Raw genomic sequence first — 54,132 nt, 5'->3', positions numbered from 1 at the left:
GGTGGGGCTGATCGGGCACACCAAGGGCGACGCGTTGGAGACCATCAACCACCTGTTGGAAGACGCGGACGGACTGACGCCGGCGGGCATCCGGGATGAGGGCGCCGTCGTCGAGCTGCTCGATAGCCGGGGAATCGAGTACACCGGCTGGGACGGGTGGCTCGCTCTCGACGCGCATGAGCGGCAACTCGGTGAGGCGGCGAGTGTGGATGGTCCCCTGGCACGGGAACGGGTCAAGGTGGTTCCGCGTGCGGACATGGTCAGCATCTCCCGCGATGCAGTCGACCAGACCGTACCAGTTTCGTCCCTGGGATAGGTTCGTCCTGTCGGATCGCCACCCCGCGTTGGGATAAGCCCGCTCAGCTTCGCTTCCCGCCCACTCGGAGCTACTTCCGGGTGGGCAGGAACCGATCTGTCCCACTTTTCATGCCTGGAGTGTGGGCCCACGCCACTTCGGCCCACAATCCAGAGGGGTGAATGGTGGGCCGAAGTGTGCGCGGCTGACGTGTGCTGGTTCGTTCGCGGTCAGGTGCTCTTGGCCGCCCGGAATCCGGCGTCGAGGTCGGCGAGGATGTCCTCGATGTTCTCCAGGCCGACCGACAGCCGCACCAAACCCGGTGTGACCCCCGCGCGGTGCTGTTCCTCTGCTGTGAGTTGGCCGTGCGTGGTGGATGCCGGGTGGATCACCAAGGACCGGACATCGCCAATATTGGCCACATTGGAGTGCAGTTCCAAGCCGTCGACAAACCGACGCCCGGACTCCAAACCGCCCTTGATGTTGAAAGCGATGACGGCGCCGGTGCCCTTCGGACCGTATTTGCGGCCCCGTTCGTACCAACGGCTGGATGGCAGGCCGGCGTAGGCAACGGAATCCACTTCATCCCGGTCTTCCAGCCAGCGGGCGACTGTATTGGCGTTCTCCACATGCCGTTCCACCCGCAGGCTCAGTGTTTCCAGGCCCTGGGCGATCAAGAAGGCGTTGAAAGGTGCGACGGCGGCGCCCAGGTCCCGCAGCAACTGCACCCGTGCCTTGAGGATGTAGGACAGGTTCGCACCCAGCGCTCCGCCCTCGCCCAGGTCCCGGCCGAACACTAAACCGTTATAGGTCGGGTCGGGAGTGTTAAAGCCAGGGAACCTTTCCGGGTCCTTCGTGTAGTCGAACTTGCCGCCGTCGATAATTACGCCGGCAATCGCGTTCCCGTGCCCGCCCAGGTACTTGGTGGCGGAATGGACGACGACGTCGGCGCCCCACTCCAGCGGTCGGATGAGATAGGGCGTCGCCAGCGTGTTGTCGACAATCAGGGGCACGCCGGCGTCATGGGCGACCTTGCTGACACCCTCGAGGTCCAGCACATCCTGCCGCGGGTTGGACACCACTTCACCGAAGAACAGCTTCGTATTCGGCCGGACGGCATCGCGCCACTGTTCCAAGTCATCGGGGTCGGCCACGAACGTAACCTCCACACCGAGCTTCTTCAGGGTGTGAGCGAAGAGGTTGTAGGTTCCGCCGTACAGGCTCGGGCTCGCAACGACATGATCACCGGATTCAGCCAGATTCAGCACCGCGTAGGTTCCGGCTGCCTGGCCTGAAGCGAGCAGCAGTGCGCCGACTCCACCTTCCAAGTCGGCGACCCGGGCTTCAACTGCTTCGGAGGTGGGGTTGCCGATCCGGGTATAAATCGGAGCGAGCTCGGCCAAGGCGAAGCGGTTGGCCGCACTTTCGGCGCTGGGAAACACAAACGAACTGGTCTGGTAGATCGGCAACGCACGCGCGCCGGTCGCAGCATCGGGCTCTTGCCCGGAGTGGATTTGGCGGGTTTCAAACGACCAAGCGGTAGTCATATCAGGCTCCTGTTCTGTCGGGGATTTCAGTGTCTTGGAACGCCGGCAGTAAGGGCGAGAGCGTGACTCCGCATGACCGTCACGAAGCCTTTGTGTCGATTCGTGACACCAAATGTTCCGCGACTAATCGAACAGGCGGTTGATGCGCTTGTTGACCTCGTCCAAGGTGGATACGTCGCGCGTGCCGATGTAGATCTCGTCCATCACCGGTTGCATGATCGAGTTGATCGTGGCCCCGTGATCGGTGACCGGGAACAGCATTGTGTTCTGGTTTTCCACCAGTTCCGTGAACGGAGTTGGGTCGATTCCCTTTGACTTGAAGGTCTCGATTGCCGCCTGTGTTCCCGCCGGCCGCGCCGGGAGCACGACGCCTTCCTTGCCGATGATGACCTGGCATTGGTCGGATCCCAGGAAGTCCACCAGTTCCGCGGCTTCTTCGGGATGCTCCGTCTGCGCGCTGATCGAATCGCCCAACCCATTGAACATCGAGACGGGATGTCCGACGGGGCCGGAAGGAATCTTGGCGATGCCCATGTCGACGTTCTGCAGCCCTGCGTAGATCCGGATCATCCAGGAACCGTCGGCCGCTATTGCCGCGTTGCCTGATCCGAGCTGCTGGGAGGCATTGGGTGTTGCACCTACCTTTTCGAATGGAGGCAGGTATCCCTTTTCGACCAGTCCGAAGTACCACTCGATGGTTTTCTGGAAGCGTGGGTCGTCGTAGTTGTATTCGTCGCCCCAAACCTTCTGGTTATTGAAGTTCCATCCGGTGGAACCTGCCAACCAGGACCAATGCGTCTGGCCGTGATAGCCGCCGGACCCCGCCGAGGCCAGCCCGTAGACTTTGACATTATTTGGGTCGAAACCAGGCTCGTCACCGCGGACGCCGTTCTTGTCGATGGTCAGGTGGGCGAGTACGTCCTCGAAGGTTCCGCCGTCCTCTGGATTCCACGTGAGATTCCGGAGGTCCTCTGGAGTCATTCCCGCCTTCTCAAGCACCTGTTTGTCGTAGAACAGCGCGACCGTATCAAAGTCTTTTGGCATGCCGTACTGTTTTCCGTCCGGGCCCTGCCACAGCTCAGCCAGACCGTCCTGGAATTCATCCGCGTCGAAGTCGCTGGTCGCGTCCAGTGTTTTCAATGGAAGCAGAACGCCGCGGCTGACAAACTCGGGATACTTGCTTGCATGGTTGGTGAAGACGTCGGGTCCGGCCTCGGCGACGAAGCTGGCGGTCAATTTTGCCCAATAGTCGTCAAAGCCGTACTGGGTGATGCGGACATCGATGTTGGGATTATCCTCTTCAAAGGCGTCGACGCATTTTTGGTAGCCCGGTAGTTGGGCCGAGTCCCACAACCAATAGTCAAGGGTCGTGGTTCCCGTACTGACTGGAGTGCCACAGGCGGCGAGTCCCGCAGCCAGGCTCACAGCCGCCGTCGTTCCGGCCAGTCCCCGCCGCAACCGGCGACGCACTGCAGCTCTGCGGAAAGAGTGTGTTGTTTTCATGGAGTACCTCACTTGATTCCGCTGAAGCCGATGGAATTGACGATTTTCTTTGCGAAGCAGGCGAACAGAATGATCATCGGCAGCGCCGCCACCAGCGTCGCCGCCATCAGTCCCGCCCAGTCCGGCCCTGTTTGTGGTGTCTGTGCGCTGAAGGATCCCAACGCCACCGTGAGCACCCGGGACCGGTCGGAATACGACACCATCAAGGGCCAGAAGTAGTCATTCCAGGCCGTGATGTAGGTCAGGATCGAGATCGTTGCGATCGGAGCCGCCGACATCGGGATAATCAGCCGGAAAAAGACGCGGATCTTGCTCGCACCATCAATCAGTGCGGCTTCTTCCACTTCCAGGGGAACGTTCAAGAAGAACTGACGAAGGAAGAAGATCGCGAATGGTGCCATGAACAAACCGGGGAGCATGATCCCGAGCAAAGTATCGACCAGGCCGAGCTGTTTGATCAGCAGGAAGTTGGGCAGCAGGGTGAAGATCAGCGGGACCATGAGGGAGAGCAGGAACAGGCTGAAGACGAAACTGCGGCCCCTCCAGCGCAGCCGGGAGAAGGCGTAGGCCGCCATCGCGGAAAAGAAGACCTGGCAGACGGTGATGCCGGTCGCCACGAACACGGAGTTGCCCAGGTAGCGCCAGAAATTCATGTCGGCCCCGGATCCTCCCTGCGCGATTGCTTCCTCCGTGGACTGCATTCCGAAGACCCTTTCGAAGCCACCCCAGCTGAAATCGACCGGCAGCAGCGAGGTGGCGTTCGCGTACAGTGCGTCGTTACTCGAGAGTGCCGTGCGCAGCATCCAGTAGAACGGGAAGATCGTGGCCACCAGCAGGGCGATCATGGCGATCCAGGCGAAGATACGGCCGATGGTTGGCCGCCGTCGTTTCCGCTCGGTGTGCCGGCTGTTCGGATTTGCGGGGTCAGTTTCGGCGACATCTGTGGCGCCTGGCTGCGCCTCGGCAGTGGTTTGCGACATGGGAGACTCCTTAGTTCAAATCTGACTGGCCGGCGCGGGTTACCCGGTATTGGAAGAAAGTGACGATCATCAGGATCGCCAGCATCGCGACGCTGAGCGCGGCCGCGTAGCCGAAGTTGAACTGGGCAAACGCGCTGTCGTAGATGTAGACCTGCAGAACGCGGCTGGCGTTGACCGGGCCTCCACCGGTGGTGACCGAGATGGTGTCGAAGACCTGGAATGAACCGATGACCGTGATGATCAGCACCAGGCCAAGGATGGGGCGCAACAGTGGCAAGGTGATACCGAAGAACATCCGCGGCTCGGAGGCTCCGTCGACCCGGGCCGCTTCATAGAGGCCGCCGGGGATGGACTGCAGACCGGCGAAGATCAGCAGCGCCGTGTAACCCATATGCCGCCACACGTTGACCAATGCGATAGTCGGTATGGCCCAGGCCTCACTCGTGAAGAAGCCAATGCGGTCCAGCCCGATCCATTCAATTATCTGGTTGCCAATGCCCAGCTGGAAGTCCAGGATCCACAGGAACACCAGACCGGCGACGACGTTTGATACCAGGTATGGCGCCAGGATCAGGGAGCGCACCAACGTTGATTGCGTCAGCCGCTGCATCAGTACCGCAATCAGAAGGGCTGCTGCGGTCTGGATGGTGATGTTGATGAAGACGTAGTACAAGGTCACCCGTACGGCGTTCCAAAAGATCGGGTCCGAAAACATCCGCTCGTAGTTGGCCAGGCCAACGAATTGTGCTGCCGAGAGCAGGTCCCACGAGGTGAAGCTCAGCCAGATACCGCGCAGCAGCGGCCAAAAATAGAAGGCAACCAGGCCAATGGTCGCCGGAAAAATGAACAGCATCGCCAGCTTGGTGTCGTCGCGCCGTTTGCGGCGTTTCGGGCGGGCAGGCGGCCTGGCGACAGCCGATTCGCTTGTGGTCGTAACCATCATGACTCCTTCACTCGGTTCCCAAGATGGATCGTTGCTCCACGTGGAAACGTGTGATCCAGATGACACTTGCCGAGCAATCTACACGTGTATAAATTCGTTGGCAAGCCTTTCATCTGCGTGAAGAGCAATCAGAATCTATGCTTGCGCCGCATGGGTATACACGAGTAGATTTCTTGCAACGCAAGCAGCGGGTGCATTCGAAATGCGCATCAGGAGAAGAACCAACAAGGAGGAACATCATGACCATGTCGCTGGGACTTGTAGGAGCAGGACAATTTGCCGGGCAGTTCGCGAAGCTGTTCAGGCTCCATCCGGGAGTCGGCTCCATCGTGGTGACCGACGTCGAACCCGGGCGTGCGGACGAGCTCACCGGGCGCGAAGGCCTCGATGGCACCGTTGAGGACTTTGACGCGCTGCTGGCCAGCGACGTCGATGCGGTTGCCATTTTTACCCAGCGGTGGACGCATGGCCCCTTGGTGGTCCAGGCTCTGCGCGCCGGCAAGCATGTCTACTCGGCGGTGCCGATGGCGATTTCCGAGGAGGAGATTGCGGACATCATCGCCGCGGTTAAGGAAACCGGACTTACTTACATGATGGGGGAGACCAGCTACTACAACCCGGCAACTGTCTACGCCCGGAAGAAACTCAGTACAGGCGAGTTTGGACGCGTGTTTTATGCCGAGGGCGACTACGTCCACGATATGGATCTTGGCTTCTATGCCGCATACCAGTACAGCGGCGGCGCAGACTGGAAAAAGACCGCCAGCTACCCGCCGATGCTGTATCCGACCCACGCCATTGGAGGTGTCCTGGGAGCGCTGCCGTCGCATGCCGTCAGCGTCAGCTGCATCGGGGTTAAGGACGAGCGCGGCGACGGGGTCTTCGACAAGGACGTCAGCATGTTCGACAACGACTTCTCCAACGCCACCGCCATGTTCGAGCTATCCGACGGCGGCGTAATGCGGACGAACGAGATGCGCAGGGTCGGCTATCCCTCGCACATGCGTGAATCCAGGTTCCGCTATTTCGGCACGGATGCCAGCTTCGAGCAGTTGGCGCACATTTCGGTTTGGCAGGACAAGGAAAAGGTGCACGATGTCTCCGCCGAGTTGGACACCGCCGCCACCATGTCCGCCGACGATCCCGCGCTGGCCCACGTTGCGCCCGAACTCCGCGACGCGTTCACCTCCGGCCATGCCCCGGTGCACGACATCAAGCGGTTGCCGAAGGAGTTTCATGGCGCCCCCAACGGGCATGAAGGGAGTCATCACTTCCTGGTGGATGACTTCGTCACCGCCGTCACCGAGGGGTCCCTGCCGCCGGTAAATGCCTGGGTTGCGGCGCGGTTTACCTTGCCCGGAATTATCGCCCATCAGTCCGCCAACCGCGGGGGAGAGCGGCTGGACGTTCCCGATTTTGGGGATGCTCCGGGCCCTCAGTAGCTAAACTAAGGCTCGTGGATGCATCCCTGCTGCGTCCACCGAGCCAGCAGCGGAGCCGGATGGCACCGCAATGTCTACAGCAAAAGAGAGCGGTCAAGGAATGACGACGACGGCCCAGCCGGCCAGGAGTCCGGTGACCCGGAAGGATGTCGCGCGGTATGCGGGGGTGAGCACCGCCGTCGTCAGCTATGTCATTAATGCGGGGCCGAAAAAAGTTGCGCCGGCCACGGAGGCGCGGGTGCTGGAAGCAATCCGGGTGCTGGGCTACCGGCCGAATGCTGCGGCGAGGGCGTTGAAACTCGGCTCCACCGAAATGCTGGGGCTGGTCATTCCCGACACCATCAACCCATTTTTCGCCGAGTTGTCGCATGCCTTGGAAGACGCGGCCAACGACCGCGGTTACGCGCTGCTATTGACGAATTCGGATGGTTCCACGGCCAAGGAACGAAAGCATGTGCGGAACCTGCTGTCCCGCCAGGTGGACGGAGTGCTGCTGACCACCGTCGAGGATGAGCCATACCTGGATGACGTCATCGCCTCCGGGATTCCCGCCGTGCTGCTCAACCATTACCGCCCTTCCAAACACCTGCCGACCGTGGGTGTGGATCTGACAGTCGGTGCGTTGGCCGCCGTGGAACACCTGATCTGGCACGGCCATCGGAACATTGCCTTGGTGAAAGGAATGAATGCTGTCAACGCCCCCGACGAGCGGGAGGCGGGCTGGCTGCAGGCGTTGACTGCTGCAGGTTTGCAGGAGGGGCCGGTCTTCACCGCGCCTTTCAGCATGGACGGTGGATATACGGCCGGACGAAGGCTGGCTTCCCTCAAGGACGGGCCGACGGCGGTATTCGTCAGTTCTGATGTTCAAGCGGTGGGGGTGCTCCGCGCACTGCATGAGGCCGATCTGAATGTTCCTGCCGACGTTGCCGTCGTTTCCTTCGACGCTTCCTTCCAGTCCGAGTACACCTGGCCGGCGCTGACCGCCATGCACCAGCCCACGCGGGAGATGGCGGCTGCCGCCGTCGAAGCGCTGCTGAACAAGGAGGAGTCAACCCCGGTCAGGAACATGGTGTTCCCCACCGACTTGATCATCCGGCGTTCCTGCGGCTGCCTGCCTGAATAGGAGACGGGACGAGCCGGACGATCCATGTCGAGCGCCGTGCTGATTGCAGCCAGCGATTTTTGAGCGTACAGTTTTCTGTACGTAAGGAGAAGTAACCTCATGAAAACCATGTCCTACTCAGAGTCAAGGGCGCGATACGCCGAGACTCTCGACGCTGTCACCGACGATCGCGAGGAAGTTATTATCACGCGTGCCGGTCACGAGCCAGTTGTGATGGTGGCACTCGATGACTACGAGTCGTTGAAGGAGACCGCCTATTTGCTCAGGAGCCCCGAGAACGCCCGCAGACTGTTGGCCTCCATCAACCGGCTCGAAAACGGCGAGGGGATCCGGCGGGACCTGGCTGAATGAAACTGGTCTGGGATGAGGCCGCCTGGGAAGACTATGTCTGGTGGCAGGCCCAAGACCGCAAAGTTCTAAAGCGGATCAACATATTAGTCAAGGATGTCCAGCACAACGGAAACGAAGGATTCGGCAAGCCAGAACCACTCAAGCATGGCTTCCACGGCTACTGGTCTCGTCGGATCACCGACGAGCACCGTTTGGTCTACAAGGTCAGCGACGATGAGATCCGCATCGCCTCATGCCGATACCACTACGGGCGCTGAGGCCGTCCGGAAGATAACCTTCACCGGACATGGTGAAGGGCAGTCGGGAGTCACCGTCGCCCGCGTGGCGGGAGGTTTCCAGCGACGGGTTGGAGACGCTTGGACGCCTTCTCGTTCTGCAGGAAGTCTGCCCACGTCCGCTTCCCGGCCGAGGAACGCTCATGTGACAGATTCCGACCGGCCCGGTAGGCTCGTCCCGCCTTGCCCGGCATCCGGAGCGGAACCATCAAGCGCCGCTTACCGTGCAGCCGCAGGTATCCACGGATCAGTTCGTCCATTCCATACACTTCCGGCCCGGCAAGATCGGTAACCAGTCCGGAGGGCTCGCCGAGGGTCAGTTCGGCGAGTCGGGCCGCTACTTCGTCCGCATCGACCGGCTCGAACCGCACCCCGCCGGGAACCGGGATCATCGGCAGTTTCGCCATCGCCTGCACCATGGTCAGCACCAGATCGTGGACCTGGGCGGCACGCAGGATCGTGAACGGCAGTCCGGAGTCGATCACAGCTTGCTCCGCCGCCAGCTTGGACTTGAAGTAGCCGAGCGGTACGCGGTCCGCGCCGATGACGGAGATGTGCACCAGGTGCTGGATCCCAGCCCGTGATGCCGCTCTGGCAAGATTGCGCGTCGCCTCGTCGTCGCCTTTCGCGTTGGCGGCCCCGGCGAGGTGCAGGATGGTTCCTGCACCGTCCACCGCCCGCTCGACCCCCTCGCCGGTGAGCAGGTCGCCGGTGAGGTACTCGACGCCGCCGGCCGCATCCTGAGAGTGCCGGCTGAGCACCCGCACATCGCGTCCAGCAGCGAGCAGCCGCGGGATAACGAGCCGCCCGAGCCGGCCGGTTCCGCCGGTGACCAGAATCGGTGCTGCCACGGCGCCGTCGTCGTGATTCGGTTGCTTGTTCATTGTTGTTCTCCTCCAGGGGATTGGCCCTTTTGCCGGTTTACACTCTTATGACACGCGGCGTTGGGAGAATGTGACGGATGGACGAACTTGACCTGCTGGCCGAGCGGTTCGAAGCACACCGGCCGCATCTGCGCGCGGTGGGGTACCGGATGCTCGGCTCGCTCAGTGAGGCCGACGACGCCGTCCAGGAGACTTGGTTGCGCGCCAGCCGTGCCGACGTGAGCGGCGTGGAGAATCTGGCCGGATGGCTGACCACGGTGGCCGGAAGGGTGTGCCTGAACATGCTGCGGACACGCAATTCGCGCCGCGAGGAACCGCTGGGCGTGCACATGCCCGATCCCGTGGTGAGCCGCGTGGACGACGTCGATCCGGCTGACCAGGCGCTGTTGTCCGAGTCCGTCGGGATTGCGCTGCTGGTAGTGCTCGACACGTTGGATCCCGCAGAGCGCCTGGCGTTCGTGCTGCACGACATGTTTTCCGTGCCCTTCGAGGAGATTGCGCCCGTTGTAGAGCGGTCGACGACGGCGGCACGGCAGTTGGCCAGCCGGGCCAGGCGGCGGGTGCAACAACAGGTTCCAACGCCCGACGTCGATCCCGCCCGGCAGCGCGAAGTGGTCGATGCGTTCTTCGCCGCGTCCCGTGACGGCGACTTCTCCGCGCTGGTCGCGGTGCTCGATCCGGACGCCGTGCTCCGGTCCGACGGCGGATTCGCGCGGCCTGCGGCCTCAGTGCTCCTTCGCGGCGGGGCGACTATCGCCAAGCAGGCTCTCACGTATGGGCAGCTTGCCCCACACATACGCCCGGTGCACGTCAACGGAACCGCGGGAGTCGTCGTCGTTCCTCATGGCCGGCCGGTCTCCGTTATGGCGTTCACCGTTCGGGACGGAAGGATCACCGCCATCGACGTGCTCGCCGATCCGGACCGTCTGGAGGAATTAGACGTAGCGGTCGGCGAAAACTAACTCGCTGCCGAAGCGGCTGCCGGATTCACCGATAATTTGTCCATTGTTGATGAACAATACGCGGTCGGCCCAGGCGGTGTGCCTGGTTTCCCGCGTGGTCAACAGGACCGCGAAGCCCTCGTCGGCCAAGCGGCGAAGGGTGTCGAGCAGTTCGTCGCCGTCGGCCGGGTCCACGCCGGCCACCGGTTCATCGCCCAGGATCAGCCGCCGTTCGCCCACGATCGCCCGGGCCAGGGCGACACGTTGTTGCTCTGCATTGGACAACTCACGCGCGAAGCGGCCGGAAAGTGACCCAACTCCGATCTTATCGAGAGCGGCCTCGGCTTCTTGCTGTGCTACCTCGGTGGATGCACCGTCGAGTTCACGCGGCAAGGCGACATTCTCCAGGGCCGTGAGCATTGGGACGAGGTCGGGTTTCTGGTGGAGATAGCCGACAAAGCGGCGCCGCAGGCTCGCGCATTCGTTCAGTCCGAGCCCGCTGAGCGAAGTCCTGTTGACGAACACCTCGCCGTTTGTGGGCTGATCCAAGCCACCGCCAACGGCCAGTAGAGAAGACTTGCCGGAACCGGGGGAGCCGATCAAAGCGGTGAATTCGCCGGTATTCACGGTGACGTTGATGCCCCGCAGCGCCAGCACCGACGATCCGCCCTCACCGAAGACCTTGTCCACCTCGGCGAATTGCAATGCCGGTTCGTTCATCGCCGTCCCCCAGGGCCGTCGTTCTCTGTGCGCGTTTTGGTCCGCTCCGGTCCCGGAAAGCGGAGGCTCCCTGGCCCGCTTTCCGAGACCGGAGCGGCGTTATTATCTGGTCGTCCGCGGCCTGCAGTGCGATCGCATGACGCCCCCGTCATCGCATAGGCGCTGAAGCGGGCGACCAAATAGAAACCGGGTGTCCGGTATGTTTATAGCGTACGTATGTCGTACGTCACGGTCAAGCCGGATTGCGATTATTCAGCTCAGGGGCGAAGGCGTAGTGGAAGACTCTTCAGGCCGGAGGGCGGGCAGCAGGAATGTCCACATATCGTTGATCCGCTCGAGCACGTCCTGGTGGCCGGTGAGCAGGTTGGAAACCATCTGCACACCGGTGAAGGCGGGGACTATATAGTGCGCCAAGGCGGCGGGGTCGATCGTACTGCGAATCTCACCGTCGTCGATCCCCCGCTGAATGAGGACCTCGAACTGTTTCATCCAGTCGGTGTAGGGGCTGATCACCGGTTTCTCGAACATCGATGCTTCCAGCGTCAGCCGTATGCCGGCGCGAACTATTGGCTCGGTCTGCAGCTGTTCGCCGAATCGCCGGCACACCCTCATCATGGTTTCGATCGCCGAATCGCTCTGCAGGGCCGGGTCCTTCCCGGAGCTGAACGACAATTGGTGCTGCGCTTCGACGACGGCGTGGGCCAGGGCTTCCTTGGAGGCGAAATGAAAGTAGAGCGAACCCTTCGTGACACCGGAGCGCTGGATGATGTCACTCAGGGTCGCGCTGCCATACCCATAACTTTCGAACACTTCAGCCGCGCCGCGGATAATCGCTTCCCGCGTCGTCTGCGCGCGTTCCTGCTGAACCAAATCGTTCCCCTCCCCGGCAGCAATTTAACATCACTCTAACGCTGTGTGGGCGGTGAGTCCTTACAGAGCGTCCATACGTTCGTGTCCCCATGCCGTTCGAACGTCACAGTGCTGACCAGTGCCCGGATCAGGGCCAATCCGCGTCCGGTTTCCGCCTCAACGTCTTGATCAGAGGACGAAGCGCCATCCAGATCCGGCCGGGAAGGCGCGGCACCGATTTCGCTGACTGTCGCCTGCATCCGGTGCGGCCAGATCGTGATGTCGACGCCGAGCTGCAGCTGTGCATCGGACGACGGCGTCGCGTGCTGGACCACATTGCTGGCGGCTTCAATGACGGCCGTGGTGAAGGCCATCTGATCCATTTCGGGGACGAACGATGCCTTTTCCCACAGCTGGTCCAAGTCTGTATGCAGTTCGTTAATGGTTTCCGGGACGGCCGGGCCTTGGCGGGAACTGTGACCGATGATCTCAGGCATCCGCGAACGCTGCTTCCACGTTGTCGTACGGGGTCAGGACACGATTCATATTGGTCAGCTCAAGGACCATCTTCACCTGAGATTGCACATTGGCGATCCGCAGGTCGCCGCCCGCCTGCCGCGCAACCTTCAGGCAGCCGATGAGGGCGCCGAGACCGGAGGAGTCCATAAAATCCATTTCGGCCATATTGATGACCACATGATTGGAACCGCCGGCGACGACGTCGGCAACCACCTCCCGCAGTTTTGCTGCGGAGACCATATTCAACCGTCCCGCTCCTTTGACCTCCGCGTAGGATTCAGCCGCGGTATCAACGGTGAAATTCATCTTGCTTCCTTTCCTGAGGGTCGAACCCCTTGTAGCTGGCTGCCTTGACCAGGACCCACAGAATGATCAGGTCAAAGACGACCCAAGCAACGTTTACCAAAGTCCCAATAGGTTCGTTCATATCATTGGCCAGCCGGACTGCGCCCACAATCAGCCCCAGGACCAACAGCGCCATCACGATCAGCTGCGGCCGGATCAAGCTCCAGGAGGGTCCTTCGGTCTGGCGGGCCTTGGGAGTGACGGCAAAACCCAGGGGCCGCCCGAACCATACGTTACGGGCCGCCGTCGTGCACGCCTTGATCCAGGTGGGGAACAAGGCGAGGCTGTACTGCTGGCCGCGCCAGGTGCTGACGCCCTTGCCCACGACTCCGAACAGCAGCTGGTTGATGATCATGAACGGGACGAAACGAATAAAGAAGTCGGTGCTGAGGCTGTTGACCGGCAGAACGCCGAGCACGAGATAGATGATCGGCGCGGCGAAATAGACGACGGCGGCGAAGCCACTGAGATAGCTCCACATCGTGGCCAAGTACATCAGCCGCTGGCCGAATTTCATCCCGTATTGGACCAGCGGATTCTCCCGGAGCATCACCTGGATGGTGCCCTGCGCCCATCGCAGCCGCTGGGTCAGCATGGTCTTCAGGTCCTCGGGGGCCAGACCGTAGGCGAGGACTTCATGGTGGTAGACGCTGTCCCAGCCCATCGCGTGGATGCGCATGGCGGTGGCCATGTCCTCGGTGACCGAAATGGTGGCCAGCGGCATCACCGGCTGCGCCTCGTCCGGCCGCTCCACGGAAACCGCGTCCAGGACCGACTGGATGGATCCGAGCGCGCCCAGCGGTGACCAATCCCGCCGCGACATCCGGTCCACCGCGCCTTCCAGTTCAAATGGGGAGTCGATGCCGCCGCCGGCGCCGAGTTCCATCACGGCGATCTCCGCCAGGTCCGCTTCCAGGGTCGAGAAATTTTCCGAGACCAGGCTCTGCACCGCGGTATCGACCTTCCTCCGGACCCGGTAAGTGATCTCGCTCAGGGATACGCCGTCGTCCAATTCCTTCCGCGCCTGGTCAGTGGCGGCATCGACCTCATCGAGGAGCCGGGACACCACTGGGTCGGCCGACTCCGGGGACTTGCGCGCCTTGCGGATGGCGGTCCGGGCTCCGGCCAGCGCGCGGCGCACTCCACGATCGACCTCCCGGACATAACCGGCCAATCCGACCTGCATCAGGGCCTCGCGGCGAAGCAGGGCGTTTGAGCCGCAGAAGAACGCGGCGTTCCAGCCGTCCTTACCCTGCTGGATCGGGCCATAGAACAAGGGTGCCTGGCTCCCCAGCGGATCATCGGCGGGGACATTGCTGAAGTACTGCGGCGTCTGGACCAGGGCTACGCGGCGGTTGTTGAAGTAGCCGAGTGTCTTTTCAAGGATGTCCGGTTCCGGAATCTGGTCGGCATCGAGGATCAGCAGGAATTCGCCATGCGTGGTCATCAGCGCGTTGTTCAGGTTGCCGGCTTTGGCATGCCGCGGCCGGTCCGTCCAGTCCTCGCTGCGGGTCAGATACCCGATGCCGTGTTCGTCGGCCTTGCTGCGCAACCCGGGGCGGGCGCCGTCGTCGAGGATCCAGGTGCTGTGCGGGTGGCGGATTCTCTGGGCCGCTAAGGCCGTGGTCATCACCAGGTCGAGCGGCTCGTTGTAGGTGGTGATGAAGACATCGACGGTGGCATCGGCCGGTGGCGGCGGAGGTGCTGGACGGTATTTGACCCGCCAGACCGTGAGGCCGAAAAGCCCGACGTCGATCAGGCTATAGGTTTCGGCCATGATCAAGGGGACGGCGATCCACCAGGCAGACCAGTTGAGTGATTCCAGCCACCGCCAGGCAATGTAATTTACGCCCAGTAGAAGAGTTAGGACGACGAGCAGGCGGACGAGGAACAGGTTCATCTGTACGGCCCCGGCGCTGAGCCTCCCATGGCAGGGCTGCGGCGGACCACCACTGCCGTGACGTCGTCGGTAATGCCTTCACCTTGGGCAAGTTCCAGGATGGCATCGGAGGCGTCCTGCGCCTTTTCGCCGGCGTCGACGACGGCGGCAACGGCTGCCATCGCCGCCTCCACCGAGTCGAAGGCATCCAGCAGGCCGTCGCTGACGACCACCATGGCATCCCCGGGCGCCAGTACGATGCTCCCGGAAGTCCACACCGACCCCGGCACGGCGCCCACCGGGGGTCCGCCGGACGACAGGCGGCTCAGTCCGCCGTCGTGGAGGTGCATCGCGAGCCCGTGGCCGGCGTCGACGTAGCCCAAGGTTCCGCAGTCCGCGTTCAGCCTCGCGTGGAAGACGGTTGCGAAGGATCCGGCCTGCTCCAGGTCCTTTTCCAGGATGCCGCCGGCTGCGTTGAAGGCAGTGTCCAAATCTGTGTGTTTGATCGAGGTCCGAAGCACCGCACGCACTGTGGCAGCTATCAGCGCGGCTCCCATTCCCTTGCCCATGGCGTCGGCAACGGTCAGTTGCAGCCCCTCCTCGGTGGCGCTCCAGTCGAAAAAGTCTCCGCCGACGTTACGGGCAGGGCGGCAGCCGCCACCGATCTCATAACCGTCGAGGAGAACGGCGGCACCGGGGAGCAGGCTGCGCTGGACTTCGGCGGCATGTTCGCGTTCCTGCGCACCTGAAGCTGCCTCGGGTTCGGGGGAGCGGGGGCGGCGGAACAGGGCCGAGATTCTTGCCTGCAGTTCGCGGGGGCTGAAGGGTTTGCTGATGTAGTCGTCGGCGCCGGTTTCCAGGCCATCCAGCCGGTCGATCTCATCCACGCGGGCAGTGATCATCAGAACGTACGCATCGGAGACCTCGCGGACCTTTCGGCAGACATCGATTCCGTCCATGTCCGGCAGATTCAGGTCGAGCGTAATGAGGTCCATGGCCCCGGCCTGCACCAGTTCGAGGCCTTCGGCACCGGTTTCAGCCTCAAAGGCAGTAAATCCCTGAGCCGTGACAATCTGGACCAACAGGTTGCGGATGTCTTTATTGTCCTCAACAATGAGCGCGCGGCGCCTGCTTTGAGCATTAACCATGTTCTTATTAAGACTGTGATCTGCCCATTTGTCACATCAGTCACAATGGAATAGCCAACAAACCAGAGCTATGGAGTCCGCTGTCGTGGATAAAGTTCTCGATTTCCTAACCTTGAACAGGATCAAGTTCCACAACCTTTCCCTCCGGGGCCGGGTGGTGATGAGCCAGCTGCCGCTCTCTGCGACGATGCTGGTCCTGTTCATCGGCACGGTCATTTTCCATGTCCCGCTGCTGGCGGACCCCTTGTTCCAACTCAGCCTCGTGACCGGCGTCGTCCTTCTGCTGGCTTGCTTTGCGGTGCCGTGGGAAAAGCTGCCTTATCCGTCCTTCCTGATCATCCCGTTGCTCGATTTCATCCCGATCGGGTTGATGCGCGAAGGTGCCGGTGATGTCCTGACTGGGCTGGGAATGCTGGCCGTCTTCCCCGTCATCTGGATGGCTGCCTCCGGACTGTTGCCCCGGCTCAGCGTCCTGGCTGGTGCGGTGGCCACGCTGCTGATGGTGTGGACGCCGATATTCGTCAGGGGTAATGCCATCAACCTGGCGGCACTCACCGAACCGATACTCATTCCCTTCATGATGCTGGCCATCGGCATCACCGTGCAGGTGATGACGGCAAGCATGCTGGAACAACAGCGCGTGGTGGAAAGCAAGGACGCCGAACTGCGCGGGCTCCTGGAAGCCAGTGGCCGTCGGGAGCGCCTCCTGAAAACCATCGTGGACACGGTCGACGTCGGCGTGCTGGCTATCGATGAGAACGGCAACGACGTCCTGATGAACCGGAGGCAGCAGGAGGTTCACCGCATCGGCTTGCCGGACGACCTGACGGACGCAGCCGAAGCCGACCTGTTGCTCTTTGCGGATGGAGGGTCGTCGCCGCTGCCTGTCGAAGACCGGCCGGCGATCCGGGCCATCCGGGGCGAGACCTTCTCGGACTACCTGATCTGGATCGGTGAGCTCCCGCAGCAGCGTGTCCTATCGACGTCGGCGCAATCCATGAGCGACAGCGACGGCCGGCGCGAAGGGTCCGTCCTGGCCTTCAACGATGTTACCGATCTGGTCTCCGCGCTGAACGCCAAGGACGACTTCCTCTCCAACGTCTCCCACGAACTGCGCACTCCCTTGACCTCGATCCATGGCTTCACGGAGTTGCTCGCCATGACCGAGGATCTGCCGCCAAACGTCATCGCCGGTCTGGATGTCATCCGGCGGAATTCGGATCAGTTGCTCAAGATCGTCAACGACCTGCTGAACACGGCAACGGGGTATGCGGAGCTTCAACCGACAACGGCCGACCTGGCCGAGCTGATTCACCAGGCAGTCGCAGCGGCCGAGCCCCGGGCCGCCGTCGCCAATATCCAGATCCTCACGAACACTCCGGTCCAGCTGGAAGTCGAATGCGACCCTGGACGGATCCGTCAGGTCCTGGATAATCTGCTCTCCAACGCGATCAAATATTCGCACTCCGGAGCCACTGTCCAAGTCCATGGCAGCGCACAAAACGGGACCGTCCAGTGCCAAGTCGCCGACAACGGTATGGGCATGAACGCCGAGGACAGCCAAGACGTTTTCGCCCGCTTCTTCCGCAGCAGCGCAGCGCGCAGGAGCGCTATTCCGGGCATAGGGTTGGGGCTTGCCCTCTCGAAGGACATTATCGAGCGGCACGGTGGGACCCTGACCTGCACCAGTACGCTCGGCGAAGGCAGCGCCTTCACCTTCACGCTGCCGAACAACAGCTGACGGCCCGCGCCAGCACATGCCAGCACATGCAGGAGGCGGCCCCCGAAAGGGCCGCCTCAAGCTGGATGATTGTGGGAACTACCGGGGTGGAGGCGGGGTTTCGCCGCCGCGCCGGCCCTCATCACCTCTCGGACCCGGGCCTTCGCCGGCTCTGGGATCCGGGTTTTCGACGCCGGCAGGTCCACCGCCGAAACGCTTCTCCTGCTGGCCATCGACGAACTTATTGACCTTCCCGCCGTGCTTGCCCAGCTTGCTGCCATGCTGTTTCTGGGCCTTGTCGATAGTTTCGTTGATCTTGCCGTGATTCTCTTTGTTGCTCAGATAATCCTTGGCCTTCTTGGCGATGCTTCCAAATCCCATGGTGTCCTCACTTTCTTGCTGACACCTGGCACACCGGGAGGCGAACCAGCGGCACACTTCATGCCTGCAATTTTCACCTTGGCACAGCGATTACAAGGTGTCTAGAGGCAAAAACGCCTCAGTAGTACTGGGGCCCGTGGTCGTCCCGGCGTCCGAGGCGCTTGAGGTGGACCTTTCGCCTCATCCGGATGATCGGGCGCAACAGGAAGTCGACACTGCCAAGCACGAACAGCGTTACCGCCCAGAATTCGAGTGGCTTGAAGTAGAACAAGATGCTGCCGACAAAGAAGAAGATGCCGATCAGGACGTCGTTGGCGATTGACAACGTTTCGTACTTGTTGTTGATGACAAGTTCTTCATTGCCGATATCGATGCGGACGGGCGGGTCGGGATCCTGTTGTTTGGCCTGTTCGTGGCTTTCCTCTCCCATACTCCGGGTTTACCACGGATCTGAGGAATGTTAAAAGTTCCGCAGGGAGAATGCACGACGCCGGCATACACCACTGCGCCCATTCCGCTTTTGCGCGTGGCCTCGTATGGTGGTGCTGAGGAGGTGTTTGCTATGGAGGCACAACCAGGCGACCGCATCATCATCCGCGGCACCACCGTCGATTCGGCGGACAAGCACGGGGAAATTACGGAGGTCCGAGGGGACAAAGGACATCCCCCCTATGCGGTCCGGTACGACGACGGCCACGAAACCATCATCTATCCCGGCGGCGACTTCGTCCTCGAGAAGAATTCGTCGGTCCACTAGGAAAGTCCGCCAGCGGCTGGCTTATGCCGCCGTCGTACTGGCGTCGACGGCGGATGTTGCGTTGCGTGCTGCCACGCGGTTTGCGTGCGTGGGAGCTTCCGGATGGTCGGCCGGTGCCCGTGAAGCGAGTTCCTTGCGCAGCTCCGGCAGGACGTATTCGCCGAACAGGTCCAACTGTTCCAGTACGGTCTTCAGCGGCAGGCCGGCGTGGTCGATGAGGAAGAGCTGGCGCTGGTAGTTGCCGAAGTACTCCTGGAAGGTCAAGGTCTTCTCCAGCACCTCCTGCGGTGAACCGACCGTCAGCGGGGTCTGCGCGGTGAAGTCCTCCATGGACGGGCCGTGGCCGTAGACCGGTGCATTGTCGAAGTACGGGCGGAACTCGTTGACGGCTTCCTGCGAGCTCTTCCGCATGAAGAACTGGCCGCCCAAGCCGACGATCGCCTGATCTGCCCGGCCGTGGCCGTAGTGCTCGTAGCGCTCGCGGTAGAGGCCGATCAGCTGCTGGTAGTGCTCCTTCGGCCAGAAAATGTTGTTCGCGAAGAACCCGTCGCCGTAGTAGGCGGCCAGCTCGGCGATCTGCGGGGTGCGGATGGAGCCGTGCCACACGAAGGGTGCGACGCCGTCGAGCGGGCGCGGGGTGGAGGTGAACCGTTGCAGCGGGGTGCGGAACTTGCCCTCCCAGTTGACGACGTCTTCATCCCAGAGCCGGCGGAGCAGGTTGTAGTTCTCGACCGTCAGTTCGAGGGAATCCTGGCCGTTCTTGCCGAACCACGGGTAGACCGGGGCGGTATTGCCGCGTCCCAGGACCAGGTCCACGCGGCCGTCGGAGAGGTTCTGCAGCATGGCGAAGTCTTCGGCGATCTTGACCGGATCATTGGTGGTGATCAGCGTCGTCGCGGTGGAAAGGATAATCCGCTCCGTCTGCGCCGCGATGTACGCGAGCGTCGTGGTGGGTGAGGACGAGAAGAACGGCGGGTTATGGTGCTCGCCAATGGCGAAGACATCCATCCCGATCTCCTCGACCTTCTTCGCGATGGCGACCGAGGCCTGAATCCGCTCGTACTCGGACGGCGTCCTGCCGGTCGTGGGATCTGCGGTTATGTCGCTGACACTGAATACGCCGAACTGCATGGTGTTCCTCCTGGTATGCGCTTCCTTTATATGCATTTGCATGTAATAGCGCATGAGGGATCCAGGACATTCCCTGTTGAGCGGTGAGGTGCGCCACGTCAGGAACGACGACGACGGCGGGGCAGGCTGCGGCGCGTCAGCCCCTGGGACGGATCCGGACGTTCGGCAGGACCGGGGCCGGCAGTGCTGCCGGTTCCCCTTCGGGGAAAGTGCCGAACTGCGGATGCCCAAGTGCGTCGACTCGTTCTTCCGCAGTGCCGTCGACGCCGATCTCCGTCTGCCACTGGGCGCGATACTCGACGACTTCTTCATGGCTGCGCCCGACGAAGTTCCACCACATCACGATGTGCTCGCCCATAGGCTCTCCGCCGATGAGCATCGCCCGTACCGGCTCGTCACCAGCAGCCAAGGTAATGGAAGAACGCCCGACGGGCAGGTAAGCGAGGTGATCCTTCGGGACGGCATGGTGGTCCACCTCCGGCGCACCCGTGTCCACCAGCACGCCGTGCTCGAACGCCGGATCCGTCTCAACCGTCATTGTCGCGCCGGCCTCAAGCAGGATTTCCGCTCCGAGCAGGGGTATATGGGTGATGATCGGTGAAGTGGACCCGGCCAGCGATCCCATGAAAACGCGCATGGTCCAGCCGTCCCCGGTTACCGGTTCGGGGCGGTAATGTTCGAAGGTCGGTTCCATGTGCCGGACTTTGTCAGGCAGGGCGAGCCACAGCTGCGCACCGTGAAGGACATCCGTCTCCGGGGTGGAGAACTCCGAGTGGCTGATGCCGCGCCCGGCGGTCATCAGATTCACCTCTCCCGGCACCACCATGGCGTGGTAGCCGGCCGAGTCCCGGTGCTCGACCTCCCCGGTGAACAGCCAGCTGACCGTCTGCAGTCCGGTATGCGGATGCCTGGGCACACGCATACCGCCGGTATCGCCAACCCGGTCCGGACCGTAATGGTCCAGGAAGCACCAGGCGCCAATCAGGCTGCGCTGGCGTTGGGGGAGCGTGCGGCGCACATCCATGGCCCGCGGGCCACCGAGTGGAACATCCCTCGGAACCAGAACTTCCAAGCCATCCGGATTGTCCTCCGCCTCGCACAGTATTTCCCGAGGGGCTACTTCAATGTTGCTCATGCAGGTGCCTTGCCGTCCGTCGGGTCACTTCCGTGAGTTGGGGTCTTCGTCCCCGATGTGTCCCGGTGCCGTGGCCGCAAGGACGCGCTGAACGAATGCGCAATACTCGTCCATGAAGTGGCTCAGGAAGGCTTTCGTGTCCTCGTTCTTGACCTCGCCGTTGTCGCCGAAGACATCCGGTTTGAACTGGATGTAAGCTTCCGGAGCGTTGAGCTGAGGGGCGTCGAGGAAGCTCAGGACGCTGCGCATGGAGGACTGCATGACGGCGGTCCCGATCCCACCGGGAGAGGCGCCAATGATGCCGGTCGGTTTGCGGGCGAACGAGTTGGCACCCCACGGGCGTGATCCCCAGTCGATAGCATTCTTCAGGGCGCCGGGAATGGACCTGTTGTATTCCGGGGAGACGAACAATATCCCGTCGGATGCCTCGACCGCCTTCTTCAAGCTGCGGCCTTCAGCCGGGTAGTCGGCGTCGTAGTCCGAGCTGTAGAGCGGAAGGTCCTTGATGGGGATCTCGTTGAATTCGAGCCCTTCGGGAGCGACCTTGATCAGCGCTTCGGAGAGGGTGCGGTTGATGGAGCCAGAGGCCAGGCTCCCGACGAAATAACCGATCTTATAAGTGGCCATCACAGTGTTCCTTCCGAACCATGCAGGACGATTGGTCAACGCACTTCCGGTTTAGCACAGAGCGCATAGACCCGCCAGAGCCGTGCACGGAGAAACACACTGTTGCAGACGGCATCTGCAACAGAGGTGTGTGGGTCAGCTTCCCAGGTGCCAGGAATAGCTGGCGTCGTCCCAGTTGGTCGTAGCCGAGAAGCGGTAGCCCGATGCGGTGCCATCATCGAGTTTCTCATTGACGGCGATGCAGTCGTAGCTACCAGTCAGCGCCGTCAGGTCATCCGTCGAGCCGCCGGCCATGGGCGTACAGGACGCTTCCAGGATCGGCCCCGTGAGAGTTCCTGCAGTGACGCGTTCCTTCGCGTCCTCAAGGATTGACTCCTCGAGGCTGGTCACGACGAGGGCGCGGTAGGTGCGTTCGGCTTCGTCTTCCGCCTCCTGGGCTTCCTTCGCCGCAGCAGCTTCCGCCTCGGCTTCCGAAGCGGCCTCCTCCTCACGCTGTTCCGCCGCGGCCGCTTCGGCGGCACGCTTTTCGGCTGCGGCTTCCTGGGCCGCAACCTCATTATTGTGCTGCACCACGAGGCCTGCGCCGGTTCCGATGCCACCCAGAACGAGTAAAGCTATCAACGCCAGGACGAGTCGTTTGCGCTTCTTCGACCTCACCGGCTTGCTGTAAGGGGCGGCGCAATGAGGGCAGAAGTTCCCCTCTGTCCGGCTCTGCACACTGCAGCGCCGGCAAACTTTCGTCGGCACCTCACCGGAATCCGAGGTGCCCGGGCCAGCCGGTTCCACCACTGGAAGTTCCGTGGTGGGCGGCTCCTCGTCATACTGCCCGGTCGTGGACGCGTAGGACGGCGGCTGAAGTTCATTGTGCGGCATTGTGGAAGATCCCCATTTAAAGTACGAGTGTCGGTTGGAACGGCGCCGATACCGGTTGTTTCCCCCAACCGTTGACGATCTGCTGTCAGTCATCGATGCATCTGTGCCTAGGTAATAGTTATAGCAGTCGGCACCGTCATTCAGTCGTTTACTGCCCCGTGCCCGGCTATTCATCATGAGTTCGGCAGATGCTACGGCTGCTTCCAATCCCGCTTACCTCCCGGTCGATCGCCGTACACCTGTGCCTGCGACGGTGTCATTGGCGCGTCAAAAGGGCCGCCACTTCTCTCATCCGGAGGTATAGCTTGAACCCCTCAGCCAGACCGTCCAGAGCACGATCTGCCCGACCCATTTACCTGACCGCCGGTACGCTGGCGCTCACCTTCGCAGCTACGCTGCTTGCCCCTGCCGCTACAGCGCAACCGGAAACTGCCCCCGCCGACGGCGATTGGCCGGCCACTGCCTACCGCGGCGGGGTCGACGTCGTCGAGGGGCCGGACGACGACCAGCAGACTCTCGACGGTACAGTCTTCGACGACAAGGATCGGGACTCTGTTCAGGATCCCAACGAGCGTGGCATTGGTGGCGTAACCGTATCCAACGGCCGCGGGACGGTGACCACTGACAGTCAGGGCCGCTACGAGTTGCCAGCCTTCGAGAACATGACCGTCTTCGTCACCCAGCCGCGCGGTTATCAGGTGCCGGTCGACGGCGATAACGTCGCCCAGTTCTTTTACCACCACCTGCCGGAGGGCTCTCCGGATCTGAGTTACGGCGGCATCGCCCCGACCGGTCCGCTGCCCGATGCCGTGAACTTTCCGCTGGCCAAGAGCTCGCTGACCCAGTCTCCTGAGCAGCACTGCCTGATCGGCGGCGACATCCAGACCTACACCCAGGAGCAGGTCGGATTCGCCGCCCGCGGCGCCTTCACCGATCTGGCGGCCCGCACCGACTACGCAGGGTGCGGCGCCCTGTTTATTGGCGACGTCGTCGGCGATAATCTTTCGCTGTATCCGCAGACCCGCGAACTGACCAGCATGCTCAACGGCCCCGCGCGGTTCCTGCCGGGCAACCACGACATGGACCTCGACGCCGCCAGCAGCGAGCACGCGTTCGACACCTTCCGTGCCAAGCTCGGCCCCGAGTACTACTCCTACAACGCGGGCAAGGCACACGTCGTCGCACTCAACACCGTCGATTACCCGATGCCGGGCGGCGGCTACAACGGTGCCGTGGGTGAGAAGCAGCTGGAATGGCTGCGCAACGACATCGCCCAGGTGCCGGAGAACCGGCTGATCGTCCTGGCCACGCATATCCCGCTGCTGGACTTCGCGGACCAGGGCATGGCACAGCACCAGGTGGATCAGGTCAAGGAGATTTACGAAATCCTTGAAGGCCGCGAGGTCGTGGCCCTTGGCGGCCATACCCACAGCATCGAAAACCTGCGGGAAGGCGACTCGCTGGCAGGCTGGTCCGAACTGTTCGGCGTCGAAGGTCTGCCGTTCACCCACATCACGGCGGGTGCCATCTCCGGCGACTGGTACTCGGGCCGGATGCTGCCCGAAGGCTACCCCAAGGCAGTCCAGCGCGACGGCGCCCTTCCCGGCGTCCTGACGCTGGACATTATGAACACTGAATTCCAGGAGCGCTTCACCGTCCGCGGCCAGGACGAATCGCTGCAAATGGCACTGGGTTTGAACACTCCGCGCTACCGCGCCTGGTACGCAGAGAACATCGATAACCAAGGCTCCGCTCCGGAGTTCACCGATCCGCTGACGGTCAGCCAGGAAGCTCTGGCCAACGACACCTGGCTGACCACCAACTTCTGGATGGGAAGCACCGGATCAACGGTCCAAGTAGAGATCGACGACGCCGGAATCACCGAGGCGGTCCGGACCCAGAAGATGCAGGGCGAGGGTCAGCTGATCGGCGCCGAGTGGTCCGATCCGGTGGCCATCCAGGAGCAGCTCGTCCATGGCGGCGGCCCGGCCGACCGGATGATGCACCTGTGGCGGCTGGAGTTGCCCAACGACCTGGCTGTCGGCGAGCACACCGCCGAGGTCACGGCGACCGATGTCTACGGACGGGAGTACACCGACACTGTCACCTTCGAGGTTACTGAGTAACCCGGCGTCGTACTCATGATACAACCGGTGCCGGTGTTCGGTTAGCCTGCGGGCACACCGAACACCGGCACCATGTTTGTCGTGGGCTGGTTAGAACTGCTTATCGAAGCGCCAGAGGAAGGTGACCATGGCGTCGCGGTTGATCGGTTCGAGCGGGCGGTATGTGCCATCGGGCCAGCCTGTGGTGATGTCCATTTCCTCGAGCCAGGTTATTTCCTTATAGAATTTTTCATTGGTGGGGTAGTCCTCGAATGGTGAGGTGGCAGGCGGGTTGTATGCCGGTTCTCCTGCCATCCGGTAGAGGAAGGCTGCCATAGCGTCACGGTTGATAGGTTCATGCGGGCGGAAGGTGCCGTCGTCGTACCCGTTGGTGATGCCGGTTTCCTCGAGCCAGGTTATTTCCTTATAGAATTTTCCGTTGGTGGGGTAGTCCTCGAATGGTGAGGTGGCAGGCGGGTTGTATGCCGGTTCTCCTGCCATCCGGTAGAGGAAGGCTGCCATAGCATCACGGTTGATGGGCTCATACGGACGGAAAGTGCCGTCGTCGTACCCGTTGGTGATGTTGTTGTCGTAGGCCCAGAGGATTTGCTGCTGGTACTTCGTATCCGAGTCGACGTCCGTGAACGGGTCCTCGGGTTCCTGCGCGCCAGGTGCTGTAATCGTGACCTTGGCCGAGCCGGTGCCAATGTCGCTGATTTTCACCTCCGTTCCGGCATGAGTTTCAAATGTCGAACCCTCCTGCCAGGCATGCTCGGAGCTGTAGTAACTTTCAAACGGTTCTGTATTAGGTTCCAGGATGATGGAGTCAGGCAGCTGATCTGGTCCTGACCAAGGGGCTTGGGTGATCTTCACACCCCGGTTGAGTCTCTCCGTATAGTCAGAAAGGTATTGATCCTGGTCGACCGGCTGACGTAATTCCAAGTAGTAGCTTTCCTCGCTGACCGGATCGGTGAATTTGATGGCGCGGTAGTCCTTTTCCCCGCCCCATGGAAGCAGCGTATAGGTCTTCGAACCCGAGGCGACGCCGACATTGCGGATGTCCTGGCCGGATCCGAATCCGGCGATGTCCCAAAAGCTGGCGCTGATGGTGGGCCGATACAGTTGCGAGGTTCCCATCAAATCTGTGGTGTCTCCGTACTCCCGGATCCAGCATCCGGCATAGTCGGAGGTGTCCGACGCACCATCGTTACAGGTCAGAGCGTTCGCATGGCCCAGACCAAAAAGGTGGCCGAATTCGTGTGCCAGGACGCTGTCGCTCAGGCTGTAGCTGCTGGGACGTGGCATCAGGATGCGTCCCGATACGCCGTCCGTCGTCCAGCCAGCACCGTATGCTCCGCTGGAGAGCAGGTTTTGGGGGAGGAAGACCACCAGAGCCTCGCCTTCTTCGTAGGTCCAGCCCAGCTCTTTGGTGATCTGGTCCATGATGTCCCAGTAGTTCCAGCTTGCCTTGGCTGCGGTTCTAAACCGGGGCAGGGTTTCCCCCACGGCAATGGAAATCCGGCCGTTGGACATATCGGACCAATAATCGTCCGCGACATCGATCGCCTGCAGAGCCTGGGCCATGGACACTGATGTGTAGTCTCCGGCGTCGTCATAAAGCTGTGCCCGCACCAACGTGACGTTGATGTCACCGGCCGGATGGATTGTGCGGGCTTCCATAACTCCGTCGCGGCCGCTGTGCCGCCCGACTCCCGGAATTTTCCCCGGTTCATAGTGGTGGTGCGTTTTAGGGGCACCGTCGACCGGCCGCGGCTCGGGCGGCCCGGTGGGTGCGGCGTACGCGGCGGGTGCCATCAGGAGTGACGCAACGATGATGCTCAGTGCTGTGAAAGCGGACAGTACGGCTTTGACGTGACCGGTAAGGCCGACGATGGACTGGGTGCGAGGTTTAGTCATGAGGTAGAGAGCTCCCCTGCGGGCGCCTGCCGGCCTTCGGCAGGGGCATGGCGGCTGTCCCGCTGAGCCCCCCGTGACCTCGTGGTCTCATATCAGTGCATTTGGGTACAGCTTTACCGCGACTAACGTAGCACCAGAGTGACGAAAGTTTCTACTGATACTGATGGTACCCAGGCAGCGGCACCCAAGCTCCCTATGGGAAGGTCAGCACGATCCTGCCGCGGACGCCGCCTGCTTCGAGGCGGCGGTGTGCCTCCGGGGCTTGGTCGGCAGGCAGCGTTGCCGCCACCCGCGGGGTCAGCACTCCGTCCTCTGCCAAGGTGCGGATCCGGTCCAGCTTTTCACCGGAGCGGTACTCGTCGAACACGGAGGCCTGGTGCAGGGTGATACCCCGGCCGGGACGTCCGTCCCATCCGCGCACAATGGCCATCGCGCCGTCGTCGTTGATTGCGGGAGCCGCCTCGTCCCGCTGAAGCGCGGCATCGGCAAGACCATCGACTCCGTCGGGGAAAATCTTCCGGATGTGGCTGGCAACGTCTTCTCCGCGCGGGACAATATGGTCCGGGCCCAAAGACTCGACGAGCTCGCGGTCCTTATCGGCGGCGTCGGCGATCACCACCAGTCCGGCATGCTTTGCCAGCTGTACGAGGTAATTGCCCAGCATTCCGGCAGCACCGGTGACCGCGAGGGTCTGCCCGGGCTGCAGGTCGAGCTTCTCCAGGATCTGCGTGGCCGTCAAAGCGTTCATCGGCAGCGTCGACGCAGTCACGGCGTCCATGCCGACGGGGACGCGTGCCATTGAGGCGTCGTCGCCAATCAGGTACTCGACGTAAGCGCCCCGATGCTCGCCGAATGGCAGGGCGATGGCCATCACTTCGTCGCCGACCTGCCATTTGCTGCCTTCGCCGACTTCGTCGATGACTCCGGCCGCGTCCATCCCAGGAATGTACGGCGGCTGGCGGTCTCCGGTACCACGGATGCCCGAGCGGACCACTGTGTCGGTTGGGTTCACCGCAGCGGCCGCGACCTTGATCCGCGCTTCGCCCGGGCCGGGATGCGGATCCGGAAGCTCGACGGCGGTGAGGGCGTCCGGCCCTCCGAACTCTGTGACACCAATAACCTTCATACCCGCGGCAACCAGTAGCGTCCACCGGCTATTCCTGCAGGGGGCTGCCGACGGACGTTCACTGTTCCCGCAGAGATCCCGATGCCGCGTGGGAGGTCAATCGCGCAATCGGTGGAGGACGTAGATGCCACCGTGGACGGGCTGGTCCTGCCGGTCCTGGTCGGTCGCAACGTACTCGTCCAATACGGCGACGATCCGCCGGTCCAACTCCTCTGCGTCTTCGGCCGAAAGATGCAGCGCGAACCGGGAGAAGGTCTGGATCGACTCCGGGCCGGCTTCGCGCAGCTCATCACTAAACGCCTCGATGGGTGACAGTGAAGCGTCCGGGTCAGCGTCGTCGAGGGAAGTGCTCAGCCACCACGATCTGTTGGTGGACCGGTAGGGCTTCTCCAGCGCTCCGCTCTCGCCGGTGCGTACGGAAACCTGTTGCAGGAAGCCAGCCTTGACCAGTTGGCGGACGTGGTAGAGCACCGTGCCGGGGTCCTGCTCCAGCCGGTCGGCGAGCTGCTTATTCGTCAGGTCGTGCAGCGCGCACAGCCGCAGAACCCGCAGCCGCAGGGGATGCGCCAGCGCCTTGGCTTCCTCGACCGTGGCCGGACGGCGCATCGGGGTGGCGTCAGCCTGTGCGTCAGCCGATGCGCCGGGTGAATCTGCGGTATCCGGAGAATGTGCCGTCATGGGAACCATCTTAGTTCGGAATGGAATATTGCCAATCCATTGAGTAATCTCAATCGATGTGAGATTCTAAACTCATGACCGGAGAATCCACTGACGAATCAACCCAAGCGGTACAAGCTGCAGGGCGGTTGGGCGCTCCCTACTGGCGGCTCTGGGGTGCCTCCGGTCTCTCCAATCTGGCGGATGGAATACTCAAGGTCGCCTTGCCGCTGGTCGCAATTCAATTCACGCAGTCGCCATCGTTGATTGCGGGCCTTGCATTTGCCCTCACGCTTCCGTGGCTGGTGTTCGCCTTGCCCGCCGGCGCGCTCGCCGACCGGTTCGACCGCCGGCGGATCATGCTCGGCGCGAATGCGTTGCGCGCGGTGATGCTCGGGCTGCTGGTGGCCGCCGTCGTCGTCGATCTTGGCTCTATTTGGGTGCTGTATGCGGTAGCGCTGGGCATGGGAATTGCCGAGACTCTGTATGACACCTCTGCTCAATCGATCCTGCCCCAACTTGTCGACCGCAACCAGCTCTCGCGCGCCAACGGCCGGCTCTATGCCGCCGAACTGACCGCGAACCAGTTTGTCGGCCCGCCGCTGGGAGGACTCCTGGCTGCGGTTGGCGCGGCGGCAGCGTTCGCGACGCCGGCAGGGTTGTGGGTCTGTGCGCTTGGGGTCCTGTTGTTGGTGCGGGGAAACTTCCGGATTGCCCGGGATGAACCGACGACGATGCGCGCCGACATCGTGGAAGGCGTGCGCTTCCTGGCGGGGCACCGGATTCTGCGGACGATGGCTGTGATGACCGGCGGATTCAACTTCGCATCAACCGCAGCCTTCGCAGTGCTGGTGCTCTTCGCCGTCGGACCCACCTCCGCAATGGGGTTGTCCGAAGCAGCCTTCGGCATCCTGCTGACTACGACGGCGGCGGGGAGCCTGGTGGGGTCCTTCGTCGCGGAACGTGTCGAGCAGCGCCTGGGCCGTTCCCGTTCACTGGCCCTGACCATTCTGGCCGGCGCCCCGCTGATCGGAGCGCCGGCGCTGACCAGTAATCCGTAAATTATCGGCGTCACCTTCTTCATCGGTGGCATCTAGATCGTTCTCGCCAACGTCATCATGGTTTCCCTGCGCCAGCGGATCACGCCCGACCGGCTGCTGGGACGCGTCAACAGCGGCTACCGGCTCGTCGCCTGGGGGACTATGCCGCTCGGCGCCGCAGTCGGGGGTCTGCTGGCGGAGCTGTTCGGCCTGCAGATCATGTTCGGCATCATGGGGCTGCTGATATTGGGCCTCCTGGGTTTGATGCCGATCCTGAATGACAAGGCCTTGGATGAGGCTGAACTGGACGGCTAGCTGCTGCAGCGCTGGCGTCTATCCATGGTGGTAAGCTCTGCCCACCATGACTGAATCCTGGCCCGCAACGCCGCCGTTGCCCAAGCCCACCATCATGGATCAAAGCTGGATGGACGCGGTCTTTCTCCACTGGCGGATCCCGATCGGCACCTCCGCAGCGCTGCTTCCCGCCGAAGTGGAACCGGACGTCTACGACGGCGGCGAGTGGGTCGGGTTGATCGGCTTCCGTATGCGCCGCGCCGGTTTAGGACGTCTGGGGCCAGTACCTTATTTCGGCAACTTCAACGAGATCAATGTCCGCTTGTATTCGCGCGAGCCGGACGGAACGCGGGGAGTGGTGTTCAAGACCCTCGATGCCTCCAGGCTGGCGGTCGTTCTTGCTGCCCGCGCCGCCGGCATCCCGTACGTGTGGTCCCGGTGCAGCTATGTCCGGGAGAGAGCCGCCGAACACGGATTCACCGTTCAACGACGCCGTGGCGCAGCAGCGACGAGGTTCGCAGCGGCCGCGGATATGGGACGCGTCGCCAACGACGCCCTGTCGGTCTTCCTCACCGCCCGGTTTGGGCTGCACAGCCGGTTCCAAGGCCAGACGTATTTCATCCCCAATACCCATACGCCGTGGCCGCTTCACCCGGCACGATTGACCGAGCTTAACGACAGCTTGCTCGAAGCTGCCGGCATCGACGTCGTGGGTCCTCCCGAATCTGTGCTCTATTCTCCGGGCGTACGCACCCTATTCGGCCGGCCACGAAGGCTATAACCGGGACGTTGTGCTCTTGATTGTGTTCCTCTGGCGTTGAATGCCTATTGCGCGGACAGTCGCATTGAAAGTACAGATTCGTCTGTATAGCTTGGGAGAACTTGTGCGTGAAGTACTTCACAATGAAGCGCAGGTTTGTATACACCACTCACCGGAGGTCTCCGCTTGAAATCCAAGGAACAACACCGCGTCCACAGAACGAAATCGCTGGCACTGGGCGCAGCATCCCTATTGGCGCTGCCGTTACTGGCAACGGCACCTGCACAGGCAGATGCAAACTTCCCCTCACCCGAGGGAAACACCAACACTGCAAGCATCCAGACCTATGACGGCATGATCGATGCTTTGAACAAGCTGGAAGACAAGGGTCGCTACGACGTCGACGTCTTCACGCTTGAAGAGGCTGGCACCGAGGTCAACAAGAGCGAACAGGGCCGCGATCTGTATGTGGCCACCGTCGGCACCGGCGAGGAGGACGTCTGGATCCAGGGCCGCATCCACGGCAATGAGCCCTACGGGACAGAGTCGATCCTCACGCTGCTGAACAAGCTGGGCAACAACGGTTCCAAGACGTACCAGCAGATCCGGGATGCGTACACGATCCACTTTATCCCGATGTATAACCCGGACGGCAGCGAGAAGAACATCCGCCACACCATCACTGAAGATGGCACGAGGGTGGACCTGAACCGCGGCTGGGTTGAGGGCGGCTTCAAGGCCAGCGAATCACTCGCATTCTACGAGTACTGGACCATGGTCGATCCCGACTTCGGCATCGATATCCATCATCAGGGCCTGAAGCAGGAGTACGGAACCGGCGACGACGTCACGCTGTCACTGGGGATCTCCCTGGCACCCGGCGGACCAACGCTGCCCAAGCTCGAGGGGGGTGCCTACGACGTCCTGACCAGGCAGATGCAGGGCTACGTGTATCAGGAACTGTCGAAGTACGGCTTCATCAATATGGACCGCTACCAGGTGGGTGAGAACAACAACCTGGAAATCGACATCAAGGGCGGTGTCGTCTCCGCCATGATGCTGGGCCTGAACTACCAGGGGCTGAACGAAGAGGGACACAGCAACCCGGTGGTCTTCTTCGAAACCTCGGGCAACTCTTCCGATTACAGCCTGGGCCAGAAGGCACGTGGCAAGAGCATTCGCCAGAACGTACTGGCCATGGAGGAACTGCTGCTCGGCATGGCGACCGGCGAAGTGCAGGAAATCGATCCCGACGCTTGGGACGACATCCCGCACTACCCGACTATCGGTTACGCCACCGACTACGGCGACGGCTTCATCCCCATCGAGAAGTAACCATTCTCAGTGCGAAAAGCGGCAGCGTCTTTCGGGGCGCTGCCGCTTTGCTGGATCCCAAAGGCATTCTCAATCCGGGAAAGGCCATCTAGCTGCGTTGTCTTCGTCCCAGGTTCTGCATGCCCTGCTCGATCCAGAAGGTGAGTTGTTCAGCGACGGACAGGGGCTCGGGTTCGATGGTCAGCCATCCAGGGCCCATGGTTCGACCCTTTCCCATCTCGGCCTGCCTGCAGCCAGGGTGCTGTAGCAACTCTTCATGGCGGTCGGGGTCAACGTGGACGAGGAGACTGCCATCCTTTCCCGCGGCCACCACCATCTTTTCGTTGACCATGAACGAAATTCCGCCGAACATCGACACCTCGCGCACGGTGGGTTCGTCCTGCAACTCTTCCCGGATGCGGGTGGCGAGTCTTTCACGCTCCACAGTCATGGGCATACACTTTCCGGCGTTCTCGTCCTGGTCATCATCCTGCCAGAGCCTGCACGGTGAAACCAGTACTCAGCCACACTGCTTATGTCATTCCGGCCAGGCCCTAACCGCGATTTAGATAACGACGACGGCCGCCGGCTGGGTGCCAACAGCCGACGTCGTCGCCGTTCTTTAGCTGGCTGTTACGAGATCGAACTGAGGCTGGAACTGCCGGCTTTTGCCTGGCCCGGGTTCGCGATGTTTGCATCCCGCCCAGCAGCAGGGGCGGCGCTTGCCTTCCTCCAGTTCCTCCTGGGTCCGGCGGATCCGGCGCTCGCGGGTCTGCTGCTGCTTGGCATCTTCGACCCAGCAGATGAACTCGTTGCGCGCCAGGGGCGTGAGGCCCGTCCAGATATCCAGCGCCGTGGAGTTGGCCAGCAGCGCGTCGCGAAGGTCTGCGGGCAGTTCGTGTACCACTCCGCCGGGAACGATGGTTTTCATTGGAATCTCGCTTTCATCTCACTGGCCGCAATCGATGCGGGTCAGCCTTCGGGAAGTTCGGCGAACGCCTGCTTCGTGTTGGTGTTCACTTAGTTGACGATTGGCGCACAGCAATTGTGACCGGAAGTGCCACCTGCTCCAGAACCTCTGGCGCGGGTGACCGCCTGTTGCCTTCGATGCACCGTGGGCGTAGTCTGCGAAATCATCCAGATGGATCGAAAAAAGGGAGCTCGAAATGGCCGGTCCCACACCCATCAAACCGTGTCTATGGTTCACTGACCAGGCACGCGAGGCGATGGACTACTACGTCAGTGTGTTTCCAAACTCGCGTATCACCGGAATCACCGAGTATCCCGACGAAAAACTCGACGAGCACTTCACCGGAATGGCCGGCAAAGTGATCAACGGTGAGTTCACCCTCAACGGAGTGGACTTTGTCTGCCTCGACGGCGGACCGTTATTCACCTTTAACGAGGCCGTGTCTTTCGTCGTATCGTGCGCAGACCAGGCGGAAATCGACCACTATTGGGCAGCCCTCTCCCACGTGCCCGAATCGGAACAGTGCGGCTGGTGCAAAGACAAGTTCGGGGTGAGCTGGCAGATCATCCCTGCCCACATGGGAGAACTCATGCAGCGGCCCGAGCAGGTACAAGTCATGATGGGTCAAAAGAAGATCGTCATCGCGGACCTCGAGAACGCATAACGTCGTCAGTATTAGCGGTACTAGGTTCTGCCGCCTGTCGGTTGCGTCTGCCCGCCGCGCCGCAGGAATGGCAGCAGTTCGTCCAGCACCGGCCCGGCGGGGAACAGAGTGTTGCCGTGGCCGCGTCCGGGCAGCGGGACGAATCGGGCATTCGGCATCAGCTTGGCTGCACGCTCGGAATCGTCATGTCGGGGCTGGTCCGCGGTGCCTGCCATTAGCAGGGTGGGCAGTGTCATCGACTCGAGTTTGTTCTCGCTTAGGCCGGGTTCGGTCTCGGACTGCTCAAAGTAGGCGGCCATAGCTTTTGGATCGTTGGCGAGGAATGCCGCACGTGTGGACGAGCCCAGGTCGGAGCCGTCCCGCTGCTGCCCGTCGACGAATGCCTGCATGCCGCCGGTGCGGAGCGCCTCGAGATACCCGGGGAAAAACACCTTTTCGATCTGGCCGGCCTGGGAACGATAGGTGCCACCAAGTGAGGTCAGCGACAGGGCCCGGTCAGGCGCCGCTGCGGCGAGTGCGAATCCGACCCTGGCTCCCATTGAATACCCGACCATATGGGCGTCAGGTAAATGCAGGTCGTCCATGACCGCCACCACGTCACGGGTAATGGCCGCCATCCGGTAAGCCCGGGCGTCGTGCGGCTTGCCGCTGAGCCCATGCCCGCGCAGATCCACGCGCACCACCGTGAACTCATCCTGCAACGCAGTGACGTAGCCGAGGCCACGCCAGATCGCCCTGGACAGCGCGGAGCCGTGCAGCATGACGACGGGTGGGCCGGAACCCGCAACGTCGTACGCGATAGTCGTGCCGTCGGTCGGTGAGCTGAGGCGGGGCATCTGTCCAACCTATCGCCCCGCCGTGCTTGGCTGCGTTGGAGGAGGGGACACGGATGATCGGCAGCCTTCGGCTCGGGCGGACTGTGGGATTGATCAGCGCGTCGATCCCCGGCTGATCGGAGCGTCACAGTTGTTTAACATTTCCAATTGGATATAGCTCGATGTAGAGTCCGATTCGTTCCGACAAGGATGGTGGGCTATGTCACAAGTGACATTCGCGGACGTGCAGGCGGCGGCGAAACGGATCGCCGGCCACGTCCGGCCTGTGCCGGTCGCAAGAGCCGACATGGCCGCGAACTCCGACGGCGACCCGTTCGAGATGTACTTCGCTTTGGAATTCATGCAGCACACCGGATCGTTCAAAGCCAGAGGCGCACAGAACTTCATCCTGGCCAATCGGGAGGCTGGGATACTCCCCGAAGCTGGCATCACGATCGCATCGGGTGGCAACGCTGGACTGGCGTGTGCTTGGGCGGCGCAGAATGAAGGCATCCCGGCCACGATCTTTCTCCCGACAACCGCCCCGCCGGTAAAAGTGGACCGACTGCGCAGGTACGGCGCGGACGTCCGCCTCGTCGGCGCGGAGTACGCCGAGGCGCGTGTTGCCTGTGATGAATTCGCCGCTGACAGTGGTGCGCTGGCTTCTCATGCCTACGACCATCCGTTGATCGCGGCCGGCGCCGGCACGGTGATGGAGGAATTCCTCTCGCACGTTCCACACCTCGACACGGTGGTCGTAGCAGTCGGCGGCGGAGGCTTGTTCTCGGGTGTCGCCGCCGTCGCCCATCACCATGGAGTGCGGACGATCGCGGTGGAGCCCGAAAACTGCAGAGCCCTCAACGCTGCCATTGAGGCCGGCACTCCAGTTGATGTTCCGGTCGACTCGATTGCGGCCGATTCGCTCGGAGCCCGGCGCGCAACTGCCCTGGCGCTGTCAGCTGCCCAGGACACGGACACGCTCTCGATTCTTGTACCTGATCAGGCCATTTCCAAGGCGCGGCAGGGGCTATGGGACGAACATCGTCTCGCGGTTGAGCATGCCGCAGCCACTGCGCTGGCGGGTGTACAAGGCGCAGGCGATTATTCCTCGCACAAAGGTGAGAAAGTCGGCGTCGTTCTTTGCGGCGCCAACACCGACATTTCGGACCTTTGAAAACCTGACCACTCAACCTGGAGGATGTTCGATGACCCCGATCAACGCACAGCGGCTGAAGACCGACCTGACCAACCTCGGCAATATTGGTCGCCGACCGTCAGGAGGACTGAGCCGAACCTCGTTCTCCGCCGAAGACGCTGCGGCCCGCGAGTGGTACTTCGACCGTTGCGCGGAGGCGGGATTGGAGGTCGCGATCGATGGCATCGGCAATCTCATAGTGTCGTCGCCGGTAGCAGATGAGCTCACAGATCCCACACGTCCCGCTGTGTGGTCGGGTTCCCACATTGACACAGTGCCCGACGGCGGTGCTTTCGACGGTGCGTTGGGATCCATCGCCGCGCTGGAGTGCCTGCGACGCATCCACGAGGAGGAGCTGGCTCTCGCCCGTCCCGTCAGGTGCATCGTGTACTCAGATGAGGAGGGCAACTATGCGCATCTATTCGGTTCCAGTGCCATCACCCGCGGCTTCTCGCGAAGCGAGCTCGAGGCGTTGACCGGCCGTGACGGTGACCGGTTCGTCGACGCCTTCACCGCCGCCGGTGGGGATGTTGACCGTGCCGCCAATGCGGTGCTGCCGGAAGGCACGATTGACTCATCTGTCGAACTCCACATCGAGCAGGGCCCCACACTCGAGGCAAAGAGAATCGACATCGGAGTCGTGACCGGCATCGTGGCACTCGGCGGTGGCACGATCACCCTGCGCGGCCGCTCGGATCACGCAGGCACCACGCCGATGAAAGCGCGGAAAGACGCAGGCGTGGCAGCCGGCGCTCTGCTGGCCTCACTGCCCGATGTCGCTGCCGGTGTCAGTGAACGCGCCGTTGTCACTTCGGGAATGGTCACGTTCGTTCCGGGTGGCGCCAACGTTGTCCCCGAGGCCGCACACGTGACCGTCGACTTCCGTGAGCCGACGGGAGAGGGCATCGCCGCTCTGGAATCCTCGCTCGTCGCCCGCGCAGAGTCGATTGCCGCCGAGTACGGGCTCGACGTCGACGTCGACTTCGAGCAAACTGTGCCACCGGCGCCCCTGAACGAGGAGGTGCAGGGAATCATCGCCGCCGCAGCGAAAGAGCGCGGTCTCAGCCACATCCCGATCCATTCCGGCGCCGGACACGACTCGCAGAACATTGCCACCGTGGCTCCTACCGGGATGATCTTTGTGCCCAGCATCGGTGGCCGCAGCCACTGCCCCGAGGAGGAGACGGGCTGGGACGACGTCGCCAACGGCGGGCAGGTCCTGCTGGACACGATCATCGGCCTGGCAAACCGGTAATTGAATCTATTCACCCGACGAAAGGCATAAACATGACTGTTGATTTTGTCCGCGAGGCGCAGGGTATCGCCGAAGAACTCATCACCCTCCGCCGCGATTTGCATCAGAATCCGGAACTGGGCAATGACCTGCCGAAAACCCAGGCACAGGTCCTTGCGGCGCTCCAGAATCTGCCCGTCGAAATCACAACAGGCGAGTCGCTCACGTCGGTCGTCGCTGTCCTCCGCGGAGCACTTTCGGGTCCAACAGTGCTTCTTCGCGGCGACATGGACGCACTGCCGGTCACGGAGGAAAACGACCTCGAATACGCCTCGAACAACCGATACATGCACGCCTGCGGACACGACCTCCACACCGCGGGCCTGGTGGGCGCGGCCAAGCTGCTGTCTGCCCACCAGGACGAGCTGCGCGGCAACGTCGTCTTCATGTTCCAGCCGGGCGAAGAGGGTCCTGGCGGTGCAGAGCCAATGATCAAGGAAGGTGTCCTCGATGCAGCCGGAACCCGCGTCGACGCCGCGTTCGGCGTGCACGTCATGCCCGGCGAACAGGGAATCTTCACGGTACGGCCCGGGACCATGCTGGCAGGGGCCAACGTTCTACGCGTGGTCTTCCACGGTGCGGGAGGCCACGGTTCACAGCCTGAGAAGGCTCTGGATCCGGTGCCGGCTCTCGTCGAGTTCTGCCAGGCCCTCCAAGTCATGGTGACCCGGCGTTTCAGCGTGTTCGATCCGGTCGTCGCCTCCATCACCAACCTCTCAGCAGGGGAGGCAATCAACGTCATCCCGCCGTCGGCCTCGATGGGCGCCTCAGTCCGTACGCTCTCGCCGGAAACAACCCGGGACTTCCCGCTCTATGCCACCGAACTTGCCGAATCGATTGCGGCCGGCCACGGATGCACCGCAGAAATTGAGTGGACCAATACGTACCGGCCGACCATCAACGACGACACTGAAACCGCCTACCTGCTGCGCACCCTCACCGACGTGTTCGGAGAGGACCGAGTGGTGGAAGCGGACAATCCCATCATGGGCTCGGAGGACTTCTCCTGCGTCCTGGAGGAAGTTCCGGGCGCGTTCTACATGCTCCAGGCCACTCCCAAGGGAATCGATCCGGAAACCGCGGCAGTCAATCACTCTCCGCATGTCCAGTTCGACGACGCCGTCCTCGCCGATCAAGCGGCATCCCTCGCTACTCTCGCATTTGCCCACAACACGCTCGAGCACTAACCACGCACACAGAAAGGCTCACTCATGGAACCGATCTACAGCGCAGCCATCGTGCTGGCATTCATCGCACTCGGCGAACTCATCTCGCTCAAGACCAAAGCCCGCGTGCCCAGCCTCTTGGTCGCGATGCTGGGCATCTTCGTCGTCGCCCAGCTCGGCCTCGTGCCGGACACCGTCGTCGAAGATTCACTGCTCCCACAGGCTTACACGATCCTCGTCCTGCCCCTGCTCTTCCACATGGGCTCGCTGATTCCCCTTCCGACACTGCTGCAGCAATGGCGCTCGGTGATCATCGCGCTTTCGGGAATGCTCGTAGCAGTCGGTGCGCTGGCACTCGTCGTGCTTCCGCTGTTTGGTTTCAATTATTTTGTTGCCGGAGCTGGCCCGCTCGCCGGTGGCATTGTTGCGACCAGCCTGACAACCGACGGGCTCAAAGCAGCCGGGGTCTCATCCATAATCGTTGTCCTGCCTTCACTCGTCCTCATGATGCAGTCGCTGCCCGCGATGCCGATGACGAACTTCCTGCTGCGCCGGTTCGCCATCAACCTCCGGGACAGCGGTGAGCTCGCCAAGCTCGCAGAGAATGCCCAGGCCGAAGGTGGCCATGCCGAGCGCAACGATGCTGAAAACGGGCCGGGAGGGGCAGTAAGTACGAAGCAGAAGACTGGCACCAAGAAAAAGCTCGTCACATTGCCGGAGATGCTCGCCCACAACGAGCTCTTCATCCTCTTCTTGGTCCTGGTCGGCGGTTCCCTGGCTGCACTGCTGGCGGTTCCCACGCACATCCCGGCCTCGATCCTCGCGCTCCTCCTGGGCATCGCTTCGACCGCCATCGGACTCACTCCGGAACGTACGCTGGAACGCTCCAACTCGTTCGGCATCGCCATGGCCGGCGTGATCGCGATCGTCATGGCGCCGCTGATCACCGCATCACTCTCGGATGTGATCGCAGCTATCGTGCCGATGCTCGTCATCCTCGTCATCGGGTTCGGCGGCATCATGCTCGGCGGCTTTATCGCCACCAAGCTGCTGCGCTGGAAGTCGGGACTGGGTATGTCCGTTGCGTTGACGGCGATGTACGGCTTTCCGGCCGACTACCTGCTGACCAGCGAGGTTGCCCGCTCCGTGGGCCGGGATGAGACGGAGCGCAAACAACTCACCGACGCCATGCTGCCCCCGATGCTTGTCGGCGGTTTCACCTCCGTAACCTCCGGCTCCGTGGTCATCGCCAGCGTCCTGGTCAGCTTCATCTGAGCATGCCGGTGCCGTCGGACACGATGGAAAGTGGTCCTCGACGTGTCCAAATAAGAATCGCGTCCTCCGGATTGATCCGTTGAGCAGTTTGCAGTCGTTGAATCTGGGGTACTCAGCGGTAGTTTCCTTTTACGCTTTGTTCTTCTGAGGCGTTTTCGCCTCAGCATTGGATTCCTCGGCTGCCTCTGCTTGTTCTGCGGCCTTTGCCTCGGCGAGCCAAGCGTCGCGGTTCGCTCCGGGTGTCCAGCCGGTGTCGACGACCTTGCGCTGGAAGATAATGGCAGCGACAACCAGCACCACAGCGATGAGGATGGTTAGCACTACGCTGGATGCCGTACCGCCTTGGAGGCTGATTCCAATCAGGGTGCCGAACCATCCGAAGTCGGCATCGCCGAAGGTGCTGTTGGCCAGGCCGAGGTCTCCGAGCACGAGAAGGAGCACTGCGGGCAGGATGGTGATGATGACACCATTGATGAAGCCGCCGACAACCGCACCCAGGCGTCCTCCGGCTGCATTGCCGTAGACGCCGGCGCCGCCGCCGGTGAAGAAGTGGGGGACCATTCCCGGCAGTATCAGGGCAAGGCCAAAAGCCGGGTTGAGCCACACCGCGAGCAGCCCAAGGGCGGCCAATCCGCCAGCGAAGGAGCTGAGGAACCCGATCAGGACCGCGTTTGCCCCGAAGGGGAAGACGATTGGGATATCCAGCGCGGGCTTGGCACCGGGAACTACCTTCTGCGCGATGCCCTGGAACGCTGGCACTAGCTCTCCGAGGACAGTACGAACGCCATACAGAATGACGGCGACGCCGACACCGAACTGCAGAGCTTGGCCAAATCCGGTCATAATGAATGCTCCAGCGTCAGCAACTTCGAAGATCGCCAGTGCTTCCTCGAGCGGGAGAGCGATCAGACCCCAGATGCTGAAAACCAGGTAAATTAGCACCATCGATAAAGCGGTGGCAACCATTGAGTCCCGGAGAAACTTCAGCCCTTGTGGAAAGTTGATGGCTTCAGTGGAGTGGCTGCGCCGGCCGACGGCGCCGCCAGCGGCCCCGGCTGCGAGATAACCGAGTGTTCCGAAGTGGCCGATCGCGATGGTGTCGTTGCCCGTGACTTTCTTGGTCCAAGGGTGGATGAAGGCGGGCATAACCACCATGATCACGCCCAGCAATATCGCACCGATGCCGACGACGAGCCAGCCGAGGTCTTCGCCGAGTCCCACGGATAAGACCACAGTGAGCAGGGTCGCCATGAACACCATGTGGTGGCCAGTAAGGAATACGTACTTCAGGGGCGTCAAACGTGCGAGTACCAGCATGACGAGGAAGCCGAGTGTAAGGACGTAGGCACTCTGTGCTCCGAACTGCTCCTGTGCCATGGCGGTGATGACCTCATTCGTGGGAATGACACCCTGAGCTCCGGTGACCGAGAAGATAAGGGCTCCCAGAGGGTCCAGCGAAGCGGTAACCACGGTTGCGCCCGCCCCGAGTATGAGGAATCCAAGCGCGGCTTTCAGAGCACCACCTATTACCTGCCCAGAGTTTTTTCGCAGTGCAATGAGGCCTATGGCAGTAATGATGCCGATCAGGTATGCGGGCACATTAAGAATCTGCTGCCCTATAAAAGTTAATACGACGACTAGCCATTCCACGGTGGATCTCCTCTTGCTGACGAACTTATAAGTAACGGACTTGGGCCAAATCAGCGCAAGGTTTCGGACAGCTTCTTACTGATCTCTTCGAGATCGAAAAAGTTGTCAATAACGATCACCTGAGCAGGAACGTCGCCAATCTCGGGCGCCAGTTCATCCGATGTCAGGACGATGTCGGCGGTCTGGGCGGCGCCGCGGGCGACTCCGATGTCCGCTGCTTCGACGTCGGCGTCAAGACCGAGATCGGCTAAGACTTTTTCGGCATTCATTTTTAGGAGCACTGATGTGCCAACACCCATTCCGCATACTGCGACAATCTTCATGGTCGAACCTTTCAATAAATTTCCGGTGGGAGGGGCAACTAGTTGGTTAGGGCCAGATCAGTAAGGATGGAACGGACTTCTTCCTTGCTGGTGGCAGCATCGAGACGCCTTCTGGCAGCCGGATTCGAGAGGACAGCGGCTATGGCTTTGAGGAGTTCGATGTGTGAGGTGTGGTTCAACGCCGCGAGGCCGATGACCAGTGAGACAGGATCGTTCGCCTTGTGCCCGAACTCGATAGGGGACGCCAGGCTCACCCAGCTGAGTCCTTCCTTGAGCACCGCTTCGGACGGACGGGCGTGGGCCAGAGCGACTCCGGGTGCAATCACAATGTATGGTCCGTGCTCTTCAACAGCGGCAATCATCTGGTCTGTGTAATCATCCGTTGCGACTCCGCCGGCGACGAGCCCGGATCCAGCCAAACGGATCGCTTCCATCCAGTCTGAGGCGGTCACATTGGTGGTAATAGATGATAATTCTTCGGCGAGATTCAAAGCCACGATGAAGGTCCTTAGATAAACACGCCACAAGTTGATGTGACCTGTACCACGTTATCGACATTCGAGGCTTTTGTCTATAAGTATCCCAAAGTTAATTTCTCCGGGCTCGGGATTTCCCTAATTGGCCGCAATTGCCAGTGAAGCCAAGCCAGCGTGAGTGAGCCGGCTGATCCGGTCAGCCTCGAACAGAGCATCCTGGGCGAGCAATGAAGCTCCGGTGAGGCCTGCGACTGCTCCGAGACTGGAGCGTTCCACGATCAGGTCTTTGGTGGCGAAGTCGCGCGCTCCCGCGAAGATCGCCTCACGAATGGGCGTCAGGAACGCTTCACCGGCTGCCGCTAGGTTTCCGCCGACAACAACGGCTTCGGGGTTGACCAGTCCAACGATGTCGGACAGGGCCTGCCCGAGAACAGTCCCCGTCTCAGTCAGCAGTGTCAGGGTTCTGTAGTCTCCATCCAGGGCCAGGTCGACAATGTCCGCACCGGTTCTGACCTTGTATCCGCGCGCGAGCAGCTCCGCCCGGATCACTGCCCCGCTGGCAACCGCTTCCAATCGCTGGAGCCTTCCACCTCCGGGACGGGGCCGGCTAAGGTCTCCGGCACCTCCGCGTGCACCCCGGTACACCGACCCATCGAGCACGAAACCCACTCCAGTTCCGATGCCGGCCTTCACCCCAACGATGTCTCGGTACCGGACACTCCCGCGCCGGGCTTCTGCCAGCGTCATGACGTTCACGTCACGGTCAACAGCGAAGACCGCATGACCATATCTGTTAGCGAAGTAGTCCCTGACCAGCACGCCATCCCACTGCCTGTCGAGCTGCGGTGAGGCCAAGCGCCCGCTCGCCACGTCAACGGGTCCAGGAACGCCGACCCCGATACCCACCACGTCCGTCCGCGCCTTGCCGAGCCGCTCCAGCATGAAATCAAACACCTGGCCGGCCCACTCGAATATCTCGACCGGACCGTCGTCTGGGCCGATGTCCGCCTCGTCAACGCTGAGGACCCTTGACACCAGATCCGTGATCGCGACCATACTGTGGGATCCGCTGATATCCAGGGCAAGTAGTACCCCCGCATCTGGGTTCACGGCAAATGTCTCCGGAGGCCGACCTCCGCGGGAATCCAATTGGCCGACGCCCATGATGATAGAAGTCTGAAGGAGTTCCTCAAGCCGCCGGGCAAGAGTGATCCTGGACCATCCCAGACGTTCGAGGAGATCATTCCGGGTGGTGGCCTGCCCGGATCGAATGAGATTCAGCACTACGCCCGACCCCGTGGAAAGCGACTGCGCCATTCCAAACCCCTTTCCTGTGCCCGTGGCGTACTTCAGATTTGCCGCGAACTTTTGTTTATCCGTATATCAAAGTCTACTGGGTGATGGAACGCTCTTGAAGAGCGGACTCGGCGGCGAGTCTTCAGCTCACCGAGACGAGGCTAAACACAGTCCCTTCGCATACAGCGGCCCCATGGAATCCATCTGCTCCATCACCAGCTTGATGGCGGCCGGTTGTTTGTCTGGCGGATAGCCGTTGATGACGAGTAAGCGTTTGATGGAGGAGCGGAGCTTGGCTTGGACGTCGTCACGCACGGTCCAGTCGGTACTGACATCGCGGCGCATTACGCCAACCAACTGCCGGGCGATCTCGGCTAGGATACCTTCGCCTTGGACCTCGACGGCGGACTCATTCTGTGAGACGGCATCGTAGAAGGCCAGTTCGTCCTCGTTCAGCGGAGGTGAGAACCGGGCGCCACGACTGGCTTCATCGACAACCTCCTGCGCCATGGCCACGAGTTCGGCGATGACTTCAGCTGAAGTGAGCTGCTGGTTGGTGTACTTGTTCATCAGCTCGGTGATCCGCTCGGAGAAGGCTCGCTGCCGGATGGTGCAGCGCCGACATTTCGGTCTCGCCGGGCGGCGGGTACTGGGCGACATGAACCACCGGCCCTCGAGCTCGAACTGGCCGGAATCGTCCACCCGCAGATCCTGCCGGTGCAGGTCGTGGACTCGCAGCCGCCGCCGCACGAGGCGGGACGCGCCGCCGTCGTCGTTCCTGGTCACCAAGGTGAGCGGCGCGGCTTCCTGTACTGCGGAGACGATGCCCATCAACAGGTCGCTGCCACCTTCGGTGGTGTCGGCGAACAGGCGGCCTTCTGCCGTTTCGCTGGACAGTTCGACGGCGGCCGCGGCCACCAGTTCGATGACTGTGTCGGTGAGGGCAACGTCGGACTGCTCGCGGATGCCGGCGCGGAAGCGGTTGTTCATCAGGTTCTCGAACGCGGCTTCCGTGCTGTAGGCGCCTTCGGCGAGCAGATCCGCGTAGATGGCCAGGCTGGAAAGGTCCTCGCCCAAGGCCTCCAGTTCGGTGTAGAGGAAGGTGTCGTCTGGGTCGGATTCATCCGCTGCATCCATCAGCTCGTCGGTGGTCATCATGCCGATGGAACTGCCCAATAGTTGGCGCAGCGTCAGCAGCGACGTGACGCCATCGAAAATCCTGGGGGAGTGCGGCCGGAAGTGCTCCATGAAGGCGAAGGCGGAGACATCCTCGGCGGCATCCGCGTTGTTTCCGCGGCCGGTGTCGGCGAGCCAATCCACGATCTGGCCGGCTTCGAAGAGTTCCCGGCCGTTGGCGACGCCGGCTGGTTCCGGGAAGGGCGTGTCTGACCCTTTACTGCGGGAACGCCACATCGACACCACCGGACGCTGGACCTTGGTTAGCAGCGCGATGTCGGCAAGGCCGATGCGCAGCTGTGCTGACTGTGCCATGCTCACCGCCTCCTGCGTCCTTGGATGTTGAGAACCAGCGTAGAGGCCAGTACTGACTTAATTATGGGCGACGGACTGATAACCAGGGTTATCAAGCGCATGGCGAAGGGTGAGGGTTTCCCGGCCGTAGGTTTTGTGCTGTCGGCCGGTTCCTCGGCAGCCTTCCGGCAAACGGCGGGAACGGGAGACAAGTTGGGCGTGTTTCCCGCTCCCGACCTCGAACGGTCACGGCCGGCGGCGAAGAACCAGCGGGGGAGTCGCAGACGGCACCTGCCGTCGTGGAGGAGACGGCGGAGTCGGCGGAAGAAGCGGCAGCCCGCGAGGACGCCGAGGCACAGAAGGCGGCGGCCGCCGAGAAAGCGGAGATGGCGTGGGAGATTGTCCGGCTCTTCAGGGCTTCATCACGGACGATGAAGTCCGCATCATGGCAACATCGCTCGGGTCTTTGAGCTACGACACCCAAATCGGTGGAAGCACCACGGTGCCGATGTTCATGGTCGAGAAAATCACATTGACGCAGTAAGTAACAGCACCCCCGCACAGTCCTATTCGTGCCGGGGGTGCGCGTGCCCAGCCGCGGCTGTCGACGGGCTTTGCTGCGCCGCTTACCGGGAGTCGGCCAGCAGATCCGCCAGCACACGTGCCTGGCTGATATCAAGATCCTTACTGGCGGTGAGAAGGGTTATGGCTCCCTTGCCCGCGATCTCCCGCAGCTGTTCGAAGGCCGACTCACCGTCCTCCGAGCCAAGTTCGTCGCGATAGCGGCTCTTGAACTCTTCAAACCGGTCTGGATCGTGGCCGTACCATTTGCGCAGATCCGTCGACGGGGCAACATCTTTGAGCCACTCATCCAGATGCGCATCCTCTTTCTTGATTCCGCGCGGCCACACTCGGTCCACCAAGACACGTTTGCCCTTGGATTCATCCGTGTCGTCATAGATCCGCGCTACATGCACGTTGCCGTGGGCCATTCGCTAACCTCCTCTTGATCAGCTCCGGGCGGTTCTTCCCGCGGCCGCGGGCGGCCTGGACCTGTTCACGGTTCCACTGTAGGACAGCTTCGTCCGGAAGGGGACGTCGCCAGGACTGCGCACCCAGAGAAGCACTTTGAAGGCGTGCCGATAACACGGGTTATCAGCAAAACAGGATGGGACCGGCGCGTTTGGGTTCTAGGTTGTTGACGTCGGCCAGCTAGCTACGGGTAATCCGGCAAATGTGCGGAACGGGAGACAAGTTGGGGGTGTTTCCCGTTCCGCACACCGAAATTCACAGTGAACGACTCGCACGGAGGAAGCATGCTGAACCAATTGGAAACAGAGCCGCACGGTGCACCGCCGTCGGAAGAGCGGTCCCGCAAGCCGATGTGGGCGGCTGCGGCCGTCGTCGTCGGACTTGTGCTCTTTGGTGGTGGCGCTTTTACCGGGGCTGCCGCCGCCGATCCGACGTCGAGCGATGCCTACATAGCGCTCACCGACGATGTGGCGACCGTGGCGACGGAGCGGGACGAGGCGCTGTCTGACCTGGCTGTCCTGGAAGAAGACTACGACGTGCTTGCCAGCGGCATCGCCGAACGTGAATCCGCGGTCGCCCAACAGGAGGTGGATTTCCTGAAGGCCGAGACCGAGCTCGAGGAGGCGCAGGCGAAGCTTGAGAAAGCTCAGGCGAAGCTGGAGGAACGCGAGACGGCTGTGGCCGGCGCTGAAGCCGAGAAGGCGAATAACACGATCAGCGAAGGCACCTGGACAGTGGGCGTCGACATCGAGCCGGGCACCTACCGGACCACCGACAGCGTCCGCTCCTCCTGCTACTGGAGCATCTATGTGAGCGGGACGAACAGCGAAGACATCGTTTTCAACGGAATTCCCGGGGGAGGGCTGCCCACCGTGACTTTGTCCGAGGGGCAGGACTTCACCACCAACCGCTGCGGGACCTGGGCCAAACAGTAAAGACAGACCGCCGGAATGAGCCGGCACATTGAAAGGGAACACCATGAAGAAATCACTCAGCACTTTCGCCATTACCTGCGGCATTGTCCTCGCCGCCACCGGTTGCACCACCGGCGCTGAACAGACCTCCGGTTCCGAGCCAGAGGCTATCCAGGCACCGGCAAGCTCACCCGCGGCCGAGTCAGCGCCTGCTCCGAAGCCTTCCCCTGAATCCCCCAGTCCCGCGCCGGAGGTCGAAGAGTCGATCGTGGAATTTGGCGAGACATGGGAGTACGACGACGGAATCGCCGTCACGGTGACGCACGAAGGTGCGGCCCAAGCATCCCAGTATGCCGCCGGGGCGGACGAAACCGGCGGGCAGATGCACCTATTCAACATCACTATCGAAAACGGGTCGGACGGCATTTTCGATCCAGCAGGCGCCTACACAACCGTCAACTATGGGGACTCCGGGAAGGTCGCCGAGCGGGTATTCGATTCCGGTCAGGGTTACGGGGACATGTGGCAGGGGAAGATCCTGCCTGGCAAGGAACAGTCGCTCTCGCTACCTTTCGCCGTCCCAACGGACAAGGCGTACGAGGTGCTGCTGTCCGTCGCGCCGGGATTCGAGTACGAGGACGCGATCTTCCTCGGGACGGTCGGGAAGTAGGGCAGCCTGCTTCTTGGCCTGGGCAGCTGGCTCCCGTTCGCCGGTGAGCATCTCCGCCTCGTCATCGCCGATACGGAGCGGCCCAAGCTAGAGGACCTGATCTCATCTGCGCGGGAAGGTGACACGCCGATTGTGCACAGCATGGATCGCCTGGCCAGAAATCTCGACGGTTTTCGCTCTCTCGACCCGGGTGGCCGTGCGGGCCGAATCCGTTAGTAGCGGTTCGATTATTCAATTTCCGTCGAAGCGGATCCGGCCGAGTTGATGGCGTAGTGATTCTTCCAGTCCGGGGTGGCGGAACCGGTGTCCGGCTGCTTGGAGCCGGCCGGGGGTGACGTTTTGGTTGGCTTCGGGCAGTTCTTGTCCTCCTTGCTTTCCTAGGATGAGGCGGGGTCCGAGGCGGGGGACCGGCAGGAGGGCCGGGCGATGCAGGACCGAGGCGAGGGTGTGGGTGTATTCGCTGTTGCGGACCGGTTGCGGTGCCACGGCGTTGACGGGCCCGGTGAGGTTGGTATCGGTTAAGGCGCGGAGGTAGATGTCGATCAGGTCGTCGAGGTCGATCCACGACAACCATTGATCACCGTTGCCCAGCCGGCCGCCGAGTCCTGCCTGGAACAGGGGCCGGAAGATCTGTAGGGTGCCTCCGCGAGGAGATTGCACGACGCCGGTGCGCACGTGCACGACCCGCAGCCCGGCCTGGTGCGCGGCGTGGGTGGCGTTTTCCCAGTCGATGACAGTGTCGGCGAGGAACCCGGACCCGGGCGGGCTGTCTTCTGTGAGCAGCTCGTCGCCGCGGTCAGCACCGTAATACCCGATCCCGGAAGCACTAATGAAAATGTGCGGCCCGTCGTCGGTGGCGGCGGCAAGTTCCGCCAGCCGGCGGGTGGGGCCGGTTCTGCTGTGGCGGATGTTTCGTTTATGCGCGGCGGTGAAACGCCCGGCGATGGACGCGCCGGCCAGATGAACCACCGCCTCAACGCCATCGAGGAGATCGTCGTCGGGGTCTGAGGGGTTCCAGCGGCGTTCGTCAGGTGTTCTCGGGTCCCGCCGGACAAGTCGTATAACGCGGTGGCCGCCGCTACTCAAAAATGCAGTCAGGGCCGTGCCGATCAGGCCGGAACTGCCGGTGACCGCTACCGTCATGGGGTGTGTGCGTTCGGCAGCCCAGCGGTGGGATTGCAGGTCATCTTTCAGCTGCCGCTGGCGGTAGGCGAAGGTTTGAGCCAAAGCATCCGCCGGCACCCGGGTCTCCACCCGGTCCGTCACACGCGTGTGGGAGTCGTCTACCTGCTCAAACTCGTGCGTATGCCGCCAGCCCAGTACCGCCCGAAGGGCCCGTGAGGTGAGACCAACAGGGGCGATCTCGTCGACGAAACGCCGGTTGAGGACATACGCATGACGGTCGTGTTGGGCAACCCACCGCAACCGGGCGGGCAACAGCAGCACCGCACGTCCGCTTTCAAGTGAGGACGCTTCGGATCCAACCCGCAGCGGCGCCCATGGGGGAGTCAGTCTCGTCATCGCACCGGCACGGGCATGCCAGGCAAAAACCTCGTCCACCGGTGCCGGAACCACAACCGAAAATGCTCCACTCATAGACCTAGGCCCGTCCTTTGAGGATGAGGTGCCAGTAGACCTGGGGGAGGACGTGGCGGTCCATGATCCATTGCCAACGCCGCTCTTTAGCCATTTTCAGAAATGGGTAACTGGGCTGTGGCCGGTATTCGGCGTCGTATTCGGCGAAGAACGCGGTTCCGCGGCTGAGGGTGAACGGACATACCGAGTAGCCGTTATAGCGGGCCTCCGGTTTTTTGCCGCGCAGTACGGCCCGCAGGTTTGCGGCCAGCGCCCTGGCTTGTTTACTGATGGCCCCTCCCGCCTTGGAATTGAGGGTGCCGGCGGCGTCTCCGAGTGACCAGATGTTGCTGTAGCGCCGGTGGCGCAGCGTGGCCGGGTCCACCTCCACGAAACCGCCGTTGTCACCGGCGGCCGGCAGCGTGGTGGCTTTGAGCCAGTCCGGCGCCGATTGTGGGGGGACAACATGCAGCAGGTCGTACCTCAGCTGCCGGATGCCCGCGGGGCCGGCCAAAACTGCGGTCTGCTCATCCGAATGCACCGCTTCCAAGGTGCTGGAGGCCACCAGTGTGATGCCGTACTCACTGATCTTGCGTGTCAGTTCGGCGTCCACGTCCGGCATGCCGAAGACGGTGGGGGTGGGTACGACCAGATGCACTTCGATGTCCTGGAGCACTCCGGCTTCCCGCCAGTAGTCACATGCCATGTAAGCGATCTTCTGCGCTGCGCCGGCACACTTGGCAGGACCGGAAGGCTGGGTGAAGACGGCCGTCCCGGAATGCAGGTTGCGCACCAGTTCCCAGGTTTTGGACGCCATCGCGGCATCGTAATTGGATGAACAAGCAGGAGAGCTGATGGCTTCGGCCAGCCCGTCGACCCGATCCCAGTCGAGTTGGAGACCGGGACACACCACGAGGTGTCCGTAGCTGACCCGCGCACCTCCGGAGAGTACCACCACGTTGGATTCGGGCAGAACGTCCACGGCCTTCCCTCGGATCCAATGCACCCCGGCAGGCATGACGTCCACCTGTTGGCGCACAGCTTCGCGCATCCGGGCTGCTCCTGCACCGATATGGGAGAACAGCGGCTGGAAATAGTGCTGGCTTGACGGTTCGACGACGGCAATGTCGTTGACCTTCGAACGGCGAAGGCGTGCCGCCAGCGAGATGCCGGCGTTGCCACCGCCGATCACCAGCACCTTATGATAGGTCGTCACAGAGTTGACCCGGCCCTTCCATGGACGATAAGCACATAACGCAAACTAGCTCCACGGAGAACAATATCAGCGTGCTTAGTAGTGAACCACTGTAGACCTGCAGGCTGCCTCAAGTGCATAATCCCATCTGCGGTGCCGCCGGATGCGTCGGCGGCGTTTAGTATGTGGTCATGGCATTTGAAGTCACCGTCACTGTCACCGGCGCGGCCGGGCAGATCGGGTACGCCCTGCTCTCTAGGATCGCTTCGGGCCAGCTCCTTGGCCCGCACGTGCCGGTTCGGTTGCGGCTGCTGGAAGTCGGCCCCGGCGTGAAAGCGGCTGAGGGTACCGCGATGGAAATCGAGGACTGTGCTTTTCCGCTCCTGGCGGGTGTTGATGTCACCGATGACCTGAAGGCTGCATTCGATGGCACTGACATTGCGCTGCTGGTGGGGGCTAACCCACGAGCCGCTGGCATGGAGCGTGGTGACCTGCTCGAAGCCAATGGCCGCATTTTCGGCCCGCAGGGCAAGGCGATCAATGACCACGCCGCCGACGACGTTAAGGTGCTCGTTGTCGGCAATCCGGCCAACACCAACGCCCTGATCGCCCAACGCCACGCACCCGACGTACCGGCCGGACGGTTTACCGCTATGACCCGCCTCGACCATAACCGGGCCCTGTCCCAGCTCGCGGCGAAGTTGTCGGCGCCGGTGACAGCCATCGAGAAAATGACAGTATGGGGCAACCACTCGGCTACCCAGTACCCCGACCTCTACACCACGCAGGTCAACGGCGCGCCAGCGGCCGACCAGGTCGAGCACTCCTGGCTGACCGATACTTTTATCCCGACGGTAGCCAACCGGGGCGCGGCCATCATCACCGCACGCGGTGCTTCGTCAGCGGCCTCGGCCGCGAGTGCTGCCATCGACCATGTCTATGACTGGGTGCATGGCACCGAATGGACGTCCTCAGCAGTGGTTTCAAATGGTTCCTACGGCATCGCCGAGGGGCTGATCTGCTCGTTCCCATGCCGTGCCGTCGACGGCCAGTGGGAGATCATCTCCGACGTCGACATCAATGCTTTCTCAAGCACCAGAATCGACGCTTCAGTGGCTGAACTGGCCGAGGAACGCGACGCAGTCAAAGCACTCGGGCTGATCTGAGCCCCGCCACTCGGATACCCGGATCCAGTCTTCGGGCTATTTCTTCTCTTCGAGTCGCAGCGCCACGCCGAGGGCGAAGAAGGTCGGTGCCCAATGCCCGACAAAAATGCCCCAGCGGTCCGCCTGGGCTTTTGAATCACCGGTCTTGGACCGGCTGGTCAGCCAGGACAGCAGCGATAATCCAATCGATGCGAACCCGCCAATGTAGGCGTGTGCGCTGGTAATTCCTGCGTCGTGAAGCTTTTCAATCATCTGATTCTCCTTCTGTTCTATTCGCCTGGCGTGTGGTTATAGGGTTTCCCAGTCTGGCACGCCGCCGGCGCCACGGCCATAGGGCGCAGGTGAACGCTACGGTGCTAGTAAATGCCGAATATCCGGCCGATAATGGCCGCGGCAATCACGGCGACGAATACGGCTCCGGTACCGATCAGCCAACCGCCCTGGTGGTTCTTATCCTGCCGGTCGTCCCGCTCGTGCTCCGGCGCGGGGGAACTGGCCTCGGCCGGAGGCGTCTCACCCGGCGGGACGCCGCCTCCAGGCTCGAGACCGGTCAGGTCGCCATCTTCCGGATCCGGATTATGACTGGACATGGCAACCTACCCTTCGAACTTTATGTCACCGGCGGCGACAGCGCCGGCATACTCGCCCAGATCCGGGCCGGGCTGAAAGTCGACAAACTGCCCTTCGAGCTTGCCGACCAGAAATTCATACACCCTGTCCCGATTCGCATCCGGCAGTGTTTGGGCCGCTTCACGCAGGGCTTGCTGCAGCGCATAATCCGCGTCGTACAGGATTTTCTGTCGCGCTTCTTCGTTCCACTTCACGTCACTGATATTCATCAGCAATCTCCCATCTGGCGACATCGATGTGCCGGCCCCGGCCGCAGCTCGTGTTGTTCCACTCCGAAATGTATATCAGTTCAACGGGCCCGGCCGTGGACCGGTGGTGAGTCCACAATAGCCAGTTCACATACTGATATAGTAAGTGAGCTGTTAGTTCTATGCCTTAGTGTATTTTAACACTATAAACAAGCTTCGAACGGTTAGGAACAGGTGTCGTCATGGGTAGTCTGTTATCGCGCTCCGTGCACGATCTCGGGGCCGCGAAGGCCAACTGCAGCGTCGGCAAAGCCTGCTCTCCAGGCTGCTCCTAAAGCCAGTAATCACCAAGGCTTCACCACACAAATGGAGGTAGAACAAATGTCTGAAACTGCAGACGTGCGCAAAGTTGTGGACCTGATCAACGACTCAAAGATCGGCATGCTCACCACTATCAACGAAGACCAGCAACTGGTCAGCAGGCCGCTGGCCCTTCAAGAGGTCGAATCCGACGGCGACATGTGGTTCTTCACCAGCCGTGACACGTCCCAGGTGGCCCACGCCCGGGTCGACCCCAGAGTCAACATCTCTTTCGGTGGCCGGGGTGCCTGGGTCTCGGTCAGCGGTGAGGCGCAGGTGGTCGAAGACGCCGCCAAGGCCAGGGAACTGTGGAATCCTGCTGTCGAGGCGTGGTTTCCGGACGGCCCCGAAACCCCTGGTCTGGTCTTCCTCAGGGTGGACGCCGATTCGGCCGAATACTGGGACACACCCGGCGGCACCATCGCCACCATGATCCAATTCGCCAAGTCCAAAACCACCGGGGGACAGTCCGACGTCGGCGAAAACCGCACCGTCGACCTATAGAACACACTTCACGCCGGCCCGGTTGCCGGTGTGGAGGGTCCTTGGCGCCGCGCACTGCAGCAAATACGGTCCGGACGCACGCGGGCCCATGCAGGCGGCTGCTCCATCACCGCAAGCGCATCGGCTGTTTTCCTGCCGAACAATCGGCAGGCGTTTATCGAGCAGTCAGCGTCGCGCTCTGCGGCTGAAGGACCACGAGGTGGCCCATACGACGCCGATGGTGAGCACCAGCGCGCCAGGCACGTGAGCCCACAGCGTCCCGCCGCTGCCAAGATACGCTTGTACGAAGCTGAGCAAGAACACAACCGCGGTGACTATTGCGGGCCACAGCGGTGCGTGCCGGATACGCCAATGTGCTGCTGCTGCCGCCACGGTGGCCAGTCCGAAGATCACGTGCATCGCGATTGCCCCGGCACCGTGGAGGTCCAGTGCGGCGATACTGCCGGAAAAGATGTTGCCGGCGGTGATGAATTGGTAGATCAGCGCGAGCAGGCTCACTGCGGCGGTCACCTGCAGGGCGCGAAGGGAGGCTGTAGCAGGGGGAGTTTGGCGGGTTTCGGCGTAGGGAGCTCCGGACTGTGTCATGAGTGCTCTCCTTAGGTCTTGGGCATCTCTGCGGGGATGGCGGGCCCTTCTCCACGACCGACCCTTGAGCCAGAAAATCCCAGCGTTGATGACGCACTGTGGCTGCATCGTCAGGTATTCGAAGCCGGCGGTCCCGGCGGATTGGCTGCACATCACTCCATGGTGCGCCACAAGCCCGCCGACGCCGCCGGACGGTTCGCAGAGCAAAGGCAGGCAGTGTCCCAGGCACCGCGTTCAAATCGGTCGCTACGAGACTGAAGCTTAACGGGTAGCGCTGCTGAGTGCTTTCCGGTCCATCAGCCTCCGGCAGCGGCGGAGGCTGATGACACGTGATGTCAGCTGCAGATTTCGGCGGCGGCCCTGTTCTCAAGTTCAACCGGTGCATAAGCTAATACGCGAACCAACCTTCGAGAGAGGAGGAGAAGATCATGCGCGGCAATGACGAAGAAAAACCGGAGCAAGGACCGGCGCAGAAGCAGGGGTCAGACCGGCAGGGCCAAGGCGAAACCATCGAGGGCGGATACGGCGGCCCGGGGCCGGAAAACGAAACCATCAGCACAGACGAAAAACCGCCCGTCGAGGACGACAAGACGGAAGAACCACCGGATTAAGCTCTACCTTCGTCGCGTACGGGACTGCAGGGCGGGGCACTCTGGCCACTCCTACTATGGATACGACGCCCTGGCCCGGTTCGACAAGATAAAAGTCCGGAAGATGCTACGAGTCTTCAGAGCACGGAGTGCCCTAAGAAATGCGCAGCGACAGCTGGACGGTTTTATATCTGAACAAGGTACGCACCCTGTTCGGACAACCCGTCTGGCGATATGGTGATGGTGGGTGGTGCCTAATATACGTCGCCCGGTCGTACAATCAGGCGCTGGTACCTGGTGCCTTACCTCAGCTTTTCTAATTCTCAGGAGGAAGCATGACTAACCCACAGAAGGATCCGAATCAACAAGAGGGCCCGGCTGATGGTGGCGCTGCTGGTTCGGCGGGTGTGCAGGACGGCGGAGCTGACGGTGGGGCGGAGGGCCCGGCTGATGGTGGCGCTGCTGGTTCGGCGGGTGTGCAGGACGGCGGAGCTGACGGTGGGGCGGAGGGCCCGGCTGATGGTGGCGCTGCTGGTTCGGCGGGTGTG

Annotated in this window: 60 protein-coding genes and 1 pseudogene (1 of these 61 only partly in view); 26 read left to right on the top strand and 35 right to left on the bottom strand. The window is 62.0% G+C overall.

The window, feature by feature from the left end; genetic code table 11:
• A protein-coding gene (locus tag ACX80B_RS13215; RefSeq protein ID WP_459296879.1) for an FAD-dependent oxidoreductase crosses the window boundary here: on the top strand, positions 1-316 show its end. It extends 1,118 nt beyond the left edge of the window; the window shows 316 of its 1,434 coding nt (coding positions 1,119-1,434); the start codon falls outside the window, past its left edge; the stop codon is at positions 314-316.
• Positions 317-525: 209 nt separating this feature from the next.
• Here ACX80B_RS13215 and ACX80B_RS13210 read toward each other — a convergent pair whose 3' ends face one another.
• The 4 genes from ACX80B_RS13210 to ACX80B_RS13195 all read right to left on the bottom strand — a co-directional run bounded on the left by ACX80B_RS13210 (position 526) and on the right by ACX80B_RS13195 (position 5,268).
• Complete coding sequence (locus tag ACX80B_RS13210; protein ID WP_459297262.1) at positions 526-1,872, bottom strand: bifunctional o-acetylhomoserine/o-acetylserine sulfhydrylase; 1,347 nt, start codon at positions 1,870-1,872, stop codon at positions 526-528.
• A gap of 93 nt (positions 1,873-1,965) precedes the next feature.
• Positions 1,966-3,345: an ABC transporter substrate-binding protein gene (locus tag ACX80B_RS13205; RefSeq protein WP_459296877.1), complete on the bottom strand. Its 1,380-nt coding sequence runs from the start codon at positions 3,343-3,345 to the stop codon at positions 1,966-1,968.
• 8 nt (positions 3,346-3,353) lie between these two features.
• Complete coding sequence (locus ACX80B_RS13200; protein WP_459296875.1) at positions 3,354-4,325, bottom strand: carbohydrate ABC transporter permease; 972 nt, start codon at positions 4,323-4,325, stop codon at positions 3,354-3,356.
• A gap of 10 nt (positions 4,326-4,335) precedes the next feature.
• The gene (locus tag ACX80B_RS13195; protein WP_459296873.1) at positions 4,336-5,268 is read right to left on the bottom strand and encodes a carbohydrate ABC transporter permease; all 933 of its coding nucleotides are present in this window, start codon (positions 5,266-5,268) and stop codon (positions 4,336-4,338) included.
• A gap of 239 nt (positions 5,269-5,507) precedes the next feature.
• Between ACX80B_RS13195 and ACX80B_RS13190 the strand changes: the two genes are divergently transcribed.
• The 4 genes from ACX80B_RS13190 (at position 5,508) to ACX80B_RS13175 (ending at position 8,441) form a co-directional block, all read left to right on the top strand.
• Complete coding sequence (locus ACX80B_RS13190; RefSeq protein WP_459296871.1) at positions 5,508-6,710, top strand: Gfo/Idh/MocA family protein; 1,203 nt, start codon at positions 5,508-5,510, stop codon at positions 6,708-6,710.
• Positions 6,711-6,780: 70 nt separating this feature from the next.
• Positions 6,781-7,833 carry a LacI family DNA-binding transcriptional regulator gene (locus tag ACX80B_RS13185; protein WP_459296869.1) on the top strand — a complete coding sequence of 351 codons (1,053 nt, stop codon included), beginning with the start codon at positions 6,781-6,783 and terminating at the stop codon, positions 7,831-7,833.
• Between the two features lie 99 nt (positions 7,834-7,932).
• Positions 7,933-8,184, top strand: coding sequence for a type II toxin-antitoxin system Phd/YefM family antitoxin (locus ACX80B_RS13180; protein ID WP_459296867.1), 252 nt, complete (start codon positions 7,933-7,935; stop codon positions 8,182-8,184).
• Entirely contained in the window at positions 8,181-8,441 is a 261-nt protein-coding gene (locus tag ACX80B_RS13175) for a Txe/YoeB family addiction module toxin (protein WP_459296865.1), read from the top strand. Before ACX80B_RS13180 ends, ACX80B_RS13175 begins: the two co-directional genes overlap by 4 nt.
• A gap of 50 nt (positions 8,442-8,491) precedes the next feature.
• Here the strand turns inward: ACX80B_RS13175 and ACX80B_RS13170 are convergent, their stop codons facing one another.
• A complete protein-coding gene (locus ACX80B_RS13170; protein ID WP_459296863.1) occupies positions 8,492-9,343 on the bottom strand; it encodes an SDR family oxidoreductase in 852 nt (283 codons plus the stop codon).
• 77 nt (positions 9,344-9,420) lie between these two features.
• Here ACX80B_RS13170 and sigJ point away from each other — a divergent pair, with 77 nt between their 5' ends.
• Entirely contained in the window at positions 9,421-10,305 is an 885-nt protein-coding gene (gene sigJ, locus ACX80B_RS13165; protein ID WP_459296861.1) for an RNA polymerase sigma factor SigJ, read from the top strand.
• Here sigJ and ACX80B_RS13160 read toward each other — a convergent pair.
• The 6 genes from ACX80B_RS13160 to ACX80B_RS13135 all read right to left on the bottom strand — a co-directional run bounded on the left by ACX80B_RS13160 (position 10,279) and on the right by ACX80B_RS13135 (position 15,744).
• Positions 10,279-11,004 carry an ABC transporter ATP-binding protein gene (locus ACX80B_RS13160; RefSeq protein WP_459296859.1) on the bottom strand — a complete coding sequence of 242 codons (726 nt, stop codon included), beginning with the start codon at positions 11,002-11,004 and terminating at the stop codon, positions 10,279-10,281. The two genes, sigJ and ACX80B_RS13160, sit on opposite strands and share 27 nt — an antisense overlap.
• 252 nt (positions 11,005-11,256) lie before the next feature.
• Positions 11,257-11,874, bottom strand: a complete 618-nt coding sequence (locus ACX80B_RS13155) for a ScbR family autoregulator-binding transcription factor (protein ID WP_459296857.1) — start codon at positions 11,872-11,874, stop codon at positions 11,257-11,259.
• A gap of 35 nt (positions 11,875-11,909) precedes the next feature.
• The gene (locus ACX80B_RS13150) at positions 11,910-12,350 is read right to left on the bottom strand and encodes an ATP-binding protein (protein ID WP_459296855.1); all 441 of its coding nucleotides are present in this window, start codon (positions 12,348-12,350) and stop codon (positions 11,910-11,912) included.
• Positions 12,343-12,678: an STAS domain-containing protein gene (locus ACX80B_RS13145; protein WP_459296853.1), complete on the bottom strand. Its 336-nt coding sequence runs from the start codon at positions 12,676-12,678 to the stop codon at positions 12,343-12,345. Before ACX80B_RS13145 ends, ACX80B_RS13150 begins: the two co-directional genes overlap by 8 nt.
• Positions 12,662-14,617, bottom strand: a complete 1,956-nt coding sequence (locus tag ACX80B_RS13140) for a glycosyltransferase family 2 protein (RefSeq protein WP_459296851.1) — start codon at positions 14,615-14,617, stop codon at positions 12,662-12,664. The genes ACX80B_RS13145 and ACX80B_RS13140 overlap by 17 nt, the downstream gene beginning before the upstream one ends.
• Positions 14,614-15,744 carry a SpoIIE family protein phosphatase gene (locus ACX80B_RS13135; protein WP_459296849.1) on the bottom strand — a complete coding sequence of 377 codons (1,131 nt, stop codon included), beginning with the start codon at positions 15,742-15,744 and terminating at the stop codon, positions 14,614-14,616. Before ACX80B_RS13135 ends, ACX80B_RS13140 begins: the two co-directional genes overlap by 4 nt.
• Before the next feature lie 70 nt (positions 15,745-15,814).
• Here ACX80B_RS13135 and ACX80B_RS13130 point away from each other — a divergent pair, with 70 nt between their 5' ends.
• A complete protein-coding gene (locus ACX80B_RS13130) occupies positions 15,815-17,485 on the top strand; it encodes a sensor histidine kinase (protein WP_459296847.1) in 1,671 nt (556 codons plus the stop codon).
• A gap of 78 nt (positions 17,486-17,563) precedes the next feature.
• On the opposite strand, the gene ACX80B_RS13125 is transcribed toward ACX80B_RS13130, so the two are convergent.
• Both ACX80B_RS13125 and ACX80B_RS13120 read right to left on the bottom strand, forming a co-directional pair.
• Positions 17,564-17,845 carry a hypothetical protein gene (locus ACX80B_RS13125; RefSeq protein WP_459296845.1) on the bottom strand — a complete coding sequence of 94 codons (282 nt, stop codon included), beginning with the start codon at positions 17,843-17,845 and terminating at the stop codon, positions 17,564-17,566.
• Between the two features lie 118 nt (positions 17,846-17,963).
• Complete coding sequence (locus ACX80B_RS13120) at positions 17,964-18,275, bottom strand: YrhK family protein (protein ID WP_459296843.1); 312 nt, start codon at positions 18,273-18,275, stop codon at positions 17,964-17,966.
• Between the two features lie 132 nt (positions 18,276-18,407).
• Between ACX80B_RS13120 and ACX80B_RS13115 the strand changes: the two genes are divergently transcribed.
• Complete coding sequence (locus tag ACX80B_RS13115) at positions 18,408-18,602, top strand: DUF1918 domain-containing protein (RefSeq protein WP_459296841.1); 195 nt, start codon at positions 18,408-18,410, stop codon at positions 18,600-18,602.
• 21 nt (positions 18,603-18,623) lie between these two features.
• Here the strand turns inward: ACX80B_RS13115 and ACX80B_RS13110 are convergent, their stop codons facing one another.
• The 4 genes from ACX80B_RS13110 to ACX80B_RS13095 all read right to left on the bottom strand — a co-directional run bounded on the left by ACX80B_RS13110 (position 18,624) and on the right by ACX80B_RS13095 (position 22,368).
• A complete protein-coding gene (locus tag ACX80B_RS13110) occupies positions 18,624-19,733 on the bottom strand; it encodes an LLM class flavin-dependent oxidoreductase (RefSeq protein WP_459296839.1) in 1,110 nt (369 codons plus the stop codon).
• A 136-nt stretch (positions 19,734-19,869) separates the two neighbouring features.
• A complete protein-coding gene (locus ACX80B_RS13105) occupies positions 19,870-20,868 on the bottom strand; it encodes a pirin family protein (RefSeq protein ID WP_459296837.1) in 999 nt (332 codons plus the stop codon).
• Between the two features lie 24 nt (positions 20,869-20,892).
• Entirely contained in the window at positions 20,893-21,495 is a 603-nt protein-coding gene (locus ACX80B_RS13100; protein WP_459296835.1) for an NADPH-dependent FMN reductase, read from the bottom strand.
• A 135-nt stretch (positions 21,496-21,630) separates the two neighbouring features.
• Positions 21,631-22,368, bottom strand: a complete 738-nt coding sequence (locus ACX80B_RS13095; RefSeq protein ID WP_459296833.1) for a hypothetical protein — start codon at positions 22,366-22,368, stop codon at positions 21,631-21,633.
• 305 nt (positions 22,369-22,673) lie between these two features.
• On the opposite strand from ACX80B_RS13095, the gene ACX80B_RS13090 reads away from it, so the two are divergent.
• A complete protein-coding gene (locus ACX80B_RS13090; RefSeq protein ID WP_459296831.1) occupies positions 22,674-24,494 on the top strand; it encodes a calcineurin-like phosphoesterase C-terminal domain-containing protein in 1,821 nt (606 codons plus the stop codon).
• 90 nt (positions 24,495-24,584) lie between these two features.
• Here ACX80B_RS13090 and ACX80B_RS13085 read toward each other — a convergent pair whose 3' ends face one another.
• The 3 genes from ACX80B_RS13085 to ACX80B_RS13075 form a co-directional block, all read right to left on the bottom strand.
• Entirely contained in the window at positions 24,585-26,390 is a 1,806-nt protein-coding gene (locus ACX80B_RS13085) for an S-layer homology domain-containing protein (RefSeq protein ID WP_459296829.1), read from the bottom strand.
• A 193-nt stretch (positions 26,391-26,583) separates the two neighbouring features.
• Positions 26,584-27,516: a quinone oxidoreductase family protein gene (locus ACX80B_RS13080; RefSeq protein WP_459296827.1), complete on the bottom strand. Its 933-nt coding sequence runs from the start codon at positions 27,514-27,516 to the stop codon at positions 26,584-26,586.
• Between the two features lie 96 nt (positions 27,517-27,612).
• Complete coding sequence (locus ACX80B_RS13075; protein WP_459296825.1) at positions 27,613-28,194, bottom strand: ArsR/SmtB family transcription factor; 582 nt, start codon at positions 28,192-28,194, stop codon at positions 27,613-27,615.
• A gap of 74 nt (positions 28,195-28,268) precedes the next feature.
• On the opposite strand from ACX80B_RS13075, the gene ACX80B_RS13070 reads away from it, so the two are divergent.
• The 4 genes from ACX80B_RS13070 (at position 28,269) to ACX80B_RS13055 (ending at position 31,602) form a co-directional block, all read left to right on the top strand.
• Positions 28,269-29,234 carry an MFS transporter gene (locus ACX80B_RS13070; RefSeq protein ID WP_459296823.1) on the top strand — a complete coding sequence of 322 codons (966 nt, stop codon included), beginning with the start codon at positions 28,269-28,271 and terminating at the stop codon, positions 29,232-29,234.
• 57 nt (positions 29,235-29,291) lie between these two features.
• Entirely contained in the window at positions 29,292-29,528 is a 237-nt protein-coding gene (locus ACX80B_RS13065; RefSeq protein WP_459296821.1) for a hypothetical protein, read from the top strand.
• A 46-nt stretch (positions 29,529-29,574) separates the two neighbouring features.
• Positions 29,575-30,288, top strand: a complete 714-nt coding sequence (locus tag ACX80B_RS13060) for a YqjF family protein (RefSeq protein ID WP_459296819.1) — start codon at positions 29,575-29,577, stop codon at positions 30,286-30,288.
• Between the two features lie 165 nt (positions 30,289-30,453).
• On the top strand, positions 30,454-31,602 hold the full coding sequence (locus ACX80B_RS13055; protein WP_459296817.1) for a M14 family zinc carboxypeptidase: 1,149 nt from the start codon (positions 30,454-30,456) through the stop codon (positions 31,600-31,602).
• A gap of 88 nt (positions 31,603-31,690) precedes the next feature.
• On the opposite strand, the gene ACX80B_RS13050 is transcribed toward ACX80B_RS13055, so the two are convergent.
• Entirely contained in the window at positions 31,691-32,032 is a 342-nt protein-coding gene (locus ACX80B_RS13050; protein ID WP_459296815.1) for a TfoX/Sxy family protein, read from the bottom strand.
• A 171-nt stretch (positions 32,033-32,203) separates the two neighbouring features.
• The gene (locus tag ACX80B_RS13045; RefSeq protein WP_459296813.1) at positions 32,204-32,512 is read right to left on the bottom strand and encodes a YdeI/OmpD-associated family protein; all 309 of its coding nucleotides are present in this window, start codon (positions 32,510-32,512) and stop codon (positions 32,204-32,206) included.
• A gap of 235 nt (positions 32,513-32,747) precedes the next feature.
• Between ACX80B_RS13045 and ACX80B_RS13040 the strand changes: the two genes are divergently transcribed.
• Positions 32,748-33,215: a VOC family protein gene (locus tag ACX80B_RS13040; RefSeq protein WP_459296811.1), complete on the top strand. Its 468-nt coding sequence runs from the start codon at positions 32,748-32,750 to the stop codon at positions 33,213-33,215.
• Between the two features lie 20 nt (positions 33,216-33,235).
• On the opposite strand, the gene ACX80B_RS13035 is transcribed toward ACX80B_RS13040, so the two are convergent.
• On the bottom strand, positions 33,236-34,051 hold the full coding sequence (locus ACX80B_RS13035) for an alpha/beta fold hydrolase (protein WP_459296809.1): 816 nt from the start codon (positions 34,049-34,051) through the stop codon (positions 33,236-33,238).
• A gap of 199 nt (positions 34,052-34,250) precedes the next feature.
• On the opposite strand from ACX80B_RS13035, the gene ACX80B_RS13030 reads away from it, so the two are divergent.
• Genes ACX80B_RS13030 through ACX80B_RS13015 form a run of 4 tightly spaced genes read left to right on the top strand, consistent with a single transcriptional unit; the run spans position 34,251 to position 38,960 of the window.
• On the top strand, positions 34,251-35,204 hold the full coding sequence (locus ACX80B_RS13030) for a threonine/serine dehydratase (RefSeq protein ID WP_459296807.1): 954 nt from the start codon (positions 34,251-34,253) through the stop codon (positions 35,202-35,204).
• 31 nt (positions 35,205-35,235) lie between these two features.
• Positions 35,236-36,480: an allantoate amidohydrolase gene (locus ACX80B_RS13025; RefSeq protein ID WP_459296805.1), complete on the top strand. Its 1,245-nt coding sequence runs from the start codon at positions 35,236-35,238 to the stop codon at positions 36,478-36,480.
• Positions 36,481-36,512: 32 nt separating this feature from the next.
• Positions 36,513-37,706: a M20 metallopeptidase family protein gene (locus tag ACX80B_RS13020; RefSeq protein ID WP_459296803.1), complete on the top strand. Its 1,194-nt coding sequence runs from the start codon at positions 36,513-36,515 to the stop codon at positions 37,704-37,706.
• A gap of 24 nt (positions 37,707-37,730) precedes the next feature.
• A complete protein-coding gene (locus ACX80B_RS13015) occupies positions 37,731-38,960 on the top strand; it encodes a hypothetical protein (protein WP_459296801.1) in 1,230 nt (409 codons plus the stop codon).
• A 129-nt stretch (positions 38,961-39,089) separates the two neighbouring features.
• Here the strand turns inward: ACX80B_RS13015 and ACX80B_RS13010 are convergent, their stop codons facing one another.
• The 5 genes and pseudogenes from ACX80B_RS13010 to ACX80B_RS12990 all read right to left on the bottom strand — a co-directional run.
• Positions 39,090-40,610: a PTS ascorbate transporter subunit IIC gene (locus tag ACX80B_RS13010; protein ID WP_459296799.1), complete on the bottom strand. Its 1,521-nt coding sequence runs from the start codon at positions 40,608-40,610 to the stop codon at positions 39,090-39,092.
• 50 nt (positions 40,611-40,660) lie between these two features.
• Complete coding sequence (locus tag ACX80B_RS13005; RefSeq protein ID WP_459296797.1) at positions 40,661-40,933, bottom strand: PTS sugar transporter subunit IIB; 273 nt, start codon at positions 40,931-40,933, stop codon at positions 40,661-40,663.
• A 38-nt stretch (positions 40,934-40,971) separates the two neighbouring features.
• A complete protein-coding gene (locus tag ACX80B_RS13000; RefSeq protein WP_459296795.1) occupies positions 40,972-41,430 on the bottom strand; it encodes a PTS sugar transporter subunit IIA in 459 nt (152 codons plus the stop codon).
• A gap of 117 nt (positions 41,431-41,547) precedes the next feature.
• Positions 41,548-42,726 (bottom strand): ROK family protein, encoded by a 1,179-nt coding sequence (locus ACX80B_RS12995; RefSeq protein WP_459296793.1) that lies wholly within the window; start codon positions 42,724-42,726, stop codon positions 41,548-41,550.
• A gap of 126 nt (positions 42,727-42,852) precedes the next feature.
• Positions 42,853-43,326 (bottom strand): annotated as a pseudogene (locus ACX80B_RS12990) (type I restriction enzyme endonuclease domain-containing protein); the annotation flags it as partial.
• A gap of 1,240 nt (positions 43,327-44,566) precedes the next feature.
• On the opposite strand from ACX80B_RS12990, the gene ACX80B_RS12985 reads away from it, so the two are divergent.
• Positions 44,567-44,719, top strand: a complete 153-nt coding sequence (locus ACX80B_RS12985; RefSeq protein WP_459296791.1) for a hypothetical protein — start codon at positions 44,567-44,569, stop codon at positions 44,717-44,719.
• 82 nt (positions 44,720-44,801) lie between these two features.
• Here ACX80B_RS12985 and ACX80B_RS12980 read toward each other — a convergent pair whose 3' ends face one another.
• Positions 44,802-45,167, bottom strand: a complete 366-nt coding sequence (locus ACX80B_RS12980) for a DUF488 domain-containing protein (protein WP_459296789.1) — start codon at positions 45,165-45,167, stop codon at positions 44,802-44,804.
• Between the two features lie 324 nt (positions 45,168-45,491).
• Here ACX80B_RS12980 and ACX80B_RS12975 point away from each other — a divergent pair, with 324 nt between their 5' ends.
• The 3 genes from ACX80B_RS12975 to ACX80B_RS12965 are packed head-to-tail and all read left to right on the top strand — an operon-like array spanning position 45,492 to position 47,007.
• The gene (locus ACX80B_RS12975) at positions 45,492-46,142 is read left to right on the top strand and encodes a hypothetical protein (RefSeq protein WP_459296787.1); all 651 of its coding nucleotides are present in this window, start codon (positions 45,492-45,494) and stop codon (positions 46,140-46,142) included.
• A 43-nt stretch (positions 46,143-46,185) separates the two neighbouring features.
• Positions 46,186-46,791 carry a hypothetical protein gene (locus tag ACX80B_RS12970; RefSeq protein ID WP_459296785.1) on the top strand — a complete coding sequence of 202 codons (606 nt, stop codon included), beginning with the start codon at positions 46,186-46,188 and terminating at the stop codon, positions 46,789-46,791.
• 6 nt (positions 46,792-46,797) lie between these two features.
• Positions 46,798-47,007 (top strand): recombinase family protein, encoded by a 210-nt coding sequence (locus ACX80B_RS12965; RefSeq protein WP_459297260.1) that lies wholly within the window; start codon positions 46,798-46,800, stop codon positions 47,005-47,007.
• A 15-nt stretch (positions 47,008-47,022) separates the two neighbouring features.
• Here ACX80B_RS12965 and ACX80B_RS12960 read toward each other — a convergent pair whose 3' ends face one another.
• Positions 47,023-48,387 (bottom strand): TIGR01777 family oxidoreductase, encoded by a 1,365-nt coding sequence (locus ACX80B_RS12960; RefSeq protein WP_459296783.1) that lies wholly within the window; start codon positions 48,385-48,387, stop codon positions 47,023-47,025.
• Positions 48,388-48,391: 4 nt separating this feature from the next.
• A complete protein-coding gene (locus ACX80B_RS12955) occupies positions 48,392-49,582 on the bottom strand; it encodes an NAD(P)/FAD-dependent oxidoreductase (RefSeq protein WP_459296781.1) in 1,191 nt (396 codons plus the stop codon).
• A gap of 170 nt (positions 49,583-49,752) precedes the next feature.
• On the opposite strand from ACX80B_RS12955, the gene ACX80B_RS12950 reads away from it, so the two are divergent.
• Positions 49,753-50,727 carry a malate dehydrogenase gene (locus tag ACX80B_RS12950; RefSeq protein ID WP_459296779.1) on the top strand — a complete coding sequence of 325 codons (975 nt, stop codon included), beginning with the start codon at positions 49,753-49,755 and terminating at the stop codon, positions 50,725-50,727.
• A gap of 36 nt (positions 50,728-50,763) precedes the next feature.
• On the opposite strand, the gene ACX80B_RS12945 is transcribed toward ACX80B_RS12950, so the two are convergent.
• The 3 genes from ACX80B_RS12945 to ACX80B_RS12935 all read right to left on the bottom strand — a co-directional run bounded on the left by ACX80B_RS12945 (position 50,764) and on the right by ACX80B_RS12935 (position 51,566).
• On the bottom strand, positions 50,764-50,979 hold the full coding sequence (locus ACX80B_RS12945; RefSeq protein WP_459296777.1) for a hypothetical protein: 216 nt from the start codon (positions 50,977-50,979) through the stop codon (positions 50,764-50,766).
• Between the two features lie 104 nt (positions 50,980-51,083).
• Positions 51,084-51,317: a DUF6480 family protein gene (locus ACX80B_RS12940; protein ID WP_459296775.1), complete on the bottom strand. Its 234-nt coding sequence runs from the start codon at positions 51,315-51,317 to the stop codon at positions 51,084-51,086.
• A 6-nt stretch (positions 51,318-51,323) separates the two neighbouring features.
• Positions 51,324-51,566, bottom strand: a complete 243-nt coding sequence (locus ACX80B_RS12935) for a hypothetical protein (RefSeq protein WP_459296773.1) — start codon at positions 51,564-51,566, stop codon at positions 51,324-51,326.
• Between the two features lie 360 nt (positions 51,567-51,926).
• On the opposite strand from ACX80B_RS12935, the gene ACX80B_RS12930 reads away from it, so the two are divergent.
• Positions 51,927-52,409, top strand: coding sequence for a pyridoxamine 5'-phosphate oxidase family protein (locus ACX80B_RS12930; RefSeq protein WP_459296771.1), 483 nt, complete (start codon positions 51,927-51,929; stop codon positions 52,407-52,409).
• Between the two features lie 165 nt (positions 52,410-52,574).
• Here ACX80B_RS12930 and ACX80B_RS12925 read toward each other — a convergent pair whose 3' ends face one another.
• Positions 52,575-52,994: a hypothetical protein gene (locus tag ACX80B_RS12925; RefSeq protein ID WP_459296769.1), complete on the bottom strand. Its 420-nt coding sequence runs from the start codon at positions 52,992-52,994 to the stop codon at positions 52,575-52,577.
• A gap of 428 nt (positions 52,995-53,422) precedes the next feature.
• Here ACX80B_RS12925 and ACX80B_RS12920 point away from each other — a divergent pair, with 428 nt between their 5' ends.
• Both ACX80B_RS12920 and ACX80B_RS12915 read left to right on the top strand, forming a co-directional pair.
• Complete coding sequence (locus tag ACX80B_RS12920) at positions 53,423-53,605, top strand: hypothetical protein (protein WP_459296767.1); 183 nt, start codon at positions 53,423-53,425, stop codon at positions 53,603-53,605.
• A gap of 314 nt (positions 53,606-53,919) precedes the next feature.
• The coding region (locus ACX80B_RS12915) for a hypothetical protein (RefSeq protein ID WP_459296765.1) at positions 53,920-54,132 on the top strand (213 nt) is incomplete at its 3' end.

This window comes from Arthrobacter monumenti (assembly GCF_054511255.1).
Note: the sequence above shows the minus strand (reverse complement) of the source record. Positions and strands in the feature narration are given on the sequence as shown.

What these genes read in the sequence shown, in the direction of transcription:
- ACX80B_RS13205 (WP_459296877.1), bottom strand. Translation starts at nt 3,345, where the DNA reads ATGAAAACAACACACTCTTTCCGCAGAGCTGCAGTGCGTCGCCGGTTG.
- ACX80B_RS13200 (WP_459296875.1), bottom strand. Translation starts at nt 4,325, where the DNA reads ATGTCGCAAACCACTGCCGAGGCGCAGCCAGGCGCCACAGATGTCGCC.
- ACX80B_RS13195 (WP_459296873.1), bottom strand. Translation starts at nt 5,268, where the DNA reads ATGATGGTTACGACCACAAGCGAATCGGCTGTCGCCAGGCCGCCTGCC.
- ACX80B_RS13190 (WP_459296871.1), top strand. Translation starts at nt 5,508, where the DNA reads ATGACCATGTCGCTGGGACTTGTAGGAGCAGGACAATTTGCCGGGCAG.
- ACX80B_RS13185 (WP_459296869.1), top strand. Translation starts at nt 6,781, where the DNA reads ATGTCTACAGCAAAAGAGAGCGGTCAAGGAATGACGACGACGGCCCAG.
- ACX80B_RS13180 (WP_459296867.1), top strand. Translation starts at nt 7,933, where the DNA reads ATGAAAACCATGTCCTACTCAGAGTCAAGGGCGCGATACGCCGAGACT.
- ACX80B_RS13175 (WP_459296865.1), top strand. Translation starts at nt 8,181, where the DNA reads ATGAAACTGGTCTGGGATGAGGCCGCCTGGGAAGACTATGTCTGGTGG.
- ACX80B_RS13170 (WP_459296863.1), bottom strand. Translation starts at nt 9,343, where the DNA reads ATGAACAAGCAACCGAATCACGACGACGGCGCCGTGGCAGCACCGATT.
- sigJ (WP_459296861.1), top strand. Translation starts at nt 9,421, where the DNA reads ATGGACGAACTTGACCTGCTGGCCGAGCGGTTCGAAGCACACCGGCCG.
- ACX80B_RS13160 (WP_459296859.1), bottom strand. Translation starts at nt 11,004, where the DNA reads ATGAACGAACCGGCATTGCAATTCGCCGAGGTGGACAAGGTCTTCGGT.
- ACX80B_RS13150 (WP_459296855.1), bottom strand. Translation starts at nt 12,350, where the DNA reads ATGCCTGAGATCATCGGTCACAGTTCCCGCCAAGGCCCGGCCGTCCCG.
- ACX80B_RS13145 (WP_459296853.1), bottom strand. Translation starts at nt 12,678, where the DNA reads ATGAATTTCACCGTTGATACCGCGGCTGAATCCTACGCGGAGGTCAAA.
- ACX80B_RS13140 (WP_459296851.1), bottom strand. Translation starts at nt 14,617, where the DNA reads ATGAACCTGTTCCTCGTCCGCCTGCTCGTCGTCCTAACTCTTCTACTG.
- ACX80B_RS13135 (WP_459296849.1), bottom strand. Translation starts at nt 15,744, where the DNA reads ATGGTTAATGCTCAAAGCAGGCGCCGCGCGCTCATTGTTGAGGACAAT.
- ACX80B_RS13130 (WP_459296847.1), top strand. Translation starts at nt 15,815, where the DNA reads ATGGAGTCCGCTGTCGTGGATAAAGTTCTCGATTTCCTAACCTTGAAC.
- ACX80B_RS13125 (WP_459296845.1), bottom strand. Translation starts at nt 17,845, where the DNA reads ATGGGATTTGGAAGCATCGCCAAGAAGGCCAAGGATTATCTGAGCAAC.
- ACX80B_RS13120 (WP_459296843.1), bottom strand. Translation starts at nt 18,275, where the DNA reads ATGGGAGAGGAAAGCCACGAACAGGCCAAACAACAGGATCCCGACCCG.
- ACX80B_RS13115 (WP_459296841.1), top strand. Translation starts at nt 18,408, where the DNA reads ATGGAGGCACAACCAGGCGACCGCATCATCATCCGCGGCACCACCGTC.
- ACX80B_RS13110 (WP_459296839.1), bottom strand. Translation starts at nt 19,733, where the DNA reads ATGCAGTTCGGCGTATTCAGTGTCAGCGACATAACCGCAGATCCCACG.
- ACX80B_RS13105 (WP_459296837.1), bottom strand. Translation starts at nt 20,868, where the DNA reads ATGAGCAACATTGAAGTAGCCCCTCGGGAAATACTGTGCGAGGCGGAG.
- ACX80B_RS13100 (WP_459296835.1), bottom strand. Translation starts at nt 21,495, where the DNA reads ATGGCCACTTATAAGATCGGTTATTTCGTCGGGAGCCTGGCCTCTGGC.
- ACX80B_RS13095 (WP_459296833.1), bottom strand. Translation starts at nt 22,368, where the DNA reads ATGCCGCACAATGAACTTCAGCCGCCGTCCTACGCGTCCACGACCGGG.
- ACX80B_RS13085 (WP_459296829.1), bottom strand. Translation starts at nt 26,390, where the DNA reads ATGACTAAACCTCGCACCCAGTCCATCGTCGGCCTTACCGGTCACGTC.
- ACX80B_RS13080 (WP_459296827.1), bottom strand. Translation starts at nt 27,516, where the DNA reads ATGAAGGTTATTGGTGTCACAGAGTTCGGAGGGCCGGACGCCCTCACC.
- ACX80B_RS13075 (WP_459296825.1), bottom strand. Translation starts at nt 28,194, where the DNA reads ATGACGGCACATTCTCCGGATACCGCAGATTCACCCGGCGCATCGGCT.
- ACX80B_RS13070 (WP_459296823.1), top strand. Translation starts at nt 28,269, where the DNA reads ATGACCGGAGAATCCACTGACGAATCAACCCAAGCGGTACAAGCTGCA.
- ACX80B_RS13065 (WP_459296821.1), top strand. Translation starts at nt 29,292, where the DNA reads ATGGTTTCCCTGCGCCAGCGGATCACGCCCGACCGGCTGCTGGGACGC.
- ACX80B_RS13060 (WP_459296819.1), top strand. Translation starts at nt 29,575, where the DNA reads ATGACTGAATCCTGGCCCGCAACGCCGCCGTTGCCCAAGCCCACCATC.
- ACX80B_RS13050 (WP_459296815.1), bottom strand. Translation starts at nt 32,032, where the DNA reads ATGACTGTGGAGCGTGAAAGACTCGCCACCCGCATCCGGGAAGAGTTG.
- ACX80B_RS13045 (WP_459296813.1), bottom strand. Translation starts at nt 32,512, where the DNA reads ATGAAAACCATCGTTCCCGGCGGAGTGGTACACGAACTGCCCGCAGAC.
- ACX80B_RS13040 (WP_459296811.1), top strand. Translation starts at nt 32,748, where the DNA reads ATGGCCGGTCCCACACCCATCAAACCGTGTCTATGGTTCACTGACCAG.
- ACX80B_RS13035 (WP_459296809.1), bottom strand. Translation starts at nt 34,051, where the DNA reads ATGCCCCGCCTCAGCTCACCGACCGACGGCACGACTATCGCGTACGAC.
- ACX80B_RS13030 (WP_459296807.1), top strand. Translation starts at nt 34,251, where the DNA reads ATGTCACAAGTGACATTCGCGGACGTGCAGGCGGCGGCGAAACGGATC.
- ACX80B_RS13025 (WP_459296805.1), top strand. Translation starts at nt 35,236, where the DNA reads ATGACCCCGATCAACGCACAGCGGCTGAAGACCGACCTGACCAACCTC.
- ACX80B_RS13020 (WP_459296803.1), top strand. Translation starts at nt 36,513, where the DNA reads ATGACTGTTGATTTTGTCCGCGAGGCGCAGGGTATCGCCGAAGAACTC.
- ACX80B_RS13015 (WP_459296801.1), top strand. Translation starts at nt 37,731, where the DNA reads ATGGAACCGATCTACAGCGCAGCCATCGTGCTGGCATTCATCGCACTC.
- ACX80B_RS13005 (WP_459296797.1), bottom strand. Translation starts at nt 40,933, where the DNA reads ATGAAGATTGTCGCAGTATGCGGAATGGGTGTTGGCACATCAGTGCTC.
- ACX80B_RS12995 (WP_459296793.1), bottom strand. Translation starts at nt 42,726, where the DNA reads ATGGCGCAGTCGCTTTCCACGGGGTCGGGCGTAGTGCTGAATCTCATT.
- ACX80B_RS12980 (WP_459296789.1), bottom strand. Translation starts at nt 45,167, where the DNA reads ATGGCCCACGGCAACGTGCATGTAGCGCGGATCTATGACGACACGGAT.
- ACX80B_RS12975 (WP_459296787.1), top strand. Translation starts at nt 45,492, where the DNA reads ATGCTGAACCAATTGGAAACAGAGCCGCACGGTGCACCGCCGTCGGAA.
- ACX80B_RS12970 (WP_459296785.1), top strand. Translation starts at nt 46,186, where the DNA reads ATGAAGAAATCACTCAGCACTTTCGCCATTACCTGCGGCATTGTCCTC.
- ACX80B_RS12960 (WP_459296783.1), bottom strand. Translation starts at nt 48,387, where the DNA reads ATGAGTGGAGCATTTTCGGTTGTGGTTCCGGCACCGGTGGACGAGGTT.
- ACX80B_RS12950 (WP_459296779.1), top strand. Translation starts at nt 49,753, where the DNA reads ATGGCATTTGAAGTCACCGTCACTGTCACCGGCGCGGCCGGGCAGATC.
- ACX80B_RS12945 (WP_459296777.1), bottom strand. Translation starts at nt 50,979, where the DNA reads ATGATTGAAAAGCTTCACGACGCAGGAATTACCAGCGCACACGCCTAC.
- ACX80B_RS12940 (WP_459296775.1), bottom strand. Translation starts at nt 51,317, where the DNA reads ATGTCCAGTCATAATCCGGATCCGGAAGATGGCGACCTGACCGGTCTC.
- ACX80B_RS12935 (WP_459296773.1), bottom strand. Translation starts at nt 51,566, where the DNA reads ATGAATATCAGTGACGTGAAGTGGAACGAAGAAGCGCGACAGAAAATC.
- ACX80B_RS12930 (WP_459296771.1), top strand. Translation starts at nt 51,927, where the DNA reads ATGTCTGAAACTGCAGACGTGCGCAAAGTTGTGGACCTGATCAACGAC.
- ACX80B_RS12925 (WP_459296769.1), bottom strand. Translation starts at nt 52,994, where the DNA reads ATGACACAGTCCGGAGCTCCCTACGCCGAAACCCGCCAAACTCCCCCT.
- ACX80B_RS12920 (WP_459296767.1), top strand. Translation starts at nt 53,423, where the DNA reads ATGCGCGGCAATGACGAAGAAAAACCGGAGCAAGGACCGGCGCAGAAG.